Source organism: Pantoea sp. sgz302252 (assembly GCF_047713085.1).
Taxonomy (GTDB): Bacteria; Pseudomonadota; Gammaproteobacteria; order Enterobacterales; family Enterobacteriaceae; genus Scandinavium.
Map to the genome: position 1 here is coordinate 113,695 of NZ_JBLFJW010000009.1, position 45,500 is coordinate 159,194.

Consider the following 45,500-nt stretch of genomic DNA (forward strand, 5'->3'; position numbering starts at 1 on the left):
ATCCTTCAATGCAAATGAACCACCGACACTCAAAATTATTATGTTTTTTTCATCTAGCTCTTCAAATTCCAAATGGGATTCAATGTATTTTTTGTCAGTTCGCCCCTCGCATAATATCCAGTTATAATTATTGGAAGAAGTTATTGATGTTATTATGGATTGCACCAAGTCATGGTTGCTTTTTACTTCTAATGTATCTAAGTATGAACCACGTGATTCTTTCACAAGTGCAGCTAATTCATCTCTATAGTATTCCAAATTTATGCACTTGATAAATGTTTGGTTCGGGGATACATAAGTTGCACTGCCACTCATAGCGGCAGGAAGAAAACCATACCAGTGGGTAGTGCAAATCGTCTGTATGCCTAACTCACTTATCTCTCTAATTTTCTCGAACTGCTTGAAGCAAGATGTCGCATGTAAAGATAATTCTGGTTCGTCAACGGCTAGGATGGTTGATTGCTGGGTTTTTTTGGGGTTTCCTTTTAAGAACCCCATAGATAAATCTAGAAGAGCTTTTCTTTTTTCACCAGAACTGAGGTTGTGGACAGGTGTATCTCTATTAATACTATCTATGTAATGTAGAATTTTATCACTAAAATACGACTCAATTATCTTTGCAATCATGTGGCGCTGCGTAAAAGAGTTTTGTCTCTGGGTCGGTTTTTTGAAATGATATTTCCCATTTAATTTTTCAGATAATTGTTCAACAAATTCATTTAGATATTTATTTATTTCAGTAATGTCTTTCTTTTTGATTGTTTTACTGATCTTCTGCTGAAGATTTTCACCAAGAAGAGATTGTAACAGTTCACTCTCAATTTTAGAATATTCGGATGTGGTTATTTCTGCTGGTAAGTAAATATAATTATAAGACTCTCTCACATACTCTAGTAATTTATATAAAGTAGTTTGAAAGAAGTTTTTTCGTTGCGCAGGGTTTGTTGCAGTTGATTCAGGTATTAAATCATCAATTTCATTTTTATAATCATCAATTGATTCAAAAATTGACATGAATGGAACGGGAGCATCACCTGCGGATTTTTTTATAATGCCAATGGGCACTAGGAAATAATCGCGAGCTTGATATTGATATTCAAGATGGGTCCTGTGATTAATAAATTTTTCTGCTAATGCTCTTTGCGAGGAGTGAAAGTCTTCACTTTCTACCTGCCATGTTATATCACTAATAGCTTCTAATGTTTTAAAATTTGAAGTGTTACCTTTAATCCTTTCTTTTCGGATAAGAAAAACTGGAACAATGAAAGGCTCTCTCGTATCAAACCCTTGACTACGAGCATCATTGTTAATGTCTAATCTATTGATATCAGCTCTATTTAGGACGGTATCAATGGCTTGGAGTGTAGAGCTTTTACCTACTCCATTTTCACCAATCAGCCATGAAGAATTTCCATTGATGGTTAATGGAATGTAATGCTGATTTCTAAAGTTTTTAAAGTTTCTTAAAATTACACCAACAATCATTTTTTTTCGTCCATTAAAAATAGTTGATTATTTGCAGGTCATGATCACCTTAGCAATTATATTGATGTTACATTCTACTTGAGTTTGATTCTGGCATTACGCAATTAATGGGTAATCTTACTAGTTTGCGTATAGATTGAGCGCCATCAATAGGAATTAGCCATAAGCCATCATTTACTTCATCTAAATTATGTTTTACCAGATAAGTTGCATTCACTGTCTCAATAGCTGAAATACCTTCAAAGTATTTTGGCAATAACGTTAAGTTGAATATAAGATAACCGGACTTACAGAGTTTTCTACCACTTGTTTTATGTTTAACAAGGCTTATGATTTGAGCTTTTGCATCTACCCGCATCGGACCTTCAGATGTCGGCAGCCAACGAAGGGATGTTCCTGTATCTAAAGTACACTGGATTATCCAGTCTAGTGGGAAAGTATCTCTCATATATCGATTAGCTAATGTTCTTTTCGAAAAGCCAAAATTATCAGCTAAGGCTTGTCGTGTCGTAAATCTGTAAGCATCGACTAAACGCTCGATAGCATCTTTGCCACCCTGATTGGGATTTATTTTGATCTCATTTGGGTACTTTGATGGTGTCATGTCTCTAATGCAATCCAGGTATCTTCGGTGTTCCCAATTGGGGGCTTATCACGATTACAAACAACTCCCCACAAGCCAATAGGAGATGCTGCATCATGACTCCTAATATTTCAATCACTTTGAATACACCACACGTCACAATTTAGCGCTATAACTGACTTACAGCTCTTCCTGTCGATACGATCAATGACATGCTGGCTGATGGTCGCCTTCCGCGCCATCGTCTGTGTTAGATAAAAGCGCGAAAAGATCATGGTTTACATGGCTGCACTGACTGTAGATACACTGTCGGCTTAAGAAACCTTTGGCTCACTACCCCGGATATATGGCTGACCGCTCTCATCGAAGGCTAACACTGGTTGCTGGCGCAAATTCATTGCCTGCCATGCGTACCAACTAATGAAGTCGAGAGGAATCGATGGTGAGTTACACATAGCTGCCATTGCTGGTTATCAGCAGAGAGTCTTACGATCTAACTCTTGATATATTTCATAGATACCTTTTTTCTTAAACTCTCCATGAACACAATGTATTGCTTTTTCTTGCTCAGTTAGAATGTATTTTCTTACTTTACCTGAATAATAGATTGTAAATATAAAGCTTAGTGGTAACCATAATAAAGCGAGCAAGGTAATAGGGATGATGGAGTAGATGAAAAGTTTGTCTTTTCTGAATTTATTTATTGATTTATCAAGGAAGGTTTGACCTTCTTTAGTTGTTAATAATTTGCATAAATATTCTTTATGCTCAATTGTTAATGAGTTGTACTTCTCTATGTTTGTAGTTGCCGATTGTGAGCAATCACCTACTGAAAGAGTCCAAGTTGGATGAGCGGAAATCGTCACGGCTGACGCCATTTTTTTGGATATGTAAAATGGATCTCCTGATTTTTTCCAAAAAAGTAATGTTTGATCTGGTTGCGTTTTAGCTGTTTGGATGAGTGTAGGAGTGAAATAGGAAGCTGAAAATAGGAAAGCAAGGGAAAAAGCAATTGTGATGATTTTATCTGACCAGTCAGTGCCAGGTAGCTTTCTCAACGGGATGGTTATAAAGAAAATATTTAGTATGAATGCAGGCACCCCTGACTTTTTTAATATCTCATTATGATGTTGTTTGTATCTAAAAACAGTGCCTATTAATTTTATTGAAAGAGCAACTGCGCCAATGATAGATATCCAGGCTGCGGCGGTTGCTGCTGGTGAGTTTAGAAATTCAGTATTGAATATATTTGCGGGGATAGTGTTAACTGCACTCATAAAACCTCCAAATGACGAATTTTTTCTTTCCTCAATTTGTACCACTCATAACATAAATTGCAAGAAGCTATAAATTAGCTTTTTGCTGACAGCACTTTGTTATGAACACAAAATTGACCAAAGTTATGCGCCTTATCCCCATTCGGATCCGCACCGGGATTTTAATGGAATTGGTCGGGTTAACCGGCTTAAGCTTCACGAGGCCAACTAGCGCACTTGGTGGAAGTGAGTTAGTTGTACTGTTCAGTTTGGGGAAGCAATCTGGAAATCACGTTTGACCTGCCTGCAATCTACTCAAACCAGTTTCTGCTACCGGAAGCTGGTTTGTCCGGGGTAGATTCATGGTGACCGAGGCGGTGGGTGTATCATGTTTAAAGGAGGCTATTTTGTCGTTGAGACCAACACTATCCGTATTAATAGCGACGTGGTGATGAACGGTACTGATACCCTGGATAGCGCCGATAGAATCAAAATGGAAGCATGGTGGATGACCACTCGCACTCCAAAATAATGAATGCCATCGACACTTCATCCCAAAGATATGCACATAACTGGAGCCGCAGTTTTACTGCCCCGCCAATCGTCTTTTCAAACCCCGCTCATCAGCAATATCCATCAATCGTGCCTCTGCTGCCGCCTGTGTGCGCATCCCCGAAAGCGTGGGTTTAAAGCTGTGTGCATTTCCCTGAATATTTAAAGGCAGGGAAATGGATGCGATCAATTTGTCTTCAACTTCCCACGGCGCTTCAACAGGTATCCAGTGAACCTTGGCATTCTCCTCCATCCAATGGTCAAGCCACTGCTCGCCTGGGTGAGTGAATGTCATTCTGGAGCCGGAACCAACCCGGCGAAGGGGGAAGCAACTTACTCCACTCAGCAGCACGCCGAGTGTGCGTCGAAGTGTGGAGCCTGCGGCATTGCCGCTGTAATGCGTTTTGAGGCGCTTTCTTAAGTTCGATCGGCTGTCGGGTTTCCCGCGCTTGTCGGGGGAAATGCCGACGTAGAGAAGCGAGTAGCCTTCCGCTGTGATGCACCCTTCTGTTGGCACTGCAGGCGGAATCTCTTTGAACCACCAAAAGTAAACCCCGTTCACTGCAGGGACAGGCGTTGGCCTGCTCATGACTTCTGTTCTGCTGTAGGTCTTCTCTGGGTAAAAGTCGAACATGTGCTTTCCTTGCTGATTTTTTTTCGATTGTATTCATTTGTCGTCTGGATGCGATGACTTTGAAGGGGAGGGCAGGGGAAAAAATCAGAGGGAAGTTTGTTGGCTTACGGCGACAAGCTTTTGCGCTGCCGCCATTTTGTCGCCATCTGGCTTAAAGGTTTCTCGTAAGTATCTGGTTAGAAAGCCCCCGAATCCCAGAAAACAAAAAACCCATCAACCTTGAACCAAAAATGGCGGGGTTGATGGGCTCCACAAAATGGGGACATCAAAGAAAAGCAGTGGCATTACTTATGACTGACGGGCAAACAAAAAGTTCGCTCTGTCTCGCATTTTTTTCTGCCATTTTTATTCTTCGGATTTATCCCAGTCCTGGCCAGATGACGATGATCAGCGTACCGGCCAGCGTTAACAAGACGTTAGCTATTGCGTAGGTGCCTGCGTAGCCCAGCGCCGGGATGTTACTGCGTGCTGTGTCGCTGATAATTTCCATCGCCGGGGCGCAGGTACGGGCCCCCATCATCGCTCCAAACAGCATCGCGCGGTTCATGCGCAGTACGTAGGCGCCGAACAGGAAACAGATAACCACGGGCACCAGGCTGACGATTAAACCGGCCACCAGCATCTGGCCGCCAACGGCACCCAGACCGTGTCCGATGCCGCTGCCTGCACTCAGGCCAACGCCTGCCATAAACACCATCAGCCCGAACTCTTTCACCATATTCAGCGCGCCTTGCGGAATGTAGCCGAAAGTAGGGTGGTTGGCTCGCAGGAAGCCGAGCATGATCCCGGCGAACAGCAGGCCGGCGGCGTTCCCAATCGCGAAACTGAAGTTGCTGAACTGGAAGGTTATCATCCCAATCATCAGGCCGACGATAAAGAACGCGCAGAAGGCCAGCAGGTCAGTGACCTGGCTGTGAATCGAGATAAAGCCGATGCGGTCGGCGATGGTTTTCACGCGGCGTGCATCGCCGCTGACCTGCAATACGTCGCCTTTGTTGAGCACGATGCTGTCGTCAATCGGCATCTCAATCTGGCTGCGGATCACGCGGTTGAGGAAACAGCCATGGTCGGTGAGTTTAATCTGCGCCAGACGGCGGCCCACCACATTGTGGTTTTTAACGACCACTTCTTCGGTGACGATGCGCATGTCGAGCAGGTCGCGGTCGAAGACTTCTTTGCCGTTGCGGAAGCTTGGGTCAAGGCGTGCATGAGCATCCGGATAGCCTACCAAAGCGATTTCATCGCCCATTTGTAATACCGCGTCGCCGTCTGGGTTTGCCAGAATGCCGTTGCGACGAATACGTTCGATATAGCAGCCGGTCTGGCGATAGATGCCGAGTTCACGCAGGTTTTTGCCATCGGTCCAGGCCACCAGCTCCGGGCCGACACGATACGCGCGAATCACCGGCAGATAGACCTTGCGGTTAGCATCCGTGTCCAGGCCGCGTTCGCGTGCGATTTGCTGTGCGCTGGTTTGCAGATCCTGATGTTGCAGTTTTGGCAGGTAACGCGCGCCGAGGATCAGACTGACAAGGCCAATCAGGTAAGTTAGCGCATAGCCCAGGCTCAGGTGGTCGAGGGCTGAAGCCAGCTCATTGCCCGCCATGCCGGAATGTCGCAAGGTGTCGCCTGCGCCAACCAGCACTGGCGTTGAGGTCATCGCGCCTGCCAGCATCCCGGCGGTGAGGCCGATATCCCAGCCAAACAGCTTGCCCAGCCCCAGCGCTATTACCAGCGCAGAGCCGACCATCACCAGCGCGAGCATCAGATAATTCTTGCCATCGCGGAAAAAAATGGAAAAAAAGTTCGGGCCCGCTTCGACCCCGACGCAGAAAATAAAGAGCATAAAGCCCAGATTTAATGCATCCGTGTTAATACTGAAATGCTGCTGGCCTAATAACAAAGAGACCACTAAAACGCCAATAGAATTACCAAGTTGGATAGATCCTAAGCGTATTTTGCCAAGACACAGGCCCAGCGCCAGTACTACAAATAATAACAGGATGTAATTCCCGTTTAACAAGTCTGCGACGTTTATATTCACGGAAGCTAACTTCTCGTTTACTAGTAAGTTGTTGAAGGCAATGGCTATTTAGGCTAGGATTTTTCCCAGGGTCGGCTGAAAAACGCATTTTGAAACGGGCCTGATGATAACCATCAAATTAAGGTCGCTAGTTTAATCGTTCCTGATTGCGGCGGCTAGTCACAATCGTTTTGTCCTTACGCAGGTGCATTACGGCAAGGAGTGCCGAAAAACTTTATCGACTGAGCATCATGGAGTTGGATAGAGAATATCAGGAGGAATTTTGAGATCTGAACGAGGTTGGGCGGGTGTTTTCTGCTGTTTTGTCCTCTTTATTGTGGTGTGCCTTTATTTGTTACTGAATATGAAAGGCGCATTTCGTGCGTCAGGGCATCCTGAACTGGGGCTGTTGTTCTTCGTTATTCCCGGCGCGGTGGCCAGTTTTGTGTCATCGGGTCAGCGCGTGCTGTTGCCGCTGGTTGGGGCGATATTGGCAACGCCGGTGTGTCTGGTGGTGATGCGTGTGTGGCTGTTTTCACAGCGGTCTTTCTGGCAGGAACTGGCGTGGTTGTTCAGTGCGGTGTTTTGGTGCGCATTGGGCGCGCTTTGCTTCTTGTTTGTCAGCGCGCTGATAAGCGCAAAACGTGGGCGCCATTAACGCCCACGCCCTGTCTTAAGCGTAGAGACCCAGGTTTTCTTTGGCCCAGGCTTCGAAATCGGTAAAACCACCGATGTGAGTCTGGTCAACGAAAATCTGCGGTACGGTTTCTACTGGCTTACCCACGGTTTGTTCGAGGTCAGCTTTGCTGATGCCTTCGGCGTGAATATCGATATAACGGAAGTTGAAGTCGTCACGCCCGGCAGTCAGTTTTTCTGCCAGTTCTTTTGCACGAACGCAGTAAGGGCAACCTGGGCGACCAAAAATTACGGTAAACATGTTTCTTCTCTCCTGATTCTGAGCCAGACGGCGAATGGGTGCTATGATGCCTGTACTCGCGTTTGCACGAAAGAAGGTTCTGCCTTTTGTTGCGATTTGTTCTGACGGCGAGATGCTATGTTTCGCCAATCACAGTTGTTATCCTCCCCGCTATACTCATCGACCGGAGACTGACGATGCGCTCACTCGGGGCCTTGCCCAAAAGCGTGCTGATACTGGAAGCCATGGGCATGGTGCTTCTGGTGCTGGCGTGGCTTTCTCTCAATCTTTACATCACCTTGCCTGTGCCTTTTGACAGCCCAACCGCCGGGCTGGTGATGATTTTCGCAGGGATTTTATTGATGGTCCCTGCGGCTGTGGCGCTGTTTCGGGGCATGGCGCAGACCCTTGCCCCCCAGTTGATGCAGCGCAACGACGATAAACCCGTTTCGAAAGACCAGGATAAACGTGATGACGCCGACCATTGAGAAGTTGTTAAACCACCGTTCGATTCGCCACTACACCGGCGAACCCATCACTCAGGCGCAGCGCGAAGCTATCATCGCCAGCGCTCAGGCCGCGTCCAGCTCAAGCTTTTTACAGTGCAGTTCGATTATCCGCATCACCGACCCTAACATGCGTGAGCAACTGGTGACGCTGACCGGCGGCCAACAGCATGTGGCGCAGGCTGCGGAATTTTGGGTGTTCTGCGCGGATTTCAACCGCCATCTGCAAATCTGCCCTGAAGCGCAGCTTGGCCTCGCCGAGCAATTGCTGCTTGGCGTGGTGGATACCGCGATGATGGCGCAAAATGCGATGGCTGCCGCAGAATCTCTGGGGCTTGGCGGGGTGTATATCGGTGGGATCCGTAACAGTATCGAAGCTGTAACTGAACTGCTGAATCTGCCTAAGCACGTGCTGCCGCTGTTCGGGCTGTGCCTGGGCTGGCCTGCGGATAATCCGGATGTGAAACCGCGCCTTCCGGCAAGCCTGCTGGTCCATGAAAATCACTATCAGCCTGTCGATGTAGCCGAACTTGCGCGCTATGACGAAGAGATAGCGAACTACTATCTTTCCCGCGGCAGCAACACACGACGTGACACCTGGAGCGACCATATTCGTCGCACCATCATCAAAGAGAACCGTCCGTTCATCCTCGACTACCTGCATAAACAGGGCTGGGCTATCCGTTAAATTTCACTGCGTGTATGATGTGAGACTGAAAAAGAAGGAAAAAGCGTGTTTTTTCCTTCTTTTTCGTTAGCAGCCGAAAATCAATGAATTGATTTTCCTTTTCTCTTAAAAGCAAAGACAGAGAGTGGCCGCTGAATTGGGTTAGCGGGGTACAGCAGTGCCTGCCTTTTTCAGGGGAAACAGTGAGGTGCAGGGTGAAAATAGCCATTTTGTCCCGGGACGGAACGCTCTGGTCCTGTAAACGTCTTCGTGAGGCCGCCACTCAGCGCGGCCATCTGGTCGATATTCTTGACCCGCTTTCCTGCTATATGAACATCAGCCCGGCGGCCTCGTCCATTCACTATAAAGGCCGCCAGTTGCCGCAGTATGATGCGGTTATCCCGCGTATCGGTTCCGCGATTACCTTCTATGGCACAGCAGCGTTACGCCAGTTTGAGCTGCTTGGCAGCTATCCTCTGAATGAATCCGTTGCCATTACCCGCGCCCGCGACAAACTGCGTTCGTTACAGCTGTTGGCGAGGCAGGGCATTGACCTGCCAGTGACCGGCATTGCGCATTCTCCTGACGACACCAGTGATCTGATTGACATGGTCGGCGGTGCGCCGCTGGTGGTGAAGCTGGTGGAAGGCACGCAGGGCATTGGCGTGGTGCTAGCGGAAACTCGCCAGGCGGCAGAAAGCGTGATTGATGCGTTTCGTGGCCTTAATGCCCACATTCTGGTGCAGGAATACATTCAGGAAGCGAAAGGGCGTGATATCCGCTGTCTGGTGGTGGGCGACGAAGTTGTAGCCGCAATTGAGCGTCGCGCGAAAGAAGGGGATTTCCGTTCCAACCTGCACCGTGGTGGCGTGGCGACAATCGCAAATATCACCCCGCTTGAGCGTGAGATGGCGCTTAAAGCTGCGCAAACGCTGGGGCTGGATGTGGCGGGCGTTGATATTCTGCGCGCCGAGCGTGGGCCGCTGGTGATGGAAGTAAATGCTTCGCCGGGGCTTGAAGGGATCGAAAAAACAACCGGCATCGATATTGCCGGGAAAATGATCCAGTGGATCGAACGCCACGCGCAGCCAGGCTTTTGTCTGAAAACGGGTGGATAGCCCAGATTTCACCTGTGTCGTAGCATCTGAGCCGTTTTTTGCGTACCCTGTTATCCGCTTTATTCAGGTTTCGCTTTTCTTTCACAGCAAGAGGTTTCACGGTTTATGGATTCACTGATCGTTCCGGGTCTGGATACACTGCGTCAATGGCTCGACGAAATGGGCATCAGCTTCTATGAGTGTGATACCTGTCAGGCACTGCACTTGCCGCACATGCAGAATTTTGACGGCATTTTTGATGCCAAACTCGATCTTCTGGATAACGTGGTGCTGTTTTCCGCGCTGGCTGAAGTGAAGCCTTCCGCGCTGCTGCCGCTGGCCTCCGACCTGTCGTCCATCAACGCCAGTTCACTCACGGTGAAAGCGTTCCTCGATATTCAGGACGATAACCTGCCGAAGATGGTGGTGTGCCAGTCGCTGTCGGTCAATGTGGGCGTGACGCGCGAGCAGTTTGAATGGTTCTTCCGTCAGAGCGAAGAGCAGGTGTCGATGGTTATCCTTGAAGCGGCTTCTCATCAGCTGCTGTTTAAAGGTGATGAAGAAGAGCAACCGATGGAAGAGTCGCAATTCCATTTTCTTCACTGATGCCTTTCCCGATTAACGCAGCCGCTACCAGCGCGGCTGTGTAAAACCCCGCAATATTCTGCTGTTAACCTCTTCTTAAAGCATTATTCACCACTTCCCGGCGCATGCAGGCTTATGCCATAAAGTGATCTTGCATAAAAAATTGATAAAAGACGTTTTTTTACCCGAGCTATAGCCTCGAATCCTGGCTAAAGTTATTCTTGCGAAACCCCGTCAGAGCGGGTTAAACACTGCGTTCAAAGCAATGTGGCGTGCAAAATTCTGACGAGTAAGCGAGCAATGCCTGCCGGGAGAGCGCCTCTCTCCTTTTCTTAGCAGACTGACAAAGTATGCATGATTTTTGCATGCATCGATGTGCGACGATTTTGGTCCGAATGTTAACGGACGTTGATAAGGAAACGAGCTATGACCGCCTTGAGTAAGAAATGGTTAACGGGTCTGGTAACGGGTGCGCTGATGGCAGTCTCTGCAGGTGCGCTCGCCGCTGAACAAAAAACGCTGCATATTTATAACTGGTCTGATTATATCGCCCCGGACACGCTGGCGAATTTCACCAAAGAAACCGGCATTAAAGTGGTGTACGACGTGTTTGATTCCAACGAAGTGCTGGAAGGCAAACTGATGGCGGGCAGCACCGGTTATGACCTCGTAGTGCCATCGTCCCAGTTCCTGGAACGTCAGGCACAGGCGGGGATTTTCCAGCCGATTGATAAGAGCAAGCTGCCGAATTACAAGAATCTCGACCCTGAAATGCTCAAGCTGGTGGCGCAAAACGACCACGATAATAAGTACGGCATTCCGTACATGATGGTCACCACCGGCATTGGCTACAACGTCGATAAGGTGAAAGCGGCACTGGGTAAAGATGCGCCAGTGGACAGCTGGGATCTTATCCTCAAGCCTGAAAACCTCGAAAAACTGAAAAGCTGCGGAGTCTCCTTCCTGGATGCGCCGAGCGAAATTTATGCCGCCGTGCTGCACTACCTCGGTAAAGATCCTAACAGCTCCGATCCGAAAGATTACAGCGGAGCCGCCAACGATCTGCTGCTGAAGCTGCGTCCGTTCATCCGTTATTTCCACTCTTCTCAGTACATCAACGATCTGGCGAACGGTGACATCTGCGTGTCGATTGGCTGGTCTGGTGACATTCTGCAGGCGGCAAATCGCGCCAAAGAAGCCAAAAATGGCGTGAACATTGCCTACACCATTCCGAAGGAAGGGGCGATGGTTTACTTCGATATGTTCGCCATTCCTAAGGATGCGAAAAATACCGATGGAGCCTATCAGTTCCTGAACTACCTGCTGCGCCCGGATGTGGTGGCGAACATCAGTAATCACGTTTATTACGCCAACGCCAACAAAGCGGCCACGCCGTTACTGAATGCTGAAGTGCGTGATAACCCAGGGATTTATCCGCCAGCCGACGTTCGTGCGAAGTTGTTCACGCAGACTGTGTTGTCGCCAAAAATTGACCGCGTCATCACCCGTTCGTGGACGACGGTTAAGACCGGTAAATAAAGCAGACATGCCCGGTCAGCGAAGCGCTACCGGGCACTATCCGCACCAGGTCAGTGCATCTGCACTGTGAAGTTCTTTGTAGGGTACCGGACCTTACAAAGGGTTGTTTTTACCGGAGAGCACCATCGTGACCGACGCAATCCCACGCCCACAGGCGAAAACCCGCAAGGCGCTGACCCCGCTGCTGGAAATCCGCAACCTGACCAAATCCTTTGACGGCCAGCACGCCGTCGATGACGTCAGCCTCACCATTTACAAAGGCGAAATCTTTGCTCTGCTCGGCGCATCGGGCTGTGGTAAATCCACGTTGCTGCGCATGCTGGCCGGGTTTGAACAACCGACTGCCGGGCAAATTGTGCTCGATGGCGTAGACCTGTCGCAGGTGCCGCCCTATCAGCGTCCCATCAACATGATGTTTCAATCTTACGCGTTGTTCCCGCACATGACCGTTGAGCAGAATATCGCCTTTGGCCTCAAGCAGGACAAACTGCCGAAGGCGGAAATCACAGCGCGCGTGCAGGAAATGCTCAGCCTGGTGCACATGCAGGAGTTTGCAAAACGTAAGCCACATCAGCTTTCAGGTGGGCAACGTCAGCGTGTGGCGCTGGCCCGCAGCCTGGCCAAACGGCCTAAATTATTGCTGCTTGATGAACCGATGGGGGCGCTGGACAAAAAACTGCGCGACAGAATGCAGCTTGAAGTGGTCGATATTCTTGAGCGCGTGGGCGTGACCTGCGTGATGGTGACCCACGATCAGGAAGAAGCGATGACCATGGCCGGGCGCATCGCCATTATGAACCGCGGTAAGTTTGTGCAGATTGGCGAACCGGAAGAGATTTACGAGCATCCTACGACGCGCTACAGCGCCGAATTTATCGGTTCAGTGAATGTGTTCGAAGGACTGCTGAAGGAGAGACAAGAAGACGGCCTGGTGATTGATTCCCCGGGGCTGGTGCATCCGCTTAAAGTCGATCCGGATGCTTCGGTTGTCGACAACGTGCCGGTTTACGTGGCGCTGCGCCCGGAAAAAATCATGCTCTGCGAAGACCCGCCTGCGGATGGCTATAACTTTGCCGTCGGGGAAGTGGTGCACATCGCTTATCTTGGCGACCTGTCGATTTATCACGTGCGGCTGAAAAGTGGCCAGATGATCAGCGCCCAGTTGCAGAACGAACACCGCTATCGCAAAGGTCTGCCGACCTGGGGCGATGAGGTGCGTTTGTGCTGGGATGCCGACAGCTGTGTTGTTCTGACGGTGTAGGGGGAAGGGCGATGAGCACTTTAGAACCCGCAACACGCGCGAAACCGCCCGCCGGTTTTCCCGCATGGCTGGCAAAAATGCAGATGAAACACGGTCGCAAACTGGTGATAGCCCTGCCGTATATCTGGCTGATCCTGCTGTTTTTGCTGCCGTTTCTTATTGTCTTTAAAATCAGCCTTGCCGATATGGCGAGGGCTATCCCGCCGTATACCGACTTGTGGGAATGGGCCGACGACCAGATAACGCTGACCCTTAACCTCGGCAACTTCCTGTCGCTGACCGACGATCCGCTCTATGTTGAGGCTTATCTGCAGTCTTTGCAGGTGGCGGCTATCTCGACATTTTGCTGCTTACTGTTGGGCTATCCGCTCGCCTGGGCCGTGGCGCACAGCAAGCCGTCAACGCGTAATATCTTGTTGTTGCTGGTTATCCTGCCGTCATGGACGTCGTTTTTGATTCGCGTGTATGCCTGGATTGGCATCCTGAAAAGTAATGGCATTCTGAACAACTTCCTGATGTGGACAGGGATAATCCACCAGCCGCTGGAAATTCTGCACACCAACTTAGCGGTCTATATCGGCATTGTGTACGCCTATCTGCCGTTTATGGTATTGCCGATTTATACCGCGCTGACGCGTATCGATTACTCGCTGGTGGAAGCTTCGCTGGATTTGGGTGCCAAACCGCTGAAGACCTTCTTCAGCGTGATTGTGCCGCTGACCAAAGGTGGGATTATCGCGGGCTCAATGCTGGTGTTTATTCCGGCCGTGGGCGAGTTTGTTATTCCTGAACTGTTGGGCGGCCCGGACACTATCATGATTGGTCGCGTGCTGTGGCAGGAGTTCTTCAATAACCGCGACTGGCCTGTCGCCTCGGCGGTGGCGGTCGTCATGCTGCTGCTGTTGATTGTGCCCATTATGTGGTTCCACAAGCATCAGCAGAAACAGATGGGGGATCACGGATGAACAATTTACCGGTCGTTCGCTCTCCGTGGCGCATTTTGATTCTGGTGCTCGGGTTTACATTCCTCTACGCGCCGATGCTGATGCTGGTTATCTACTCGTTCAACAGCTCAAAACTGGTGACGGTGTGGGCTGGCTGGTCAACGCGCTGGTACGGCGAGCTGTTCCGCGACGATGCAATGATGAGTGCCGTGGGGTTGAGTCTGACCATCGCGGCCTGTGCGGCAACGATGGCGGTGATCCTCGGCACCATTGCGGCTGTGGTGATGGTTCGCTTCGGGCGTTTCCGTGGCTCGAACGGTTTCGCGTTTATGATAACCGCGCCGCTGGTTATGCCAGACGTCATCACCGGCTTGTCACTGTTGCTGCTGTTTGTCGCACTCGGGCACGCTATCGGCTGGCCTGCAGAGCGAGGGATGCTGACCATCTGGCTGGCGCACGTCACCTTCTGTACTGCGTATGTCGCCGTGGTGATCAACTCTCGTCTGCGTGAGCTTGACCGCTCGATAGAAGAGGCGGCAATGGATCTCGGTGCCACGCCGCTGAAGATCTTTTTCATCATCACGCTGCCGATGATCATGCCTGCGGTGATTTCCGGCTGGCTGCTGGCGTTTACGCTTTCGCTTGATGACCTGGTGATCGCCAGCTTCGTGTCCGGGCCGGGGGCAACCACGCTGCCGATGCTGGTGTTCTCCAGTGTTCGCATGGGCGTTAACCCAGAAATCAATGCCCTGGCGACACTGATCCTGGGTGTGGTCGGCATTATTGGGTTGATCGCCTGGTTACTCATGGCAAGATCCGAAAAGCAGCGGGCGCGCGATATCCAGCGTGCAAGACGAGGCTGAACCGCATAAAATCCTCTCAGTTGTGTCATCGTCTCCTCCGGATAGCGGGGGAGACGTTTTCATGGAAGGCCACAATTGCGACTTTTTTCTAAATCACGACATTCACATGCCAGTCTGAATGTGCCTGCGTTGGTGCAGGTGGCGGCGCTCGCCATCATTTTGATTCGTGCTCTCGACCTGTTAATGATTTTTGATTTGCTTGGCCTGCGCGGGCTGGAAGATTTTGTCCTGCGCAGCGTCCAGACCTGGACGCTGACCCTGGTGTTTCTTGCCAGCCTGCTGTTGGTGTTCGTCGAAATTGGCTGTGCGTTTTCACTGGTGAAAGGGCGCAACTGGGCGCGATGGGTGTATCTGCTGACCCAGGTCATCACCACCAGCTATTTATGGGCATCCTCTTTGGGCTATGGTTATCCTGAGCTGTTCAGCATTGCCGGAGAGACGAAAAGAGAGATTTTCCGCTCGCTGGTGATGCAAAAATTGCCGGATCTGCTGGTGCTGTTGCTGCTTTTTGTCCCTGCGGCCAGCCGTCGGTTTTTCCGCCTGCAATAACGGTGATACAATTCCGCCCCTTCAAATTTCCAGGGTTACTCTATGCAGTGCGCACTTTATGACGCCGGGCGTTGTCGCTCATGCCAGTGGCTTGAACAGCCGGTGTCCAGCCAACTTGCTGCCAAAATGGCCGATCTTCAGCAGTTGCTTTCAACCACGACGGTTGAAGCGTGGTGTGCGCCTGTCAGTGGCCCGGAAAGCGGGTTTCGCAATAAAGCCAAAATGGTGGTCAGCGGCAGCGTAGAAAAGCCGTTGCTCGGTATGCTGCATCGCGACGGTACGCCGGAAGATCTCTGCGAGTGCCCACTTTACCCAGACACCTTCGCACCCGTTTTTGCCGCTCTGAAACCGTTTATCGCACGGGCAGGGCTCACGCCGTATAACGTGGCGCGCAAACGCGGTGAACTGAAATATCTGCTGCTGACCGAAAGCCAGCTGGATGGCGGCATGATGCTGCGTTTTGTGCTGCGCTCAGAGACCAAACTCGAACAGCTTCGCGCCGCGCTGCCTGCGTTACAGGCTGAGTTGCCGCAGCTGAAAGTCGTCTCGGTCAATATTCAGCCGGTACACATGGCCATCATGGAAGGGGAAAAAGAAATTTTCCTGACTCCGCAGCAGGCACTTCCTGAACGGTTCAACGGCGTGCCGCTGTGGATCCGCCCGCAAAGCTTTTTCCAGACCAACCCAACGGTAGCAAGCCAACTGTACGCGACAGCCAGAGACTGGGTACGCCAGTTGCCGGTGAATCATATGTGGGATTTATTCTGCGGCGTGGGCGGCTTTGGTCTGCACTGTGCGACACCAGAGATGACCCTCACTGGCATCGAAATCTCTGCGGAAGCCATCGCCTGTGCGAAGCAATCGGCGGAAGCGTTGGGGTTACAAAATCTGCATTTTCAGGCGCTGGATTCCACGAAGTTTGCCACGGCGCAAGGACAGGCGCCTGAACTGGTACTGGTCAATCCACCGCGTCGCGGCATCGGCAAAGCGCTGTGCGACTATCTCAGTGAAATGGCCCCGCAGTTTATTATTTATTCGAGCTGTAACGCGCAGACCATGGCGAAAGACATCCAGCATTTGCCAGATTATCGGGTGGTTCGCGTGCAGCTGTTTGATATGTTCCCGCACACTTCGCATTACGAAGTGATGGGGCTGTTGATACGGAAATAAAGCCCCTCACCCTAACCCTCTCCCCAAAGGGGAGAGGGGATCTGACCGAGCGTTGTTTTCCCCCTCGCCCCTTTGGGGAGAGGGCCGGGGTGAGGGGATAAACACCGGCACTTACTGGCTCATCGCATCCTTTTTCATGCCGTCTTTCGACATGTTATCCATTTTCCCCATACTGTCCTTTTTCATAGCGTCTTTCTTCATGCCATCTTTGGCCATACCGTCCTTACACATACCGTCTTTGCACATTTTGTCGTGCGGTTTCGCCATGTCGTCTTTCTTCATGGCGTCTTTACTCATGTTGTCAGCCGCCTGCGCGTTAACCATAAACAGGGCGGAAAGAGCAGCAGCAACAATCATCATCTTTTTCATGGTATTTCCTCGTCATCGTTGTGTTGGGTATTAACGTCCACCAAACCAGTTGTAACCCTGGTTTTCCCAGTAACCGCCCGGGAAGCGATTGGTGATTTCTATGGATAAAACATGCTTCGGGTTTTGTAGCCCAACCTGGTCGGGATACGAATTTTCATCGGGAAAGGGCAGGTGATATCGGATTCGTGATATTCAGGGGCCAGATTACGGTGACTGAACAGACCCCCCTGAACCCGGTCATTAAAGCGAGACATGCGGGACAGCGCCGTCTCTCCGTGAATGACATGCCCACATCATGCAAGGTTTCTTATCACCACATCCTCACGGAAGTTTAAATAAAATGTGATAACTCGCCGCGCTCGCGTACGGTAAGATTTAGGGAAAGACGGTTGGTGAATACTCATGAATAGCGCAAAGAAAATACTGCTGGTGGAAGACGATCAGGACATCGCCACATTACTGCGATTAAACCTGCAGGACGAAGGCTACCAGATAGTCCACGAAGTGAACGGGACTCAGGCGCTGGTGCAGCTTGAGAATCAGGTGTGGGATGCGGTTATCCTCGACCTGATGTTGCCGGGTGTCGACGGACTGGAGATTTGTCGGCGCATTCGCCAGATGACGCGCTATCTGCCGGTTATCATCATCAGCGCGCGCACCAGTGAAACCCATCGAGTACTGGGGTTGGAAATGGGCGCAGACGATTACCTGCCGAAGCCGTTTTCTGTGCTGGAACTGATTGCCCGCGTCAAAGCGCTGTTCCGCCGCCAGGAAGCCATGGGGCAAAATATTCGCATGGAAGGCGGGTCGATCAGCTCTCATGGCCTGGATATTGACCCGTTGTCGCGTGAGGTTCGCCTGCGCGGCGAGACGGTGGAGTTGACCCCTCGCGAATTTGATTTGCTGTACTGGTTTGCCCGCCATCCGGGCGAAGTGTTTTCCCGTTTATCGCTGCTCGACCGGGTTTGGGGCTATCAACATGAAGGCTATGAGCACACCGTCAACACGCATATTAACCGCCTGCGAATCAAGATTGAGCACGACCCGGCCGAACCGGAAATCATTCTGACGGTCTGGGGGAAGGGCTACAAATTTGCCAGTGATAAAGCGGAGTCATCATCATGATCCGTCGTTTGAGTCTCAGCCAGCGCCTGACGCTGGTCTTCACCGCTATCCTGCTACTGTGTGCCATGGCGGCATGCAGCGTTCAGCTCTACAGCACCAGCCAGTACGGTAGCGCGATGGTTCAGCGCCTTTCCGCCGGGCTGGCGCAGCAAATCGTCAATAGCGAGCCGTTGCTGGATAAACAGGGCGATGTGAACCGCCAGACGCTGAAAACGCTGTTTGACCGTCTGATGACCCTTAATCCCAGTGTTGAGCTTTATCTTGTTGCGCCTGACGGACAGCTTCTGGCAGATGCCGCACCTGCGGGCCATCTGAAGCGACAGAAAATCGATATTGCGCCGCTGCAAGCCTTCCTGGGAGGGGCGGCCTGGCCGGTATTTGGTGACGATCCCCGCAGTCTGAACAAAGAGAAAGTCTTCAGCGTCGCACCGGTGAGGCTGAATGGCGAGCTGCACTGCTATCTGTACATTATTTTGCAGGGCGAGGATTTGAATGCGCTGTCAGACAGCGCCTGGCAAAAAGCGCTGTGGAGTACGGTGTTGTGGTCACTGTTGTTGGTCGCGTTATTTGGCACAGTGGCGGGAATGATGGTCTGGTACTGGGTGACTCGCCCGGTAAAACAGCTGACGGCAGATGTGCGCGGTGTCGACCAGGACAGCATGAATGCCATCAAACAGCTCGCCCAACAAACGCCTGAGCGCCAGCCGACTAATGAAGTGGAAATCCTGCGAAATACCTTCATCGAACTGGCACGCAAAATTGCCAGCCAGTGGGATCAGCTTTCGGACAGCGACAGGCAGCGCCGGGAGTTTATCGCCAATATTTCCCATGACTTGCGCACGCCGTTAACGTCCCTGCTGGGGTATCTGGAAACGCTGTCAATGAAGGCCGATACGCTTTCACCCGCTGATAACCGACAGTATCTGGCGATTGCGCTGCGCCAGGGTCACAAAGTCCGGCATTTATCGCAGCAGTTGTTCGAACTGGCGAAACTGGAGCATGGCGGTATCAAGCCGCAGCTCGAACGCTTTGCAATCGGCGAGCTGATTCAGGACGTGGCGCAGAAATTCGACCTGGCGATTGAAACGCGCCGCCTGAAGCTCAAAGTCGATATGCCGCATTCGCTGCCACTGGTTAATGCCGATGTCTCGATGATTGAAAGGGTGGTGACAAATCTGCTTGATAACGCCGTGCGCCACACACCGGAAGGCGGCACCATCACGTTACGAGTCTGGCAGGAAAACGCGCAGCTACAGGTGGAAGTGGCGGACAACGGCCCGGGTGTAGAAAATGAGTTGCGCGAACAGTTGTTCCAGCGTCCATCGGTACTTAACCCGCAAAGCGCACGAGAAAATCGCGGTGGCCTCGGGTTACTGATAGTAAGAAGAATGCTGGAGTTGCACGGCGGCGGTATTCGCCTGGTCGACGCGACTGCCGGGGCTTGCTTCCGTTTCTTTGTGCCTTTGTAAAAAAGCCGTTGCCCGGTGGCGCTTTGCTTACCGTGCCTACGAGCTGCTTTGCTCTTGTAGGCCCGGCAAGCTTGCGCCGCCGGGCATGAAACCGATTACTGCGGGAACCATTGCTCGCTGATTTTCTGATAGGTGCCGTCGGCTTTAATCGCATTCAGCGCGCCGTTCAGTTTTTCCAGCAGCGCTTTATTATCCGGGCGCACGGCAATGCCAAGGCCGGTGCCGAAGTACTGCGGGTCGGTGACTTTCGGCGTGGCAACACCCAACTGTGGGTTGGTTTTCAGCCATTCGTTCACGACTGCGGTATCACCAAACACGCCATCAATACGGCCATTTTTCAGGTCGATAATCGCATTCTGGTAGCTATCGTACGCCACGGTTTTCACTTCAGGGTGTTTATCCTGCAGGTATTTCTGGTGGGTGGTGCCGTTTTCCATGCCGATGCGTTTGCCCTTCAGGTCTTCAAAGCTTTTAAACTCGCCTTTTTTGGCAATCACCATCGCGGAGTTGGCGTAATACGCATCGGTGAATGAAACCTGTTTGCTACGCTCTGGCGTGATGTCCATGCCGGAAATCACTGCGTCGTATTTCCTGAATTTAAGCGCCGGGATCAGGCTGTCGAAGGCATGGTTCGTGAACGTGCAGTCGGCCTGCATTTGCTTACACAGCGCTTTGGCTAAATCGATATCGAAGCCGACAATCTGGTTGCTGGCATCAAGGGATTCAAAAGGAGGGTAGGTGGCTGAAACACCAAAGCTGATTTTATCGGCGGCGGAGGCGCCCACGGCAAAAGTCGCAAGGACTGCGGCCAGAATCATTTTTTTCATCGTAAAGCTCCCGTCGGTCAATCTTATGATAAACGCCCTGTCTGAGGCATAGGAATTACCTTGCCATTAAGTGAATTTATATTCAATAAAAACGATTAAATATTTTAAAATGAACATAAAAAAAGCGGGAAGTTAGCCACTTACCCGCTTTCCTGATGATTTTGTATGCAGCGTTAATTGCGGCGTTCGAACGCCAGCGCTTTGCGTTCAACCAGGCGCATCAACAGCGTCAACAGGCCGTTTACCACCAGATAAACCACGCCTGCTGCGCCAAAGACCATCACATCGTAGGTGCGTCCGTACAGCAGTTGCCCGTGGCCCATCACCTCCATCAGCGTGATGGTGTAAGCCAGAGAGGTACTCTTGAACACCAGCACCACTTCGTTGGAGTAAGAGGAGAGTGCGCGCTTAAAGGCATACGGCAGCAGGATAGCCAGCGTGTCTTTCTTGCTCATCCCTAACGCCCCGCAGGACTGCCACTGACCGTCCGGAATCGCGCGGATCGCGCCATAGAACAGTTGCGTGGTATAAGCCGCGCTGTTCAGTGACAAGGCAATCATCGCGCACAGCCACGGTTCGGACAGCAGATGCCAGATAGCCGGGTAGTTCTGCAACTGCGGGAACTGGCCTGGGCCGTAGTAAATCAGGAAGATTTGTACCAGCAGCGGCGTACCGGTAAAGAGCGTGATATAGCCGCGCACAATCCACACCAGTACTGGCGTTTTTAACGTCAGAATGATGGTAAAAATCAGCGACAAAATCAGGGCGACGATGATCGACGCCACGGTCAGCGTCAGGCTGGTGTGCAGCCCTTTCAGCAGTTCGGGTAAATACTCAAGCATCAGCCTGGTCTCCGTTCAAAGCGAGTCGCGCGCAGGTCAATGCGTTTGAGGATGTACTGACTGAGCAGGGTGATAACCAGGTAAATCGCCGCCGCCACGATGTACCAGGTAAACGGCTCCTGAGTGCGGGTGGCAATGCTTTTGGTCTGCAGCATCAGGTCGTTGACGCTGATAAGCGACACCAGCGCGGTATCCTTCAGCAGCACCAGCCACTGGTTGCCGAGGCCCGGCAGCGCATGACGCCACATCTGCGGCATCACCAGACGGAAGAAAATCGCCGTTTTCGACAATCCCAGCGCCTGGCCGGATTCCCACTGACCTTGCGGTACCGCTTTCAGTGCGCCGCGCAGTGTTTGCGAGGCGTAAGCAGAATAGAGCAGTGAAAGGGCAATCACGCCGCACAGGAACGGGCTGACGTCGAAGTTTTCAATCTGCACCTGCACCGGGATTTGCACAAACCCCAGCGGGAGAGTGAAGCCATCGGAAAGCAGCAGCAGAAGCTGTGAGGAGCCAAAATAGATAAACAGCACCACCAGAATTTCCGGCAGGCCGCGAAGCGCGGTGACCAGCGCTGTGCCAAGCCACGCAACAGGGCGCCATTTGGCCGATTCCCATACCGCGAACAGCATTGCCAGCACCAGGCCAATGGCCAGCGCACAAACGGCAAGGCCGACGGTCATCCCGGCGGCGCTTGCTAAAGGAAACATTTCATTCATTTAGAATTACTTCTGATTGATGACAAAGAAGGAAAAAACGTGTTTTTTCCTTCTTTGTGGTTAGCAGCCGAAAATCAATGAATTGATTTTCCTTGTTTTTTCATCAATCCCTTGGCCATGTGCCAACAGACTTACTTCTGGAACCATTTGGTGTAGATGGTCTGGTAAGTGCCCTCTTTCTTCACTTTATCCAGCGCGGTGTTCAGCTTCTGCTGCAGGTCGGTGTTGCCCTGACGAATGGCAATGCCCAGACCGGTACCGAAGTAGTCTTTATCCGTGACTTTATCGCCAATCGCCGCCAGTTTCGGGTCGGCTTTCAGCCACTCGGTGACGACCGCCGTATCACCAAACACCGCGTCGATACGGCCATTCTGCATATCCAGTTTGGCGTTCATGTAGCTGTCGTAAGGCACAACGGTAATTTCCGGGTGCTTATCGGTGATGTATTTCTGGTGAGTAGACCCGTTCTGCATCCCAACTTTTTTGCCTTTCAGCGCCGCGATATCCGCGACTTTACCTTTCTGGCCGACGAACAGCGCAGAGTTTTCATAGTAAGGCTGGGTGAACAGCACCTGTTTTTCACGGTCTGGCGTGATGTCCATCCCGGAAATCACCGCGTCGATGCGACGGAATTTCAGGCTTGGGATCAGGCTGTCAAACGCCTGGTTGGTGAAAGTACAGGTGGCATCGATTTCTTTACACAGGGCATTCGCCAGGTCGACGTCGAAACCGACAATCTTGTTGCTGGCATCCATCGATTCAAACGGAGGGTAAGACGCTTCCATGGCAAAACGGATAGTCTGAGCAGCGCTGGCAGACAGGCTAACACTGGCGAGCAGCGCGGCAATCACGATTTTTTTCATTGTCATTGTTCCCGAAAACATCAGTGTGAAAGATAGTTTTTAAAGGCGTCGGTCTGCGGCTCGGCAAAGCAGCTCGCATCCCCTTGTTCAACGATATGACCGTTTTCCATGTACACCACCCGGCTCGCGGTTTTACGCGCGACTTCCACTTCATGGGTGACGATCACCTGAGTAATTTGGGTTTGTGCCAGTTCGCGGATGATGCTGACAATCTGCGCAGTGATTTCAGGGTCCAGCGCGGCAGTCGGTTCGTCAAACAACAGCACTTGCGGTTCCATCATCAGCGCACGGGCAATGGCCACACGCTGCTGCTGACCACCAGAAAGGTGCAGTGGATAGCGATCGCTGTAAGGTTTTAAGCGCAGACGTTCCAGCAGTTTTTCGGCGCGAACCATCGCCTGAACTTTTGACAGACCCAGCACACGGCAAGGGGCTTCAATCAGATTTTGCACCACGGTGAGGTGCGGCCACAGGTTGTACTGCTGGAAAACCATCCCGACGTTTTGGCGCAATTCACGGATCGCGGCGTCAGAAGGGGCTTTGCTGAAATTGAACTGATTTCCCGCAATCGAGAGTTGCCCGGAACGTGGCATCTCCAGCAGGTTAAGGACGCGTAACAGCGAACTTTTTCCCGCGCCGCTAGGGCCAAGCAGCACCAGCGTTTCACCCTGCGGGCAGGCCAGGGTTATGTCGAACAGCGCCTGATGTGCGCCGTAAAAGCAGTTAATGCCTTCTAGTTTTATACTCATCCGGGAAATCTGATACCGATAGTAATTGAGGCCGCAAATAGTAACGTTGGCAGAATAGTTATGCAATATTTATGCGTTAAAACTTAAATATAAACCATGTTCACTCTTAAAGTTAGCACAAAATAGCGAGAGTGCAGGGGCATCAGAATAAATGTCAGCATTCATCACAGAATGCCAGACATTTACCCTGAGTTATTCGGTGGGAATGGGGGCGGAATTACTTCTCAAGCACCTGACGCAGCGTGCCAGCCGGGGCGTGAACGGTGCCGCCAAGGTAGCGAACATCATCAACAGCCCAGCACTGACCTTCACGGATCATCAGCACTTCATCCTGCCAGCTCTGTGTTCCCTGTTTCAAAGCGACGCGCAAAGGCATGTTGCGGGCATCGGTATTGGGGATCGTGGAAGCATCGGCCACGTCTGCGCTGTCAGGCGGCGTGGTGCGGCTGGAGAACAAATCTTGCTGCAAAAGGGCGCGTTTATTCGGATCGCTGTTCGCATCGTTAAGCACTTTTGCCAGTGAATCGCTTAAGTAAGGACGCAGTGCGGTTAAATCGGTCGCGCGGTGCTGAATGCGGTAGTCGTAAAACTTCTGCGCCACGGTGTCCGGGCCGCCTTCGACGCAAGGGCCGGAGCGAGTGCCAATATCCTGAAAGGCTGGCGTAACGGTGGTGCAGGCGCTGAGCAGTAGGGCGCACGGCGCAAGAAGAGCGGCAACAGAGTAGCGCATGAGTGATTTCCTTATAGACTGACTACGGTATTAAGATGTTTTCAAGCATAGCGTATCGGTACAATAATGTGTTTGATTAACTGAGCTAAGACATTGACGCAGGAGGACGAATGCAATTCTCAACGACCCCAACTCTGGAAGGGCAAACTATTGTGAAATACTGCGGTGTGGTGACCGGCGAAGCGATTCTCGGGGCCAACATCTTCCGCGATTTTTTCGCGGGCATTCGCGATATCGTCGGCGGCCGTTCCGGAGCGTATGAAAAAGAGCTGCGTAAGGCACGCGAAATCGCTTTTCAGGAATTAGGCGAACAGGCAAAAGCGTTGGGCGCGGATGCGGTGGTCGGGATTGATATCGACTATGAAACCGTCGGCAAAGACAGCAGCATGCTGATGGTCAGCGTCAGCGGAACCGCGGTCAAACTTCGCTAATGAAACGTTCGCTGATTTTGCTTGCTCTGCTGCTGGCCGGGTGCGCCAGTGAGCAGGGCATCATCGATAAAGACGGTTATCAGCTTGATACCCGCTATCCGGCGCAGAATGCGTATCCGCGCATTAAAGTGCTGGTGATTCATTACACCGCAGATGATTTTGACGTTTCACTCGCCACACTGACCGATAAACAAGTCAGCGTGCATTATCTGATCCCGGAAAATCCCCCTCAGCATGCAGGCAAACCGCGCATCTGGCAGCTGGTGCCGGAAAACGAACTGGCCTGGCACGCGGGGGTCAGCTATTGGCGTGGTGCAACGCGAATTAACGATACCTCGATAGGTATTGAACTGGAAAACCGTGGCTGGCAAAAAACGGCTGGCGTGAAGAGCTTTACACCGTTTGCGCCGTCGCAGATAGAGGCACTGATCCCGCTGGTGAAAGACATCATTGCTCGCTATCACATCGAGCCGCAAAACGTGGTGGCACATGCGGATGTTGCTCCGCAGCGTAAGGATGATCCGGGGCCGCTTTTCCCGTGGCAACGGTTAGCGCAGCAGGGAATTGGTGCCTGGCCGGATGCCAGCCGGGTTGCGTTCTATCTCAATGGTCGGCAGCCGTGGGAGCCCGTCGATACGGCATCGTTGCTCGATTTACTGGCGCGCTACGGCTACGAAGTGAAGTCTGACATGACACCCGCACAGCAAAAACGGGTGATCATGGTATTCCAGATGCACTTCCGGCCTGAGCGCTGGGATGGCGTGGCAGACGCGCAAACGCAGGCGACTGCCGAGGCATTGTTGGAGAAATACGGGCAGGGGTGATCCTCCGGGGTCACTTTGCCGGATTTGCTTAAGTCTTTTTTTGGACTTGTTTTTATGTATTCATTCAGCATGTGAATGCTTTATAGTTTCCGCAGTCGAAATTACTCACCAACGCGCTAGACAAGGTCGCGCACATTGCAATTCTGAAATAAATATTGATGTTTATGCTCAATTTTTATTTTCGTTTAAAAGGACGTTCCTCACTGGGTGATTTCGAAAAGTGCTCACACGATTAAATTTGAAATCTTAAATGGGAATGACAATGTTAAAAATTTACGGTAATACCACGCGTCCGGTAGAAGAACTCAATACCATTATTTCCGCCACCTCAGGGTGCGAAGAAAAAACGTTAAAGAAATGGCAGCGGATCAGCACAGAGGATTCCGGTTATATTTATGTCATCGTCAGCGGTGAAGTTGAATTTCGCCGGGAATCGGATGAACTCTGTGTCTTTACCCTGACCGAAAAATGCTTGTTCGGTTTTTCTTCGGCCTATTGTAATTCACAGCATATGTATGGCCTGGTCCGTGCCGACACGGTGGTTCGTCGCATCAAGAAAGACGAGTTTTCAACGCTTATGCATGAGCACGGGTTGTGGGAAGAGTTGATGAAAGTCCTCTCCTGGTATATTAGCTTGCTGAGCAAACGTGATGACGTCTTAATTGCACGTAGCGCCTACTCCATCGTTCGAGAATTTTTGCTAGAAATAGATCAACTCATTGTTCAGTATCAACGTAATGTTAATATTTATGATTATATTCAGGAATACACTAACCTGGCTCGTAGCACCATTATTAAAATTTTGGCCGATCTCAAAAAAGGCGGTTATATTGTGGTGGAAAAAGGCCGTTTGCTGAATATTACCTCATTGCCAGAAAAATACTAACTATTCCAAAAGGTGCCCTTTCGGTGTAAAGGGTGATTTCTTTATCTCCGGCTGTACATCGTGTTTTTCCGTGCTGACCTGCGCTGTGCCCGAGGTTTCATCCGTCGGCGGCGCAGGTACTTTTCCTTGTGAATAATCCTTCTGCTGATCTTTTATCGCTTGCAGCAATAATTCCTTTATTGCGCCGTCATCATTTGCCGGGGCAGTATTATCCGCGCCATGAATGTTTGAATCGGGCAGAGTATCGCGTGAAATGTCTTGCGGTACATCGGCATCGGGTGCCTGTTGCCAGTCTGCATCATCAGCATTGATGGGCATTTCCTGCAAAGGCGGCATGTCGCTTTGTTTTGGCAGAGGCTTCGGTGCAGGTTGTGGGAACGGCTTGCTGACATACACATAGTGCATATCGGAAAGCTGTGCCTCGGGTTTGCTGTGATTGACCTTTGCCGTTTCAGGCGCGGGGTGCTGCAAATTCCAGTAAAGGTGCGCATACACACCCACGGTCACGAATGCCAATAATCCCAGTAGCCACAGAAGTGTGGTACAGAACAATTTTTTCACGGACGGTAAACGGTACGAAAACCAGACCGGCTCGTTTGTCGTGTAGCTGCGTTGGGCAGCAAGTTGAATAGTCGACATTATAACGTCTTCTCGTGAGTATTCGGGCTGGTTGTCTTAAGCAGGACCGCTGGTGTGGTATTAGTGTCACGCATTAATTGCATTAACGTTTCTTCGCCTGCGATCCCATCCACCTTCAGCTGCATTTTTTTCTGGAACGTACGGGTACGCGCCATCATTTCTGCCGTCCAGCTATGGGCGTGGGTCACCGGCAGGCTCAGCGCCTGGCTTAATTCCTGATCCATCCACACCAAATCTTTGCTGCTGCTTTCTGGTGTGATGGCATCTTTTCCTTCCGGCGTCAGGCGGTGAATCTGGGTGAAATTCCCCGTCGCATGCTGATTAAACCAGCGACGGCTGACCTGCCAGGTTCGGTTATTCATCAGTAAATCCAGCGAGTTATCGCTCACTCTGGCCACTACGGCATAGTTAAGATGATCGCCGGTTTTGATTTCGCTAATCCACGGATAACCTTCACTGGCAAGGTTGTCCGGTGTGGCCGTGCCTTCTTTACACATCAGATTGACGCGCCCGGCGTTTTGGCACAACGCCTGATCTGCCGTGGTGTCATATCCCCACATTGCATAAAGCTGGTGCATGGCATCTGGCTTGTTCACCACTTCGTTCTCAATCACTGGCACAACAGACGCTGGTGACTGAATCGCTTGCGGTTTCCAGCTCGCCATCACGGGCAGCTCAACCGGTAACATCGCGGTGAGTGTCGGCATTAACGTCCAGCCTCCGGCGGCAAACAGTACGGAAGCGGCAAGACCCATTGCGGCAAGCCGTTTCCCTTTGCGTCTCACTGGCAGCGTTTCTGCTGCGGCCAGTCGTAAATGGCGCGCTGTGACTTGCGGGGCGCGTTCTGTCCAGGCCGCTAACAGCGCAAGATCTGCCAGTGCGTTGAACTTCCCAATTTGGCCTTGGGTGAGAGAGTGCATTTTGCGTACCCGCGTTGCGTTGAACGGGGAGGCATCACTGCCGTGATGTTCGCACTGTGCCTGAACATAATGCTGACATTCCCGTTGCGTGAGCGGGCGCAGTGTGTGCTGGGTATGAAGATATTCACCCAGCCCGGATTGCAGCAGCGTTTTTTGTTGGTCAGCGCTTCCCATCAGCACGACGGACAACGGAAAATCCAGTTCCTGTGCGCGGGTTAACAGTTGCGACAGCACTGACAGGCAGCTGGCTTTCATCGCCTGGCTGTGCGAAATCACCAGCACTTTGCTTTTACGCTTACGAGCCGATGTTTCCTGTTGCCACTGGTGCAGCACGGCATCAATCGCCTGTAACCTGGTTTTGCTCTCTTTGGTGGTGGTGTTGAGCTTGTAGAGCAAAGCGCTGGCGCTGAGTTTGGGAAACGCATTAACGGCCAGCACACCAGCGTTCTGCGCTTTCAGCGCATCGGCAAACTGTGCTGACAGGTAGGCGTCATCGCTAAGTAAAGCGGTAACGCCAGGTATCTGGCTCTTTTCGTTTATCAGGCCGAACACGTCCTGGTGATACGGAACCAAAAACGCATTATCAGACCGGGTAATGGTCTGGAATGGCTGAGTCGTGAAATTATAGTGGCGCAGGTACATAACGTTTGTTGTCTCTTTCATTCATAGCAATGGGAACAAAAAAGTAAAACAGGTGTAAGACGAGAGCAATTTTTAGAAAGAGTAAAAATATCCTCCCGGTGCATCTAACAGCTTATTTTTCCACGGTCAATATTTTTCTATAGCAAAGTTGCTGGCATCACCGTTGGTCATTTTGTCCCGTTCTAATTAGTATTTGCACCACTGAATTATGCAGCCAGATGCTGCTTGTGTTTGCTTTTCTAAAGGCCAATGAAATAATGAGGATGTCATTTGTTACCCAATTGATTACGCCTTGCATTATGTTTGTGTTGCTCATTTTTTGCAGCCAGCAAGGGTATGTCATTTATAAAGATTATAAAAAAGTTGCGAATAAGTTGACTGATGCTAAACAGGATCTGAAAAGCAAACGTAATCCAGAGAAAGCGTTCACACTTTTCACGCCTGCGATACAAGTCCAAACTCAGACCGCAGCCGTGAAAAAGCCGCTGAGTGCGGAGATTGAAGGCATTGTCAGCAGCGATGAGTCCTGGATGTCCTTTGCGGTCATCAAAACCTCAGGCGGACAAAAGAGCTATCGCGAGGGTGAAAGCCTGGCCGGTTTTGACAATGCCCGGATAGAGGAAATTCAGCAGAATAAGGTGGTGATCAACTATGAGGGTACCACTCAGGTATTAGCATTAAATAAACCGAGCTATTTTAAAGGCGGTGCTGAAAGCACCCCTATAACCAAATCGACAGCCGATGCAGGCGCCGATAATTTGCACCTTGATGATTATTTTGTATTAAAGCCGTTAATCGAGAAAGGGCAACTGGAAGGCTACAACATTAATCCACGCAATGCGTCTTCTTTCTTTAGCCAAAGCGGGCTTGAAAAAGGGGATGTGGTGGTGAAAGTTGATGCCGTCGATATGACAAAAGAAACTCAGGCAAAAAACATTATTACCAACTGGTCGAAAATGAAAGAAGCGGAAGTTGTCGTCAGACGCCACGCTCAGCTTAAAAATATTCGAGTCAATATTCTAAACAATGAATAAGTGTAAAGACATGAAGAAATTTCCATGGGCGTGCGTGGCGCTAACCGCATTGTCGTTCTACTCCGGTTCGCTGTTTGCGGCGAACTTCAGCGCCAGCTTTAAAAATACTGATATCCGCGAGTTTATCGACACGGTAAGCCGCAACCTCAATAAAACCATTCTGGTCGACCCGTCCGTACAGGGTTCGGTGTCCGTCAGAACGTATAACGTGCTTTCGGAAGAGGAGTATTACCAGTTCTTCCTGAGCGTGCTCGACCTTTACGGTTTGTCCGTTATCCCAATGGATAATGGCATGGTGAAAGTGGTGCGTTCTTCGGTAGCTCGCACGGCAGGAGCGCCAATTGCGGACGGCAAAAATCCGGGCAAAGGTGATGAAATCATCACTCGCGTGGTCCGCATGGAAAACGTGCCGGTTCGCGAATTAGCGCCGCTGCTGCGTCAGCTCAATGATGCCAGTGGTATTGGCAACGTGGTGCACTTCGAGCCGTCCAACGTGCTGTTGCTTACGGGCAAAGCGTCGGTGGTCAATCGGCTGGTGGATCTGGTTCAGCGTGTCGATCAGAACGGCGTCCAGCGCCGTGAGATTGTCGGGTTGCGCTATGCCTCTGCAAAAACGCTGTCCGACATGCTGAACAACCTCAATAACGAGGAGCAGAAAGGGCAGAACGCGCCGCAATTGGCGACCAAAGTGGTGGCCGACGAGGAAACCAACAGCCTGGTGATCAGTGGCAGTCAGGATGCGCGTCAGCGTACCCGAACGCTGATTTCTCATCTCGATCGTGAGCAAAACAACGAAGGCAATACCCGCGTCTTCTACCTGAAGTTTGCCAACGCCAGCAAAGTGGTGCCGGTGTTAACCGGGATTGGCGATCAGCTGAAAGACAAGCCGGGCAACGGCAAAAGTAAATCGACGCAGACCTCAGGTGACCTGAACATCACTGCCGATGAATCCACCAACTCACTGGTGATCACCGCGCAGCCAAACGTCATGAATTCGCTGGAAAAAGTGATCGCTAAGCTGGATATCCGTCGGCCTCAGGTGATGGTGGAAGCCATCATTGCCGAAGTTCAGGATGGCAGCGGGCTTGATCTTGGCGTGCAGTGGACCAGCGAACACGGTGGCGTACAGTTTGGTTCTACCGGTATGCCCATCAGCCAGGTGAAGAAAAACAAGGTGTTGGGCAGCTTCACTGGCCTGGCGACCGGTTTCTTTAACGGTGATTTTGGCGCGCTGATGACCGCGCTATCGACCAACGGCAAAAACGACATTCTCTCCACCCCAAGCGTGGTTACGCTGGATAACAAAGAAGCGTCGTTCAACGTGGGTCAGGATGTGCCAGTCCTCTCCGGATCGCAGACCACCAGTGGCGATAACGTCTTTAACTCGGTTGAGCGTAAAACGGTCGGGACCAAACTCAAGATTGTGCCGCAGATTAACGACGGCGACATGATCCACCTGAAAATCGAGCAGGAAGTGTCGAGCGTGGATAACAGCGCGACGGAAGATGCCAGCCTGGGCCCAACCTTCAACACTCGCACCATCAATAACGAAGTGATGGTGCACAGCGGGCAAACCGTGGTGTTGGGCGGCTTGATCGAAAATGTCACCAAGCAGTCGGTTTCTAAAGTGCCGCTGCTCGGGGATATTCCGCTGGTTGGCCAGTTGTTCCGCTACACCTCGCAAGACAGCTCCAAACGTAATCTGATGGTCTTCATCCACACCACGGTGCTGCGTGATGACGACAACTACAGCGCGGCCTCGAAAGAGAAATATGACCAGATTCAGGCGCGTCAGCAGCAACGTATGGAAGAGCGCAAGCTGGGCATTATCGAAAACAGCAACAATCCGGTCTTGCCGGATTACCCGAACCAGAGCCGTTCTGAGCCGGTGAGCGCGACTGCGCCTGACACGTCTCGTGACCCGTTCAGTCAGTGAAGCCGGGGGATGCGATGAACGAGCTTAGTAAAATGCTGTGTACCAGTAACTACGCAAAAGATAACGGGATTTTGTTCTTTGAGGACAACGTGTATTTGCGCGAAGACGCCCAGGCTCATGCGTTACTGGAGATGCGCCGGGTGCTGGGGCGCACATATGCGCCCATCGTGTTAAGCGCGGAAGCGTTCGACGAGATGCTGACCAAAATCTGGCAGCAAAACAGTGGGGTTTCACAGCAGATGGTTGACGATATGGATGCCGATATCGATCTGCTCGCGTTGACCGAAGAGATCCCCGACAACGAAGATTTGCTGGATAACGACGAGAACTCGCCGGTTATCCGCCTGATTAACGCCATTATGAGCGAAGCGGTAAAAGACGGCGCGTCGGATATTCACATCGAAACGTTTGAGCGCACGTTGAGCATCCGTTTTCGCGTTGATGGCGTGCTGCGCCCGGTGTTGCAACCTGCGCGTAAACTCGCGCCGCTGCTGGTCTCACGTATCAAGGTCATGTCCAAACTGGATATCGCTGAGAAACGTCTGCCACAGGATGGACGCATCTCGCTGCGCATTGGCCTTAAAGCCATTGACGTGCGTGTGTCGACCATTCCGTCGCAGTACGGTGAACGAGTGGTCATGCGTTTGCTCGACAAGAGCAATCTCAAACCGGATATCAACAAACTTGGGCTGATTGATGAAGAACTGGTGAAGCTGAAGGGGCTGATTGAGCGTCCTCACGGCATCATTCTGGTCACTGGCCCAACCGGTTCGGGGAAAAGTACCACCCTGTACGCGATCCTTTCGGCGCTGAACGGCCATGAACGCAACATTCTGACCGTCGAAGATCCTATCGAATATGAACTCGAAGGGGTCGGGCAAACGCAGGTTAACCCGCGTGTGGACATGACCTTTGCTCGCGGTCTGCGAGCCATTCTGCGTCAGGACCCGGACGTGGTGATGATCGGTGAAATTCGTGACGGCGAGACGGCGCAAATTGCCGTGCAGGCGTCACTTACCGGTCACCTGGTGATGTCCACATTGCACACCAACAGCGCCGCCGGGGCCATTACTCGCCTGCGGGACATGGGGCTGGAGTCATTTTTAATCGGTTCGTCGCTCCTTGGCGTTATTGCCCAGCGTCTGGTTCGTCGGTTGTGTTCGCACTGCCGCACCGTCAGTCCGCTGGAAGACAATGAGAAGCCACTGTTCAGTTTCATGGAGAAACCCCCGAAGGCGATTTATCGCGCGGTGGGCTGTGAACAGTGTCGCCAAAGCGGCTACCAGGGACGTGCCGGTATCCATGAATTTCTGGTGGTGGACAGCGGCATGCGTCGCGCCATTCACGAAGATAAAGATGAAATGGCGGTTGAAACACAGCTGTTTAAAGAGGCCTACAGCCTGCGTGAAAACGGCTTGCTGAAGGTGATTTCTGGCGTGACGTCGCTTGAAGAAGTGATGCGCGTCACCGCCGAGCGCGGAGGTGACGAGTAATGGCCTGGTATGCCTGGTCCGCAACGGACGCCACGGGAAAAAGTCAGCGTGGCACATTGCAGGCTGAAGGGCCAAAACAGGTGCGTCAGACGCTGCGCGATCAGAAACTGATGCCGGTGTCGATTACCGAAACACGCGGGCCTGAGGCGGGTAAAAGCTCTCGCAAAGGCGCCAAACTGTCGGTTCCGGTGCTGTCGATGTTTACCCGCCAGCTGGCGACGCTGGTGAATGCTGCGCTGCCTCTGGAAAGTGCATTGAAAGCCATCGCCAAACAAACGGAAGATAAAACGCTGGCGAAGATGGTGACGGAAATTCGCGACAAAGTGGTGGAAGGACACACGCTGTTTGATGCCTTTAGCCAGTTTCCGCGTAGCTTCGATAAGCTTTATTGCACGCTGGTCATGGCCGGGGAAAAAACCGGGCATCTGGGTGGCGTGCTGGAAAAACTGGCGGAGTTCAACGAACAGCGCCAGAAGATGAAAAGCAAACTGTCGCAGGCGATGGTCTATCCCATCACCCTGACGGTGGTGGCGGTGGCGGTTATCTCGATTCTGCTGGTGGCGGTTGTGCCGCAGGTGATTGACCAGTTTACCCACATGAAACAGCAGTTGCCGATCACCACCCGGACGTTGATTGCGGTGAGTGATTTTTTACAGGCGTGGGGCATTTTTATTGCCGGTGGTCTGTTCGGGGCGTCGGTGTGCTTTAAAGCCTGGTTGAAAAAAGAGAAGAACCGTTTCGCTTATCACCAGTGGCTATTAAGCCGTTCGCCGCTGAAGAAACTGGTGTGCGCCATCAACAGCGCACGCTATATCCGCACGCTCAGTATTTTGCAGGCCAGTAGCGTCCCGCTGCTGGAAGGCATGTATATCGCGATGGACGGTATCGAAAACCTGTATGCCCGCAAGGTACTTGAACAGGCTGCCGATAGCGTGCGCCAGGGCTCGTCGCTGTATAACGCGCTGGAGCAGGCAAAAATCTTTCCGCCAACCATGTTGTACATGGTGGCCTCCGGTGAGGAGAGCGGCGAGTTAGGACCATTAATGGACCGTGCGGCGGAAAACCAGGAGTCTGGATTACAGCATCGCATTACGTTAACGCTGTCGGTCTTTGAACCGGCGCTGGTCGTCACAATGGCGACGGTTGTTTTATTTATCGTTCTTGCAATATTACAACCGCTTCTTCAACTTAATAATATGGTGGGTTAAACATGTCTATGAAAATAAAGCGTCTGAAACATCAGGCGGGGTTTACGTTGCTCGAATTAATGGTGGTTATCGTTATTCTCGGCGTACTGGCCAGTATGGTGGTGCCGAATTTAATGGGTAACAAAGAGAAGGCGGATGTGCAAAAAGCCACCAGCGATATTGTGGCGCTGGAAGGTTCTCTCGATATGTACAAACTGGATAACCATCGCTACCCAACCACTGAACAAGGCTTGCAGGCGCTGGTAACCAAACCTGAAATTGCGCCAATTCCAAAAGGCTATCGCGATGACGGCTATATTCGCCGCCTGCCACAAGATCCGTGGGGCAATGACTATATTCTGGTCAGCCCAGGCGAACACAGCGCGGTCGATATTTTTTCTTCCGGCCCGGATGCTGAAGCCAATACTGCCGATGATATAAGCAACTGGTCTGCTGATACAAAAGAGAAGTAATGAATAAGCAACGTGGGTTTACCTTGCTGGAGATTATTGTGGCGCTGGTGATATTTTCTTGCTGCGCCATGATGGTGGTCTCAACCATTCCTTCTCGCAGCGGCGCAGATATATTGGGGCAGCAAATGAAATCCCTCGTTGAATATGGTTCTGACCGCGCGGTGATGGATGGGAATATTGTCGGGCTGGTGGTGACCTCAACGGAATATCAACTGGTGACGCAGACCGGAAACGGCAGCGAGCGCCACTGGGTTCCGCTAGCCACGGGCCGAATACTCACTCAAGGCCAGTTTCCTGAAGAAATGTACGTGTCGCTCAGCCCGCAAAGGCTGGCGACCACGCTGGATGACGCACCGCAGATAGTCTTTTTACCCGATGGCGAGCTAAGCCGTTTCAAGCTCAGCCTGCAAAGCGCGGATAAAAAAGTGCGCTTTCACGTGGCATCGCTGGGCGCGACGCCCGTCGAGGTGGAGAACGATGACTGATCGCAAAAAGAAAGAACAAGGCATGACGCTGTTGGAAGTGATGGTCGCATTAGTGATTTTCTCCACCGCCGCGCTGGCGTTAATGAATTCTGTCTCACTGAACGTGCGCTTTACCCACAGCTTGTCTGAAACCCTTCAGGCGAGTTGGGTGGCGGAAAACCTGCTGGCGCAAGCTCAACTGGCGCAAAAGGATTTTCCCGACGATGAACTGGAAGGCAGCGAAACGATGGGCGGGCGCACATGGAACTGGCATATCCAGCGGGTGAAAACCTCAGCCAATGCCTTTGCCGATGAGGTGCGGGTGTATGGCGAAGGCGAAGAAACACAGCCGGTGATAGCTCTCCAGTTGAGTGAGCCGGAGGCGGTGGAATGAGCCAACGAACACGTCATCAGCAAGGCTTTACGCTGCTGGAAATTATGATTGCGCTGACCATTTTTGCGGTGATCAGCACCCTGGCCTGGCAAATTCTGGATGGCGCAATGCGTACGTCTTCTGCCAGCGATGCTGCGGCGGTGAAGATCACGCAATTACAACGTACCTACAACCTTCTTTCGCGCGATTTCTATCAGTTACAGGCGCGAGCGCCGCGTAACGAAGGTGATGCGTTTATTGAACGTGACGATGGTCTCGAACTGACCACATTGAGTGGTATCAGCGGGCAACTGCAACTGGAACGTGTGCGCTGGCGGCTGAAAGACAAACGTTTATGGCGTGATGTCTGGAGCACCATCGACAGCCCGGCAAGCGTCGGGCCGGAAGAGGTGCCTATTCTGAGCGAAGTGAGTTCGATGAAATGGCGCTTCTGGCATGATGGCTGGCAGGACAAATGGCCTGAAACCGACCATCAACCCGCAGGCGTTGAGCTGACGCTGACGATGGAAAACGGCGACACCTGGCGCTGGATCTTTACGACGCCAGGGGATATGCCGGAGAGCCAGAGTCTCAAAACTGACGAGAAAGCTGAGCCAGCGCAGCCTGTCGATGCACAGACGGCACAGTCTGTGCCAGCTGAACCGCAGGCAGCGCCTGCTGCTGAAACGGGAGCGAACTAATGCGTGGCACGTTAGGGCGAAAACAGCGCGGAGTCGCACTGTTGATGGTGCTGATCCTGCTGGTGATGATGTCGGCGCTGGCCGCCAAAATCAGCCAGCAGTTTTGTCGGCATTTGCAGAAAACTCATTATCAGGTGAGTCAGCAGGCATTGCGCTGGGCGATTCAACGCCAGCAAACCGTTATCGAAAATGGGCTGCAAAAAGAGGCCAGCAGCGAAAGCAAAGGCCTGTCACCGAACGGTGATTGGGCGCAGCCTCTGGAAACACAGGGTGAAAACTACACCGTGACGAGCCAGGTCGAAGACGCGAGGACTTGCTTTAACGTCAACAGCCTGATTGCAGAAGACAGCGCAGCGGCTAAACCTGCCGACGCGCCAGGGGCGTTACCGGAGAAACCAGTTAAAGAGCAGATTACTGAGCAGTTGCTTATCGACAGCGGTGTCAGTTCGACGACCGCCGAGGAGGTGTATCAGCAATTGGTGGATGACCTCGACGGTGACAGTCTCACGGCGAAACAAGGTCAGGAACAGGATGCCTGGGCGAGTGCGGTACCGGCTCGTGGGCCAGCCAACCAGATGATGCGCACCATTGATGAAATAAAACAGTTGCCTGCCTTCCCGCCAATGGCATGGGCAAAAGCCAGCAAGCTGCTGTGTGCACTGCCCGACACGGACGGCAAGGTGAACGTCAATACCTTAACGCCCGAACAGGCCCCGCTGCTGGCGGCAATTTTTACCGGCACGCTGAATACCGATGCCGCGAAACGGCTGATTGAGTCCCGTCCTGAAGAGGGTTGGGAATCGCTGGAGGCATTCAGCAAAGTGCTGGAAACCGAGTATCCACAGACCAAAGAGATCCTGGCGCAGGTTCAGGAGCGGATCGCGGTGAGTAGCCGCGATTTCCGGGTCAACAGTACCGGCAATACTGACGATTTAACACTGCGCGTTGTCAGTCAGCTCCATGTTGATAGTGAAGCTGGCAAGGTGATTACCTGGCAACGTCGTTACCGAATGGCTGAATAACACAAGTAAAACACGATGAAACAGGTGCTTTTTATTCGTCCCGGCACGCATGAGGACGACAAGATTTTGTGGTGCGAATCCGGTAGCCAGCATGTTGCAACGCTGGCGGGGTGGGGTGAGCTGAACACGCTGGCAGACCATCCGTGGGCGAGCAATGTCTGCTTGCTGCTTCCGGCCAGCGAAATGATTTTTCGCCATTTTTCGCTGCCTAAAAAAGGAGCCTCCGCACAGGCGACGGTCTTTTCATGGATGGCTGAAGAGACGCTGATTGGTGATGTCGACGATCTCCACTGGACGGTAGTGAACAAAAAAGGGCGGGAAGTGGATGCCACGGCAGTCAACGCAGAGGTGCTGCGCCGCTGGCTGACGCTTTTTTCCGAAGCCGGATTGGGCGTTATCCAGGTGCTGCCGGATGCGATGTTGCTGCCCGTCAATGATGGCGGCACGACGCTGGTGGCGCTGGAGGACAGTTACTGGCTGCGCTTCTCGCCATTCAATGCGTGTGAAGCGGATGCTGGCCTGTTGCCGTTGCTGATGAGCAAATGCGACGGCGGGGAAGTGCGTTGTTATGGCGAGGCGCCAGAAGGTGTCCGGGTAGATGAGGCACTGGTGTGGCAACATCCGTTGGTGCTTATCCAGCCGCAGTGGGAAAGCTGTCGCATTAACCTGCTGCACGGCGAGTTTTCCTTGCGTAGTGCGCAGGGCCCACGTTTTCGGCATACCAAAGCGCTGATGACCGCCGTGGTGTTGCTGGGGATTGGCCTGCTGTTGGGGCCACGCGTCGGTGCGGCCTGGATGTTGAGCCAACAGCAGGAACAGGTTTCCAGTGAGATGCTTGAAGTGGCACAGCACTATTTCCCGACCCTGCGGCAAACCACCAACCTGAAGTATCACGTTGGGCAAAACCTGAGCAAAGTGCAGAAAGGGTTCTTCATTCAGCTTGATGCCCTGGAGCAAATCAGGACATCGCAGCCGGACGTGGAAGTCAGCGAAGTGGAGTATGACGAAGCGCAGGGCCAGCTCACGCTGAATGTGAAATCGATGGACGCCCAGGCGATTCAGAATTTCGTGAATCAGGCCAATGAGCACTTTGCGTTAACAATGCAGCCTGTTTCCAGCGAAGCCCCTTATACCGCCATCGTCACCGGGAAATACAAATGAAAGAACGTGTCACCCAATTAAAAGCCCGCTGGCAGAATTACAGCCCGCGTGAACGCTTGTTATTTAAATTCAGCGCCGGAGTGCTGTGCTGTGCCGTTATTTATTACGGCGCCATGACGCCGCTGGATGCAATGATTAAAGATAACCAGACGGCTTTATTCAAACAGAAACAAACCCTGAACTGGATGCGTGAAGAAATTAGTAAAAATCATCTTCAGGCCAAAGTGCTGAAAGTCAGTAATCCTCGCAGCGTAGTGGAAGACAGCGCAAAAGAGATCCACCTTTCACTGACGGAACTGCGTCAGGATGGGCAGTCATTATCTTTTAGCGTCGACAGGGTCAACGTTTACACCCTCAAAAACTGGCTGCGGGAGATGAATATGACCTCTGGCGTCAGGATGGAAAAAGTCGATTTGACGCCGGTGGATCACCTGAGTGATGTGAGCGCGCACATTACGCTGAGCTGGGGCAAAACCGCGTGAATCCGTTGATGCTGATACAGACACAGAATCTCCCCGGGCTTTGCGCGTTGAGCGCCGGGCTAGGGGCCATTATCGGCAGTTTTCTGGGCGTGGTGGCAGAGCGTATTCCGCCGCTGGTGATGGGTGAGGACGGTGCGGGGAATCTGCTGTTTCCGGCGTCCCATTGCCCTGAATGCTCTCATCCACTAAGCGGCTGGGAAAATATTCCTGTGCTGAGCTGGTGCTTCCTGCGTGGGCGTTGCCGCCACTGTCAGGCGGCTATCCCGCTTCGCTTGCTGCTGGTCGAAGTGTTCAGCGCACTTTTCTTCGCATTCAGCGCGGCTTTTGCTCCATCGCTGCCTGTTTTACTTTCGCTGTGGTTGTTATGGAGTTTGCTGTTGCCGCTGGTGATCATTGATACCCGGCACTTGCTGCTGCCGGATTGCCTGACGCAGCCTCTGCTCTGGGCCGGATTATTAACCAGTGCTGCATTTCATACATTGCCGTTGACTGACGCGTTATATGGCGCGGTTGCCGGGTATCTTTCGCTGTGGCTACTGTACTGGGCGTTTCGCTTGCTCACCGGGCGAGAAGGGCTGGGTTACGGGGATTTTAAACTGCTGGCGGCGCTCGGAGCCTGGTGCGGCTGGCAATCGTTGCCGACATTGGTGCTGGTTGCTGCCCTGAGCGGGATTGCCGTCACTATGCTGTTCATGAAATCCGGGCGTAAAAATACGCTTATTCCCTTTGGTCCCTCTCTTGCATTTTCCGGAATGGTGACCTTTATTCTGCAGATAATGCATTTTTCGTTTTAAAACAGCCAGTCAAGTTTTATTTGAAATTTTTTCACCAGGGAAAGGAATAGGGGAAATAAAAAACGCCCTGTATTCTTGGTGTCACGGAAAGGATATTGCATCAGATTTTATTTTATGGAGGGTGTTGGCGTAATACAGTAATTATTTCGCAAGTTGTTTTTATACGTTGTATTTAAGAAGGGTTATTCATAATAGCTTGTCCATGTTGAATGGAATGACATGGGTATTTAATTTCACAAATCGTATTGTCAGGATCTAATAATGAAATTTCTGAAGCCTAAATATCTGGCGCTCTTTGTTGCCGCGGTGGCAAGCCCGGTATTTGCAGCTGTACCAGGTAAAGCCACAATCTCCAGCGGTAATGATAAATTTGCCATTGTTGAAGTGGATCAGGCCGCCACGGCCTATAACAATCTTGTTAAAGTCCACGACGGCGCTGACGTAAAAGTGCAGTGGGACGTCTGGAGCGGGGCGGCCCCCACGTCTGCAAAAGTGCTGCTGGATGGTAAAACCGTCTGGACCGGCGCGGGCAGCATGAACGGCACCGCAAGTTTTAAAGTCATGAAAGGCGGCCGTTATCAGGAAACGGTTGAGCTTTGTAACACTAGCGGGTGCAGCACCAGCGCCAGCAAACTGATTATCGTTGCGGATACCGACGGTAGTCATCTGCTGCCATTGACCACCACCATGCAAGAAAACAACAAAACGCTTGCTCAGCACACCGACAAAGTCGTTGGCGCTTATTTCCCTGAGTGGGGTGTTTACGATCGTAATTTCCCGGTGGATAAAATCCCTGCGGCGAACCTCAACCATATCCTGTATGGCTTCATTCCTATCTGTGGCGGCGACGGTATCAACGACAGCCTGAAAACCATTGAAGGCGGCAACAGCTTTGAAGCGCTGAAACGTTCTTGTAACGGTCGTCAGGATTTCCAGGTGGCCATTCACGATCCATGGGCGGCATTGCAGAAGCCGCAAGCTGGCGTTTCCGGTTGGGACGACCCGTACAAAGGCAACTTCGGTCAGCTGATGGCGATGAAAAAAGCGCATCCAGACCTGAAAGTGCTGCCATCCATCGGTGGCTGGACCCTGTCTGATCCGTTCTACAGAATGCATGACAAAGTGATCCGCGATCGCTTCGTGGCTTCTGTGAAAGACTTCCTGAAAACCTGGAAATTCTTCGACGGTGTGGATATCGACTGGGAATTCCCGGGTGGCGGCGGCGAGAATGCTGCGCTGGGTAACCCTCAGCAGGATAAAGAAACCTACACCCTGCTGATGCAGGATCTGCGCGCTATGCTCAACGATCTGTCGACAGAAACCGGCCGTAAGTTTGAGCTGACCTCGGCGATCGGTTCCGGTCAGGATAAAATTGAAGACGTGGATTACACCACCGCTCAGCAATATCTCGATCATATCTTCCTGATGAGCTACGACTTCCACGGCGGCTGGAGCATGGACGAACTGGGCCACCAGAATGCGCTGTACGGTGCGTCCTGGAAACCAGATACCCAATACACCACTGACAACGGCGTCAACGCGCTGCTCGGTCAGGGCGTGCAGCCAGGCAAGATTGTGGTGGGTACCGCCATGTACGGCCGCGGCTGGACTGGTGTACACGGTTATACCGGCAACAATCCATTCACGGGCACCGCGACCGACAAAGTGAGAGGCACCTGGGAACCGGGCGTGGTTGACTACCGTCAGATTGCCAACGAATACAAAGGCAAACCAGGCTGGGAATACAGCTATGACACTGCGGCAGAAGCCCCGTCTCTGTTCAATAAATCAACCGGTGAGTTGATCACCTATGAAGATGCGCGCTCTGCAACCGCCAAAGGTAAATATGTGCTGGCGAAAAACCTGGGCGGCCTGTTTGCCTGGTCTATCGACTCCGATACCGGCGACATCCTGAACGCGATGAATGAAAGCCTGGTCGGCGGCGGTTCAACGCCGGTTGATCCTGTGGTCACCAACCATGCACCGATTGCGACTGCAGCCGATCAGATGGTGACTGGCCCGGCAACCGTGACGCTGGATGGTTCTGCCTCCACCGATCCTGATGGCGATGCGATCACCTACAAATGGACTCAGGTTTCTGGAACGTCTGTCAACATCACCAACAGCACGAATGCGAGAGCAACCTTCAATGTGGCGGCTGTCACCAGCAATCAGACTCTGGTGTTCCGCTTGACGGTAACGGATGCGAAAGGGCTGACCAGCACGGCAGATGTTCAGGTCGTGAACAAAGCGCCAAAAGCGAACCAGGCTCCGGTTGTAAACCCACTGGAAGCGGTAACGCTGGAATCGGGTCAGACTTACTCCCTGCACGCTCAAGCTACCGATCCAGATGGTGACGCGCTGACGTACACCTGGAGCGTTCCGGCAGCAATGCAGGCAACGGGTAACGGCACCGCCAACCTGAACATTACCGCACCAGACGTGGAAACGCAGTCTACTTACACCCTGACCGTTGTGGTTAACGATGGCAAGACCAGCGTCCAGTCAAGCGTAGAAGTCACCGTCACGCCGAAAGCAGCAGAAGTTCCGGCTGATGAAGGCAACGTGCCTGCGGACGAAGGCAATACCCCGTCTGATGAAGGCAATACCCCGTCTGATGAAGGTAATACCCCATCTGACGAAGGGAATACACCAGCAGACGAAGGCAATACGCCAGCGGATGAAGGTCAGGCAACCGGTAGCTGCGATGCGCCTGTTGATGCCAACGCCAGCAAACATGCAGCGTGGAGCGCCAGCAAGGTCTATAACGCGGACGACACCGTCAGCGCTGATAACCTGGTCTGGAAGGCAAAATACTGGACTCAGGGTAACAAACCTGGCTTCGGCGTGGATGCCTGGGAACTGGTCAGCCAGGTGAAATTCAACTGGCGTTCCGATGTGGTTTACAACGGCGGCGACACCACCACCTATAACGGCTCGGCTTACCGTGCCAAATGGTGGACTAAGGGTGATATGCCAGGCAACAGCGATGTGTGGGTGAAAACCGGCGCGGCAACTGACTGTCAATAATTTCCAGCCTTAACCCTGCGGGCAGCATTCTGCCCGCAGGATAAACAGGCCCGGAAGTGAATAAGTGGAAAGGATTAACGGGCAATGAAAAATAACGGGATTGAACATGAAGACGCTATTTTTATTGTTGATGATAATGAGCCAGAGTGCGTTGGCCAACTGCTGGAATAACGCCGCGCATTATTATCACGTTGATCCTTATCTCCTCTACGCCATTGCTAACGTTGAATCAGGCATGAATCCTTCGGCCATCGGCCAGAATCATGATGGCACTTACGATGTCGGGTTAATGCAGATTAACAGTTCGCATTTTGCCGAACTTCAACGCAGCGGCATTGATGAATACCGCCTGATAACTGAGCCCTGTACCTCCATTATGGTCGGCGCTTCAATACTCTCAGGCATGATTAAAGTTTATGGCTATAACTGGGAAGCGGTCGGCGCTTATAACGCCGGGCTGAAAAAAGAAAACTTCCCGAAGCGAATGGTGTATGCCCGTAAAGTTTGGGCCAAATATCAAATGCTGAAAAAACATGCCAGGAATGATTATTTCAACTAATGTGAAATATCCACTGAGCCTGTTGACCCACGGACGAATAAGCAAACTGAAATCAGTTTTCATCCACATCCATCATATTATTGTATTTAACAGGAATTACCGAAATGAACAAAAGGACATTATTAAGCCTGCTGGTTGCCGGGGCTTGTGTTGCACCGTTTATGGCACAAGCTGCACAGCTTCAGGCCAGCAGCGAGCCGTACACCGTCAAAGCCAGTGACCTGCAACAAAAAGAGCAGGAGCTGACCGACTTTCCGCTGATGGCCGCGGTGAAATCGACCATCCGTACGCTGGACAACAGCCTGGTTGAACAGATTGAACCTGGCAGAGCGTCGAACCCGGAAAACGTCAAACGCGTTGAAGGGATTGTGAAAGCCAGCGACTGGGATTATCTGTTCCCACTGCGTGCACCTGAATACACCTACAGCAACTTCCTCAAAGCGGTAGGTAAATTCCCTGCACTGTGCCAGACCTATACCGATGGTCGTGACAGCGATGCTATTTGTCGTAAATCACTGGCAACCATGTTTGCGCACTTCGCGCAGGAAACCGGCGGCCATGAAAGCTGGCGTCCAGAAGCCGAATGGCGTCAGGCACTGGTGTATGTGCGTGAAATGGGCTGGAGCGAAGGGCAGAAGGGCGGTTATAACGGCGAATGTGCGCCAGATATCTGGCAGGGTCAAACCTGGCCGTGCGGCAAAGATAAAGACGGCGATTTCGTCAGCTACTTCGGTCGCGGTGCTAAGCAGTTGTCTTACAACTACAACTACGGCCCGTTCTCTGAAGCGATGTATGGCGACGTTAGCGTGCTGCTGAAAAAACCTGAGCTGGTGGCGGATACCTGGCTGAACCTGGCTTCGGCTATCTTCTTCTTCGCTTACCCGCAGCCGCCGAAACCAAGCATGCTGCAGGTGATTGATGGCAGTTGGCAGCCAAACGATCATGACAAAGCGAATGGCCTGGTGCCGGGCTTTGGTGTGACCACGCAGATCATCAACGGTGGCGTTGAGTGCGGTGGCCCGACCGAGATTGCTCAGTCTGAGAACCGTATCAAATACTACAAAGAGTTCGCTAACTACCTGAAAGTTCAGGTTCCGGCTAACGAAGTCCTCGGCTGCGCCAACATGAAGCAGTTCGATGAAGGCGGTTCCGGTTCCCTGAAAATTTACTGGGAACAGGATTGGGGATGGAGTGCAGATACACCATCAGGCCAGACTTACTCTTGCCAGCTGGTGGGCTATCAGACGCCATTCAGCGCCTTCAAAGAGGGTGACTACACCAAGTGTGTGAAACACTTCTTCAACGTCAATGTGACGGGCGAAGACGATACCGTGCAGCCTCCAGTGGTTCCTGACGAGCCCGTGACTCCGGTTGAACCTGTCACGCCGGTAGAGCCAGTCACTCCTGTTGAGCCTACGGTTCCTGACGAGTCAGTGACCCCAGCAGAGCCAACGACCGTGAATCATGCGCCAGTCGCGCAGATTGCCGGGCCAATTGGTGCGGTTGATGCAGGGGCTACCGTTTCGCTGAGCGCTGCAGGGTCGACTGACGAAGACGGCAACACCCTGACCTACACCTGGACCACTCAGAATGGCCAGTCTGTCAGCGGTGAAGATAAAGCGGTGATCACCTTCAACGCACCAGAAGCAGCGGCGGCGGCTCAGTACGAAGTCAGCCTGACCGTTAGCGATGGTGAGTTGAGCAGCACCACCACTTATCTGCTGAACGTGAACGCGAAAGCCTCCGGTGGCGACCAGACCGGGACTTACCCGGCGTGGAGCGCGAACACCAAATGGAAAGCGGGCGATATCGTGAATAACCACGGCCAGCTGTTCCAGTGCAAACCTTACCCGTACAGCGGCTGGTGTAACAATGCACCAACTTACTACGAGCCAGGTAAAGGCCTTGCATGGGCTGATGCGTGGAGTGCTCTTTAAGAGTGAGTAAAACAGAAACGGCAACCTTCGGGTTGCCGTTTTTTTTGTGCACAGAAAACCCCCAACTAGGCTGGGGGTTCAGTAAAGCTTTCAGCTTTGAGTCGGTTCTAAAAACCCCTTTTGATTTGTTAAAACAGGTTGCGGTCTGGCAACTGCAAACATTCAACAAGAAATCAAAAGGGGGTCCCAATG

At 52.0% G+C, this 45,500-nt stretch carries 47 protein-coding genes and 2 pseudogenes (1 of these 49 running past the window's edge); 33 read left to right on the top strand and 16 right to left on the bottom strand.

Annotated elements, in window-relative coordinates; all coding sequences use genetic code 11:
• Positions 1-1,485, bottom strand: the 5' portion of a protein-coding gene (locus ACLW56_RS09285) for an AAA family ATPase (protein ID WP_330983496.1). 504 nt of this gene lie to the left of the window's left edge; the window shows 1,485 of its 1,989 coding nt (coding positions 1-1,485); its start codon is at positions 1,483-1,485; the stop codon falls past the left edge of the window.
• Positions 1,486-1,552: 67 nt separating this feature from the next.
• Positions 1,553-2,089: a phage repressor protein CI gene (locus ACLW56_RS09290; protein WP_330983497.1), complete on the bottom strand. Its 537-nt coding sequence runs from the start codon at positions 2,087-2,089 to the stop codon at positions 1,553-1,555.
• A 95-nt stretch (positions 2,090-2,184) separates the two neighbouring features.
• Between ACLW56_RS09290 and ACLW56_RS09295 the strand changes: the two are divergent.
• Positions 2,185-2,386: pseudogene (locus tag ACLW56_RS09295) on the top strand (regulator).
• Positions 2,387-2,541: 155 nt separating this feature from the next.
• On the opposite strand, the gene ACLW56_RS09300 reads toward ACLW56_RS09295, so the two are convergent.
• The 3 genes from ACLW56_RS09300 to ACLW56_RS09310 form a co-directional block, all read right to left on the bottom strand.
• Entirely contained in the window at positions 2,542-3,345 is an 804-nt protein-coding gene (locus tag ACLW56_RS09300) for a DUF6216 family protein (protein WP_330983498.1), read from the bottom strand.
• A gap of 565 nt (positions 3,346-3,910) precedes the next feature.
• On the bottom strand, positions 3,911-4,510 hold the full coding sequence (locus tag ACLW56_RS09305; protein WP_330983499.1) for a GIY-YIG nuclease family protein: 600 nt from the start codon (positions 4,508-4,510) through the stop codon (positions 3,911-3,913).
• A 358-nt stretch (positions 4,511-4,868) separates the two neighbouring features.
• Complete coding sequence (locus ACLW56_RS09310; RefSeq protein ID WP_330983500.1) at positions 4,869-6,554, bottom strand: aspartate:alanine antiporter; 1,686 nt, start codon at positions 6,552-6,554, stop codon at positions 4,869-4,871.
• A 262-nt stretch (positions 6,555-6,816) separates the two neighbouring features.
• Between ACLW56_RS09310 and ACLW56_RS09315 the strand changes: the two genes are divergently transcribed.
• A complete protein-coding gene (locus ACLW56_RS09315) occupies positions 6,817-7,191 on the top strand; it encodes an inner membrane protein YbjM (protein WP_330983501.1) in 375 nt (124 codons plus the stop codon).
• A gap of 15 nt (positions 7,192-7,206) precedes the next feature.
• Here the strand turns inward: ACLW56_RS09315 and ACLW56_RS09320 are convergent, their stop codons facing one another.
• Positions 7,207-7,470 (bottom strand): GrxA family glutaredoxin, encoded by a 264-nt coding sequence (locus ACLW56_RS09320; protein ID WP_330983502.1) that lies wholly within the window; start codon positions 7,468-7,470, stop codon positions 7,207-7,209.
• A 176-nt stretch (positions 7,471-7,646) separates the two neighbouring features.
• Here ACLW56_RS09320 and ACLW56_RS09325 point away from each other — a divergent pair, with 176 nt between their 5' ends.
• The 10 genes from ACLW56_RS09325 to rlmC all read left to right on the top strand — a co-directional run bounded on the left by ACLW56_RS09325 (position 7,647) and on the right by rlmC (position 16,630).
• Positions 7,647-7,937: a DUF1418 family protein gene (locus tag ACLW56_RS09325; RefSeq protein ID WP_330983503.1), complete on the top strand. Its 291-nt coding sequence runs from the start codon at positions 7,647-7,649 to the stop codon at positions 7,935-7,937.
• Positions 7,921-8,643 carry an oxygen-insensitive NADPH nitroreductase gene (gene nfsA / locus ACLW56_RS09330; protein WP_330983504.1) on the top strand — a complete coding sequence of 241 codons (723 nt, stop codon included), beginning with the start codon at positions 7,921-7,923 and terminating at the stop codon, positions 8,641-8,643. The genes ACLW56_RS09325 and nfsA overlap by 17 nt, the downstream gene beginning before the upstream one ends.
• A 194-nt stretch (positions 8,644-8,837) precedes the next feature.
• On the top strand, positions 8,838-9,740 hold the full coding sequence (gene rimK / locus ACLW56_RS09335; protein WP_330983505.1) for a 30S ribosomal protein S6--L-glutamate ligase: 903 nt from the start codon (positions 8,838-8,840) through the stop codon (positions 9,738-9,740).
• Positions 9,741-9,845: 105 nt separating this feature from the next.
• Positions 9,846-10,325, top strand: a complete 480-nt coding sequence (locus ACLW56_RS09340) for a YbjN domain-containing protein (protein ID WP_330983506.1) — start codon at positions 9,846-9,848, stop codon at positions 10,323-10,325.
• A gap of 405 nt (positions 10,326-10,730) precedes the next feature.
• Positions 10,731-11,843 (top strand): spermidine/putrescine ABC transporter substrate-binding protein PotF, encoded by a 1,113-nt coding sequence (gene potF / locus ACLW56_RS09345; RefSeq protein WP_330983507.1) that lies wholly within the window; start codon positions 10,731-10,733, stop codon positions 11,841-11,843.
• Between the two features lie 127 nt (positions 11,844-11,970).
• Positions 11,971-13,104, top strand: coding sequence for a putrescine ABC transporter ATP-binding subunit PotG (gene potG / locus ACLW56_RS09350; RefSeq protein ID WP_330983508.1), 1,134 nt, complete (start codon positions 11,971-11,973; stop codon positions 13,102-13,104).
• Between the two features lie 11 nt (positions 13,105-13,115).
• The gene (gene potH, locus ACLW56_RS09355; RefSeq protein WP_330983509.1) at positions 13,116-14,069 is read left to right on the top strand and encodes a putrescine ABC transporter permease PotH; all 954 of its coding nucleotides are present in this window, start codon (positions 13,116-13,118) and stop codon (positions 14,067-14,069) included.
• A complete protein-coding gene (gene potI, locus ACLW56_RS09360; RefSeq protein WP_330983510.1) occupies positions 14,066-14,911 on the top strand; it encodes a putrescine ABC transporter permease PotI in 846 nt (281 codons plus the stop codon). The genes potH and potI overlap by 4 nt, the downstream gene beginning before the upstream one ends.
• A 75-nt stretch (positions 14,912-14,986) precedes the next feature.
• A complete protein-coding gene (locus ACLW56_RS09365) occupies positions 14,987-15,460 on the top strand; it encodes a YbjO family protein (RefSeq protein ID WP_330983511.1) in 474 nt (157 codons plus the stop codon).
• 42 nt (positions 15,461-15,502) lie between these two features.
• A complete protein-coding gene (gene rlmC, locus ACLW56_RS09370) occupies positions 15,503-16,630 on the top strand; it encodes a 23S rRNA (uracil(747)-C(5))-methyltransferase RlmC (RefSeq protein WP_330983512.1) in 1,128 nt (375 codons plus the stop codon).
• 111 nt (positions 16,631-16,741) lie between these two features.
• Here the strand turns inward: rlmC and ACLW56_RS09375 are convergent, their stop codons facing one another.
• Together ACLW56_RS09375 and ACLW56_RS09380 are read right to left on the bottom strand one after the other, a co-directional pair.
• Positions 16,742-16,999 carry a pentapeptide MXKDX repeat protein gene (locus ACLW56_RS09375; protein WP_330983513.1) on the bottom strand — a complete coding sequence of 86 codons (258 nt, stop codon included), beginning with the start codon at positions 16,997-16,999 and terminating at the stop codon, positions 16,742-16,744.
• Between the two features lie 30 nt (positions 17,000-17,029).
• Positions 17,030-17,163 (bottom strand): annotated as a pseudogene (locus tag ACLW56_RS09380) (oxidoreductase); the annotation flags it as partial.
• A 238-nt stretch (positions 17,164-17,401) separates the two neighbouring features.
• Here ACLW56_RS09380 and ACLW56_RS09385 point away from each other — a divergent pair.
• A complete protein-coding gene (locus ACLW56_RS09385) occupies positions 17,402-18,124 on the top strand; it encodes a response regulator transcription factor (protein ID WP_330983514.1) in 723 nt (240 codons plus the stop codon).
• On the top strand, positions 18,121-19,593 hold the full coding sequence (locus ACLW56_RS09390; RefSeq protein WP_330983515.1) for a HAMP domain-containing sensor histidine kinase: 1,473 nt from the start codon (positions 18,121-18,123) through the stop codon (positions 19,591-19,593). The genes ACLW56_RS09385 and ACLW56_RS09390 overlap by 4 nt, the downstream gene beginning before the upstream one ends.
• A gap of 95 nt (positions 19,594-19,688) precedes the next feature.
• On the opposite strand, the gene artJ (ACLW56_RS09395) is transcribed toward ACLW56_RS09390, so the two are convergent.
• The 6 genes from artJ (ACLW56_RS09395) to ACLW56_RS09420 all read right to left on the bottom strand — a co-directional run bounded on the left by artJ (ACLW56_RS09395) (position 19,689) and on the right by ACLW56_RS09420 (position 24,320).
• Positions 19,689-20,420, bottom strand: coding sequence for an arginine ABC transporter substrate-binding protein ArtJ (gene artJ, locus ACLW56_RS09395; protein WP_330983516.1), 732 nt, complete (start codon positions 20,418-20,420; stop codon positions 19,689-19,691).
• 173 nt (positions 20,421-20,593) lie between these two features.
• Positions 20,594-21,262: an arginine ABC transporter permease ArtM gene (gene artM, locus ACLW56_RS09400; protein WP_330983517.1), complete on the bottom strand. Its 669-nt coding sequence runs from the start codon at positions 21,260-21,262 to the stop codon at positions 20,594-20,596.
• Positions 21,262-21,978, bottom strand: coding sequence for an arginine ABC transporter permease ArtQ (gene artQ / locus ACLW56_RS09405; protein ID WP_330983518.1), 717 nt, complete (start codon positions 21,976-21,978; stop codon positions 21,262-21,264). Before artQ ends, artM begins: the two co-directional genes overlap by 1 nt.
• A 131-nt stretch (positions 21,979-22,109) precedes the next feature.
• Complete coding sequence (artJ, locus tag ACLW56_RS09410; protein WP_330983519.1) at positions 22,110-22,841, bottom strand: arginine ABC transporter substrate-binding protein; 732 nt, start codon at positions 22,839-22,841, stop codon at positions 22,110-22,112.
• Positions 22,842-22,861: 20 nt separating this feature from the next.
• Entirely contained in the window at positions 22,862-23,590 is a 729-nt protein-coding gene (gene artP, locus ACLW56_RS09415; RefSeq protein WP_330983520.1) for an arginine ABC transporter ATP-binding protein ArtP, read from the bottom strand.
• 217 nt (positions 23,591-23,807) lie between these two features.
• Positions 23,808-24,320 carry a lipoprotein gene (locus ACLW56_RS09420; RefSeq protein ID WP_330983521.1) on the bottom strand — a complete coding sequence of 171 codons (513 nt, stop codon included), beginning with the start codon at positions 24,318-24,320 and terminating at the stop codon, positions 23,808-23,810.
• A gap of 110 nt (positions 24,321-24,430) precedes the next feature.
• Between ACLW56_RS09420 and ACLW56_RS09425 the strand changes: the two genes are divergently transcribed.
• The 3 genes from ACLW56_RS09425 to ACLW56_RS09435 all read left to right on the top strand — a co-directional run bounded on the left by ACLW56_RS09425 (position 24,431) and on the right by ACLW56_RS09435 (position 26,461).
• On the top strand, positions 24,431-24,751 hold the full coding sequence (locus tag ACLW56_RS09425) for a heavy metal-binding domain-containing protein (RefSeq protein WP_330983522.1): 321 nt from the start codon (positions 24,431-24,433) through the stop codon (positions 24,749-24,751).
• Complete coding sequence (locus ACLW56_RS09430) at positions 24,751-25,575, top strand: N-acetylmuramoyl-L-alanine amidase (RefSeq protein WP_330983523.1); 825 nt, start codon at positions 24,751-24,753, stop codon at positions 25,573-25,575. Before ACLW56_RS09425 ends, ACLW56_RS09430 begins: the two co-directional genes overlap by 1 nt.
• Before the next feature lie 262 nt (positions 25,576-25,837).
• Entirely contained in the window at positions 25,838-26,461 is a 624-nt protein-coding gene (locus ACLW56_RS09435; RefSeq protein WP_330983524.1) for a helix-turn-helix domain-containing protein, read from the top strand.
• Here the strand turns inward: ACLW56_RS09435 and ACLW56_RS09440 are convergent, their stop codons facing one another.
• Together ACLW56_RS09440 and ACLW56_RS09445 are read right to left on the bottom strand one after the other, a co-directional pair.
• Positions 26,462-27,100: a hypothetical protein gene (locus tag ACLW56_RS09440; protein WP_330983525.1), complete on the bottom strand. Its 639-nt coding sequence runs from the start codon at positions 27,098-27,100 to the stop codon at positions 26,462-26,464.
• On the bottom strand, positions 27,100-28,662 hold the full coding sequence (locus tag ACLW56_RS09445; protein ID WP_330983542.1) for an ExeA family protein: 1,563 nt from the start codon (positions 28,660-28,662) through the stop codon (positions 27,100-27,102). The genes ACLW56_RS09440 and ACLW56_RS09445 overlap by 1 nt, the downstream gene beginning before the upstream one ends.
• A 299-nt stretch (positions 28,663-28,961) precedes the next feature.
• Here ACLW56_RS09445 and gspC point away from each other — a divergent pair, with 299 nt between their 5' ends.
• From gspC to ACLW56_RS09525, 16 genes are all read left to right on the top strand, one after another.
• Complete coding sequence (gene gspC / locus ACLW56_RS09450) at positions 28,962-29,696, top strand: type II secretion system protein GspC (protein ID WP_330983543.1); 735 nt, start codon at positions 28,962-28,964, stop codon at positions 29,694-29,696.
• 10 nt (positions 29,697-29,706) lie between these two features.
• On the top strand, positions 29,707-31,632 hold the full coding sequence (gspD, locus tag ACLW56_RS09455) for a type II secretion system secretin GspD (protein WP_330983526.1): 1,926 nt from the start codon (positions 29,707-29,709) through the stop codon (positions 31,630-31,632).
• Positions 31,633-31,646: 14 nt separating this feature from the next.
• Positions 31,647-33,125: a type II secretion system ATPase GspE gene (gene gspE / locus ACLW56_RS09460; RefSeq protein ID WP_330983527.1), complete on the top strand. Its 1,479-nt coding sequence runs from the start codon at positions 31,647-31,649 to the stop codon at positions 33,123-33,125.
• Positions 33,125-34,333: a type II secretion system inner membrane protein GspF gene (gspF, locus tag ACLW56_RS09465; RefSeq protein ID WP_330983528.1), complete on the top strand. Its 1,209-nt coding sequence runs from the start codon at positions 33,125-33,127 to the stop codon at positions 34,331-34,333. The genes gspE and gspF overlap by 1 nt, the downstream gene beginning before the upstream one ends.
• Before the next feature lie 2 nt (positions 34,334-34,335).
• Positions 34,336-34,785, top strand: coding sequence for a type II secretion system major pseudopilin GspG (gene gspG / locus ACLW56_RS09470; protein WP_330983529.1), 450 nt, complete (start codon positions 34,336-34,338; stop codon positions 34,783-34,785).
• Positions 34,785-35,270 carry a type II secretion system minor pseudopilin GspH gene (gene gspH, locus ACLW56_RS09475; RefSeq protein ID WP_330983530.1) on the top strand — a complete coding sequence of 162 codons (486 nt, stop codon included), beginning with the start codon at positions 34,785-34,787 and terminating at the stop codon, positions 35,268-35,270. Before gspG ends, gspH begins: the two co-directional genes overlap by 1 nt.
• Positions 35,263-35,643: a type II secretion system minor pseudopilin GspI gene (gspI, locus tag ACLW56_RS09480; protein WP_330983531.1), complete on the top strand. Its 381-nt coding sequence runs from the start codon at positions 35,263-35,265 to the stop codon at positions 35,641-35,643. The genes gspH and gspI overlap by 8 nt, the downstream gene beginning before the upstream one ends.
• Positions 35,640-36,323, top strand: a complete 684-nt coding sequence (gene gspJ / locus ACLW56_RS09485; protein WP_330983532.1) for a type II secretion system minor pseudopilin GspJ — start codon at positions 35,640-35,642, stop codon at positions 36,321-36,323. The genes gspI and gspJ overlap by 4 nt, the downstream gene beginning before the upstream one ends.
• Complete coding sequence (gene gspK / locus ACLW56_RS09490) at positions 36,323-37,345, top strand: type II secretion system minor pseudopilin GspK (RefSeq protein WP_330983533.1); 1,023 nt, start codon at positions 36,323-36,325, stop codon at positions 37,343-37,345. Before gspJ ends, gspK begins: the two co-directional genes overlap by 1 nt.
• A gap of 15 nt (positions 37,346-37,360) precedes the next feature.
• Positions 37,361-38,506, top strand: a complete 1,146-nt coding sequence (gene gspL, locus ACLW56_RS09495; protein WP_330983534.1) for a type II secretion system protein GspL — start codon at positions 37,361-37,363, stop codon at positions 38,504-38,506.
• On the top strand, positions 38,503-38,988 hold the full coding sequence (locus ACLW56_RS09500) for a type II secretion system protein M (RefSeq protein ID WP_330983535.1): 486 nt from the start codon (positions 38,503-38,505) through the stop codon (positions 38,986-38,988). Before gspL ends, ACLW56_RS09500 begins: the two co-directional genes overlap by 4 nt.
• Positions 38,985-39,782, top strand: a complete 798-nt coding sequence (locus ACLW56_RS09505) for a prepilin peptidase (protein ID WP_415377691.1) — start codon at positions 38,985-38,987, stop codon at positions 39,780-39,782. The genes ACLW56_RS09500 and ACLW56_RS09505 overlap by 4 nt, the downstream gene beginning before the upstream one ends.
• Positions 39,783-40,043: 261 nt before the next feature.
• Complete coding sequence (locus ACLW56_RS09510) at positions 40,044-42,812, top strand: glycosyl hydrolase family 18 protein (RefSeq protein WP_330983537.1); 2,769 nt, start codon at positions 40,044-40,046, stop codon at positions 42,810-42,812.
• Positions 42,813-42,918: 106 nt separating this feature from the next.
• Complete coding sequence (iagB, locus tag ACLW56_RS09515) at positions 42,919-43,371, top strand: type III secretion system invasion protein IagB (protein WP_330983538.1); 453 nt, start codon at positions 42,919-42,921, stop codon at positions 43,369-43,371.
• A gap of 104 nt (positions 43,372-43,475) precedes the next feature.
• On the top strand, positions 43,476-45,308 hold the full coding sequence (locus ACLW56_RS09520; protein ID WP_330983539.1) for a chitinase: 1,833 nt from the start codon (positions 43,476-43,478) through the stop codon (positions 45,306-45,308).
• Between the two features lie 2 nt (positions 45,309-45,310).
• A partial coding sequence (locus tag ACLW56_RS09525; RefSeq protein WP_330983540.1) for a hypothetical protein occupies positions 45,311-45,500 on the top strand: 190 nt, incomplete at its 3' end.

What these genes read in the sequence shown, in the direction of transcription:
- ACLW56_RS09290 (WP_330983497.1), bottom strand. Translation starts at nt 2,089, where the DNA reads ATGACACCATCAAAGTACCCAAATGAGATCAAAATAAATCCCAATCAG.
- ACLW56_RS09300 (WP_330983498.1), bottom strand. Translation starts at nt 3,345, where the DNA reads ATGAGTGCAGTTAACACTATCCCCGCAAATATATTCAATACTGAATTT.
- ACLW56_RS09305 (WP_330983499.1), bottom strand. Translation starts at nt 4,510, where the DNA reads ATGTTCGACTTTTACCCAGAGAAGACCTACAGCAGAACAGAAGTCATG.
- ACLW56_RS09320 (WP_330983502.1), bottom strand. Translation starts at nt 7,470, where the DNA reads ATGTTTACCGTAATTTTTGGTCGCCCAGGTTGCCCTTACTGCGTTCGT.
- ACLW56_RS09325 (WP_330983503.1), top strand. Translation starts at nt 7,647, where the DNA reads ATGCGCTCACTCGGGGCCTTGCCCAAAAGCGTGCTGATACTGGAAGCC.
- nfsA (WP_330983504.1), top strand. Translation starts at nt 7,921, where the DNA reads ATGACGCCGACCATTGAGAAGTTGTTAAACCACCGTTCGATTCGCCAC.
- ACLW56_RS09340 (WP_330983506.1), top strand. Translation starts at nt 9,846, where the DNA reads ATGGATTCACTGATCGTTCCGGGTCTGGATACACTGCGTCAATGGCTC.
- potF (WP_330983507.1), top strand. Translation starts at nt 10,731, where the DNA reads ATGACCGCCTTGAGTAAGAAATGGTTAACGGGTCTGGTAACGGGTGCG.
- potH (WP_330983509.1), top strand. Translation starts at nt 13,116, where the DNA reads ATGAGCACTTTAGAACCCGCAACACGCGCGAAACCGCCCGCCGGTTTT.
- potI (WP_330983510.1), top strand. Translation starts at nt 14,066, where the DNA reads ATGAACAATTTACCGGTCGTTCGCTCTCCGTGGCGCATTTTGATTCTG.
- rlmC (WP_330983512.1), top strand. Translation starts at nt 15,503, where the DNA reads ATGCAGTGCGCACTTTATGACGCCGGGCGTTGTCGCTCATGCCAGTGG.
- ACLW56_RS09375 (WP_330983513.1), bottom strand. Translation starts at nt 16,999, where the DNA reads ATGAAAAAGATGATGATTGTTGCTGCTGCTCTTTCCGCCCTGTTTATG.
- ACLW56_RS09385 (WP_330983514.1), top strand. Translation starts at nt 17,402, where the DNA reads ATGAATAGCGCAAAGAAAATACTGCTGGTGGAAGACGATCAGGACATC.
- ACLW56_RS09390 (WP_330983515.1), top strand. Translation starts at nt 18,121, where the DNA reads ATGATCCGTCGTTTGAGTCTCAGCCAGCGCCTGACGCTGGTCTTCACC.
- artJ (WP_330983516.1), bottom strand. Translation starts at nt 20,420, where the DNA reads ATGAAAAAAATGATTCTGGCCGCAGTCCTTGCGACTTTTGCCGTGGGC.
- artM (WP_330983517.1), bottom strand. Translation starts at nt 21,262, where the DNA reads ATGCTTGAGTATTTACCCGAACTGCTGAAAGGGCTGCACACCAGCCTG.
- artQ (WP_330983518.1), bottom strand. Translation starts at nt 21,978, where the DNA reads ATGAATGAAATGTTTCCTTTAGCAAGCGCCGCCGGGATGACCGTCGGC.
- artJ (WP_330983519.1), bottom strand. Translation starts at nt 22,841, where the DNA reads ATGAAAAAAATCGTGATTGCCGCGCTGCTCGCCAGTGTTAGCCTGTCT.
- artP (WP_330983520.1), bottom strand. Translation starts at nt 23,590, where the DNA reads ATGAGTATAAAACTAGAAGGCATTAACTGCTTTTACGGCGCACATCAG.
- ACLW56_RS09420 (WP_330983521.1), bottom strand. Translation starts at nt 24,320, where the DNA reads ATGCGCTACTCTGTTGCCGCTCTTCTTGCGCCGTGCGCCCTACTGCTC.
- ACLW56_RS09425 (WP_330983522.1), top strand. Translation starts at nt 24,431, where the DNA reads ATGCAATTCTCAACGACCCCAACTCTGGAAGGGCAAACTATTGTGAAA.
- ACLW56_RS09430 (WP_330983523.1), top strand. Translation starts at nt 24,751, where the DNA reads ATGAAACGTTCGCTGATTTTGCTTGCTCTGCTGCTGGCCGGGTGCGCC.
- ACLW56_RS09435 (WP_330983524.1), top strand. Translation starts at nt 25,838, where the DNA reads ATGTTAAAAATTTACGGTAATACCACGCGTCCGGTAGAAGAACTCAAT.
- ACLW56_RS09440 (WP_330983525.1), bottom strand. Translation starts at nt 27,100, where the DNA reads ATGTCGACTATTCAACTTGCTGCCCAACGCAGCTACACGACAAACGAG.
- ACLW56_RS09445 (WP_330983542.1), bottom strand. Translation starts at nt 28,662, where the DNA reads ATGTACCTGCGCCACTATAATTTCACGACTCAGCCATTCCAGACCATT.
- gspC (WP_330983543.1), top strand. Translation starts at nt 28,962, where the DNA reads ATGTTTGTGTTGCTCATTTTTTGCAGCCAGCAAGGGTATGTCATTTAT.
- gspD (WP_330983526.1), top strand. Translation starts at nt 29,707, where the DNA reads ATGAAGAAATTTCCATGGGCGTGCGTGGCGCTAACCGCATTGTCGTTC.
- gspE (WP_330983527.1), top strand. Translation starts at nt 31,647, where the DNA reads ATGAACGAGCTTAGTAAAATGCTGTGTACCAGTAACTACGCAAAAGAT.
- gspF (WP_330983528.1), top strand. Translation starts at nt 33,125, where the DNA reads ATGGCCTGGTATGCCTGGTCCGCAACGGACGCCACGGGAAAAAGTCAG.
- gspG (WP_330983529.1), top strand. Translation starts at nt 34,336, where the DNA reads ATGTCTATGAAAATAAAGCGTCTGAAACATCAGGCGGGGTTTACGTTG.
- gspH (WP_330983530.1), top strand. Translation starts at nt 34,785, where the DNA reads ATGAATAAGCAACGTGGGTTTACCTTGCTGGAGATTATTGTGGCGCTG.
- gspI (WP_330983531.1), top strand. Translation starts at nt 35,263, where the DNA reads ATGACTGATCGCAAAAAGAAAGAACAAGGCATGACGCTGTTGGAAGTG.
- gspJ (WP_330983532.1), top strand. Translation starts at nt 35,640, where the DNA reads ATGAGCCAACGAACACGTCATCAGCAAGGCTTTACGCTGCTGGAAATT.
- gspK (WP_330983533.1), top strand. Translation starts at nt 36,323, where the DNA reads ATGCGTGGCACGTTAGGGCGAAAACAGCGCGGAGTCGCACTGTTGATG.
- gspL (WP_330983534.1), top strand. Translation starts at nt 37,361, where the DNA reads ATGAAACAGGTGCTTTTTATTCGTCCCGGCACGCATGAGGACGACAAG.
- ACLW56_RS09500 (WP_330983535.1), top strand. Translation starts at nt 38,503, where the DNA reads ATGAAAGAACGTGTCACCCAATTAAAAGCCCGCTGGCAGAATTACAGC.
- ACLW56_RS09510 (WP_330983537.1), top strand. Translation starts at nt 40,044, where the DNA reads ATGAAATTTCTGAAGCCTAAATATCTGGCGCTCTTTGTTGCCGCGGTG.
- iagB (WP_330983538.1), top strand. Translation starts at nt 42,919, where the DNA reads ATGAAGACGCTATTTTTATTGTTGATGATAATGAGCCAGAGTGCGTTG.
- ACLW56_RS09520 (WP_330983539.1), top strand. Translation starts at nt 43,476, where the DNA reads ATGAACAAAAGGACATTATTAAGCCTGCTGGTTGCCGGGGCTTGTGTT.